Origin of the sequence: Streptomyces coeruleofuscus, assembly GCF_039532725.1 — a bacterium.
Classification (GTDB): domain Bacteria; phylum Actinomycetota; class Actinomycetes; order Streptomycetales; family Streptomycetaceae; genus Streptomyces; species Streptomyces coeruleofuscus.
In genome coordinates this window covers 799,565-856,336 of sequence record NZ_BAAASE010000003.1, presented here as the reverse complement: position 1 = coordinate 856,336, position 56,772 = coordinate 799,565, and the positions used below count along the sequence as shown (strand labels likewise).

General features: G+C 70.5%; 48 protein-coding genes and 1 tRNA gene (2 of these 49 only partly in view). 17 read left to right on the top strand and 32 right to left on the bottom strand.

Annotation, left to right across the window (positions count from 1 at the left end; translation table 11 throughout):
- The 4 genes in view from ABFX81_RS15070 to ABFX81_RS15055 are tightly spaced (at most 31 nt apart) and all read left to right on the top strand, a layout consistent with a single transcriptional unit that may run on beyond the window.
- Window positions 1-252 carry the final stretch of an extracellular solute-binding protein gene (locus ABFX81_RS15070; protein ID WP_086855531.1) on the top strand. Its footprint begins 1,062 nt before the window's first position, so only the last 252 of its 1,314 coding nucleotides appear in the window; the start codon falls outside the window, past its left edge; it ends in the stop codon at window positions 250-252.
- A 31-nt stretch (window positions 253-283) separates the two neighbouring features.
- Entirely contained in the window at window positions 284-1,267 is a 984-nt protein-coding gene (locus tag ABFX81_RS15065) for a carbohydrate ABC transporter permease (RefSeq protein ID WP_346138169.1), read from the top strand.
- Window positions 1,264-2,151 carry a carbohydrate ABC transporter permease gene (locus ABFX81_RS15060; protein ID WP_086854787.1) on the top strand — a complete coding sequence of 296 codons (888 nt, stop codon included), beginning with the start codon at window positions 1,264-1,266 and terminating at the stop codon, window positions 2,149-2,151. Before ABFX81_RS15065 ends, ABFX81_RS15060 begins: the two co-directional genes overlap by 4 nt.
- Window positions 2,152-2,172: 21 nt before the next feature.
- Window positions 2,173-3,489, top strand: coding sequence for an alpha-galactosidase (locus ABFX81_RS15055; RefSeq protein WP_086854788.1), 1,317 nt, complete (start codon window positions 2,173-2,175; stop codon window positions 3,487-3,489).
- 60 nt (window positions 3,490-3,549) lie between these two features.
- On the opposite strand, the gene ABFX81_RS15050 is transcribed toward ABFX81_RS15055, so the two are convergent.
- From ABFX81_RS15050 to ABFX81_RS15035, 4 genes are all read right to left on the bottom strand, one after another.
- Window positions 3,550-4,986 (bottom strand): GH1 family beta-glucosidase, encoded by a 1,437-nt coding sequence (locus ABFX81_RS15050; protein WP_346138168.1) that lies wholly within the window; start codon window positions 4,984-4,986, stop codon window positions 3,550-3,552.
- A gap of 110 nt (window positions 4,987-5,096) precedes the next feature.
- Window positions 5,097-6,017 carry a carbohydrate ABC transporter permease gene (locus ABFX81_RS15045; protein WP_086605565.1) on the bottom strand — a complete coding sequence of 307 codons (921 nt, stop codon included), beginning with the start codon at window positions 6,015-6,017 and terminating at the stop codon, window positions 5,097-5,099.
- 12 nt (window positions 6,018-6,029) lie between these two features.
- Window positions 6,030-7,043, bottom strand: a complete 1,014-nt coding sequence (locus ABFX81_RS15040; RefSeq protein WP_086843222.1) for an ABC transporter permease subunit — start codon at window positions 7,041-7,043, stop codon at window positions 6,030-6,032.
- Between the two features lie 5 nt (window positions 7,044-7,048).
- On the bottom strand, window positions 7,049-8,374 hold the full coding sequence (locus tag ABFX81_RS15035) for an extracellular solute-binding protein (protein ID WP_086843225.1): 1,326 nt from the start codon (window positions 8,372-8,374) through the stop codon (window positions 7,049-7,051).
- A gap of 397 nt (window positions 8,375-8,771) precedes the next feature.
- Here ABFX81_RS15035 and ABFX81_RS15030 point away from each other — a divergent pair, with 397 nt between their 5' ends.
- Window positions 8,772-9,827: a substrate-binding domain-containing protein gene (locus ABFX81_RS15030; protein ID WP_086843227.1), complete on the top strand. Its 1,056-nt coding sequence runs from the start codon at window positions 8,772-8,774 to the stop codon at window positions 9,825-9,827.
- A gap of 430 nt (window positions 9,828-10,257) precedes the next feature.
- On the opposite strand, the gene ABFX81_RS15025 is transcribed toward ABFX81_RS15030, so the two are convergent.
- The 6 genes from ABFX81_RS15025 to ABFX81_RS15000 form a co-directional block, all read right to left on the bottom strand.
- Window positions 10,258-10,788, bottom strand: a complete 531-nt coding sequence (locus ABFX81_RS15025) for an NUDIX domain-containing protein (RefSeq protein ID WP_086843229.1) — start codon at window positions 10,786-10,788, stop codon at window positions 10,258-10,260.
- Between the two features lie 26 nt (window positions 10,789-10,814).
- On the bottom strand, window positions 10,815-12,005 hold the full coding sequence (locus ABFX81_RS15020; RefSeq protein WP_086843231.1) for an MFS transporter: 1,191 nt from the start codon (window positions 12,003-12,005) through the stop codon (window positions 10,815-10,817).
- 98 nt (window positions 12,006-12,103) lie between these two features.
- Window positions 12,104-12,176: transfer RNA gene (locus ABFX81_RS15015), tRNA-His, on the bottom strand.
- 115 nt (window positions 12,177-12,291) lie between these two features.
- Window positions 12,292-12,894, bottom strand: coding sequence for an oligoribonuclease (orn, locus tag ABFX81_RS15010; RefSeq protein ID WP_086843233.1), 603 nt, complete (start codon window positions 12,892-12,894; stop codon window positions 12,292-12,294).
- Between the two features lie 166 nt (window positions 12,895-13,060).
- Complete coding sequence (locus ABFX81_RS15005; RefSeq protein ID WP_150481019.1) at window positions 13,061-14,350, bottom strand: helix-turn-helix domain-containing protein; 1,290 nt, start codon at window positions 14,348-14,350, stop codon at window positions 13,061-13,063.
- Window positions 14,351-14,727: 377 nt separating this feature from the next.
- Window positions 14,728-15,060 (bottom strand): hypothetical protein, encoded by a 333-nt coding sequence (locus ABFX81_RS15000; protein WP_346138167.1) that lies wholly within the window; start codon window positions 15,058-15,060, stop codon window positions 14,728-14,730.
- A 305-nt stretch (window positions 15,061-15,365) separates the two neighbouring features.
- Here ABFX81_RS15000 and ABFX81_RS14995 point away from each other — a divergent pair, with 305 nt between their 5' ends.
- Together ABFX81_RS14995 and ABFX81_RS14990 are read left to right on the top strand one after the other, a co-directional pair.
- Window positions 15,366-15,893 carry a universal stress protein gene (locus ABFX81_RS14995; RefSeq protein ID WP_086855635.1) on the top strand — a complete coding sequence of 176 codons (528 nt, stop codon included), beginning with the start codon at window positions 15,366-15,368 and terminating at the stop codon, window positions 15,891-15,893.
- Between the two features lie 134 nt (window positions 15,894-16,027).
- Window positions 16,028-16,588 (top strand): GPR1/FUN34/YaaH family transporter, encoded by a 561-nt coding sequence (locus tag ABFX81_RS14990; RefSeq protein WP_086855636.1) that lies wholly within the window; start codon window positions 16,028-16,030, stop codon window positions 16,586-16,588.
- A gap of 153 nt (window positions 16,589-16,741) precedes the next feature.
- Here ABFX81_RS14990 and glmS read toward each other — a convergent pair whose 3' ends face one another.
- Together glmS and ABFX81_RS14980 are read right to left on the bottom strand one after the other, a co-directional pair.
- Entirely contained in the window at window positions 16,742-18,559 is a 1,818-nt protein-coding gene (gene glmS, locus ABFX81_RS14985; protein WP_150481016.1) for a glutamine--fructose-6-phosphate transaminase (isomerizing), read from the bottom strand.
- Window positions 18,560-18,571: 12 nt separating this feature from the next.
- Window positions 18,572-18,829 carry a hypothetical protein gene (locus ABFX81_RS14980; RefSeq protein WP_031114246.1) on the bottom strand — a complete coding sequence of 86 codons (258 nt, stop codon included), beginning with the start codon at window positions 18,827-18,829 and terminating at the stop codon, window positions 18,572-18,574.
- 186 nt (window positions 18,830-19,015) lie between these two features.
- Between ABFX81_RS14980 and ABFX81_RS14975 the strand changes: the two genes are divergently transcribed.
- Window positions 19,016-20,581, top strand: a complete 1,566-nt coding sequence (locus tag ABFX81_RS14975) for a purple acid phosphatase family protein (protein ID WP_346138166.1) — start codon at window positions 19,016-19,018, stop codon at window positions 20,579-20,581.
- A gap of 13 nt (window positions 20,582-20,594) precedes the next feature.
- On the opposite strand, the gene ABFX81_RS14970 is transcribed toward ABFX81_RS14975, so the two are convergent.
- Complete coding sequence (locus ABFX81_RS14970) at window positions 20,595-21,479, bottom strand: DUF4429 domain-containing protein (protein WP_346138165.1); 885 nt, start codon at window positions 21,477-21,479, stop codon at window positions 20,595-20,597.
- 149 nt (window positions 21,480-21,628) lie between these two features.
- Here ABFX81_RS14970 and ABFX81_RS14965 point away from each other — a divergent pair, with 149 nt between their 5' ends.
- A complete protein-coding gene (locus ABFX81_RS14965; protein ID WP_346138203.1) occupies window positions 21,629-23,164 on the top strand; it encodes a beta-N-acetylhexosaminidase in 1,536 nt (511 codons plus the stop codon).
- A gap of 161 nt (window positions 23,165-23,325) precedes the next feature.
- Here the strand turns inward: ABFX81_RS14965 and ABFX81_RS14960 are convergent, their stop codons facing one another.
- The 10 genes from ABFX81_RS14960 to ABFX81_RS14915 form a co-directional block, all read right to left on the bottom strand.
- Window positions 23,326-25,095 carry an IucA/IucC family protein gene (locus ABFX81_RS14960; RefSeq protein WP_086849591.1) on the bottom strand — a complete coding sequence of 590 codons (1,770 nt, stop codon included), beginning with the start codon at window positions 25,093-25,095 and terminating at the stop codon, window positions 23,326-23,328.
- The gene (locus ABFX81_RS14955; RefSeq protein ID WP_086849593.1) at window positions 25,092-25,640 is read right to left on the bottom strand and encodes a GNAT family N-acetyltransferase; all 549 of its coding nucleotides are present in this window, start codon (window positions 25,638-25,640) and stop codon (window positions 25,092-25,094) included. The genes ABFX81_RS14960 and ABFX81_RS14955 overlap by 4 nt, the downstream gene beginning before the upstream one ends.
- The gene (locus tag ABFX81_RS14950) at window positions 25,637-26,914 is read right to left on the bottom strand and encodes a SidA/IucD/PvdA family monooxygenase (protein ID WP_086849595.1); all 1,278 of its coding nucleotides are present in this window, start codon (window positions 26,912-26,914) and stop codon (window positions 25,637-25,639) included. The genes ABFX81_RS14955 and ABFX81_RS14950 overlap by 4 nt, the downstream gene beginning before the upstream one ends.
- Window positions 26,898-28,340: a lysine decarboxylase DesA gene (gene desA, locus ABFX81_RS14945; protein ID WP_346138164.1), complete on the bottom strand. Its 1,443-nt coding sequence runs from the start codon at window positions 28,338-28,340 to the stop codon at window positions 26,898-26,900. The genes ABFX81_RS14950 and desA overlap by 17 nt, the downstream gene beginning before the upstream one ends.
- Before the next feature lie 186 nt (window positions 28,341-28,526).
- Window positions 28,527-29,381 (bottom strand): siderophore-interacting protein, encoded by an 855-nt coding sequence (locus ABFX81_RS14940; RefSeq protein WP_346138163.1) that lies wholly within the window; start codon window positions 29,379-29,381, stop codon window positions 28,527-28,529.
- A gap of 123 nt (window positions 29,382-29,504) precedes the next feature.
- Entirely contained in the window at window positions 29,505-30,548 is a 1,044-nt protein-coding gene (locus ABFX81_RS14935; RefSeq protein WP_086854606.1) for an ABC transporter substrate-binding protein, read from the bottom strand.
- A 197-nt stretch (window positions 30,549-30,745) separates the two neighbouring features.
- On the bottom strand, window positions 30,746-31,906 hold the full coding sequence (locus ABFX81_RS14930) for an acyl-CoA dehydrogenase family protein (RefSeq protein ID WP_086854610.1): 1,161 nt from the start codon (window positions 31,904-31,906) through the stop codon (window positions 30,746-30,748).
- A 5-nt stretch (window positions 31,907-31,911) separates the two neighbouring features.
- A complete protein-coding gene (locus ABFX81_RS14925) occupies window positions 31,912-32,862 on the bottom strand; it encodes a hydroxymethylglutaryl-CoA lyase (protein WP_086854607.1) in 951 nt (316 codons plus the stop codon).
- Complete coding sequence (locus ABFX81_RS14920; protein WP_086854608.1) at window positions 32,859-34,775, bottom strand: ATP-binding protein; 1,917 nt, start codon at window positions 34,773-34,775, stop codon at window positions 32,859-32,861. Before ABFX81_RS14920 ends, ABFX81_RS14925 begins: the two co-directional genes overlap by 4 nt.
- 14 nt (window positions 34,776-34,789) lie before the next feature.
- Window positions 34,790-36,406 carry a carboxyl transferase domain-containing protein gene (locus tag ABFX81_RS14915; protein ID WP_086854609.1) on the bottom strand — a complete coding sequence of 539 codons (1,617 nt, stop codon included), beginning with the start codon at window positions 36,404-36,406 and terminating at the stop codon, window positions 34,790-34,792.
- Between the two features lie 86 nt (window positions 36,407-36,492).
- Between ABFX81_RS14915 and ABFX81_RS14910 the strand changes: the two genes are divergently transcribed.
- Entirely contained in the window at window positions 36,493-37,092 is a 600-nt protein-coding gene (locus ABFX81_RS14910; protein ID WP_346138162.1) for an SACE_7040 family transcriptional regulator, read from the top strand.
- Between the two features lie 85 nt (window positions 37,093-37,177).
- On the opposite strand, the gene ABFX81_RS14905 is transcribed toward ABFX81_RS14910, so the two are convergent.
- Both ABFX81_RS14905 and ABFX81_RS14900 read right to left on the bottom strand, forming a co-directional pair.
- Entirely contained in the window at window positions 37,178-38,245 is a 1,068-nt protein-coding gene (locus ABFX81_RS14905) for an esterase-like activity of phytase family protein (RefSeq protein ID WP_086847457.1), read from the bottom strand.
- A gap of 86 nt (window positions 38,246-38,331) precedes the next feature.
- Entirely contained in the window at window positions 38,332-39,183 is an 852-nt protein-coding gene (locus ABFX81_RS14900; RefSeq protein ID WP_086847459.1) for a serine hydrolase, read from the bottom strand.
- 365 nt (window positions 39,184-39,548) lie between these two features.
- On the opposite strand from ABFX81_RS14900, the gene ABFX81_RS14895 reads away from it, so the two are divergent.
- Entirely contained in the window at window positions 39,549-40,163 is a 615-nt protein-coding gene (locus tag ABFX81_RS14895) for a hypothetical protein (RefSeq protein ID WP_346138161.1), read from the top strand.
- Between the two features lie 152 nt (window positions 40,164-40,315).
- Window positions 40,316-40,750: an ATP-binding protein gene (locus ABFX81_RS14890; protein WP_086854601.1), complete on the top strand. Its 435-nt coding sequence runs from the start codon at window positions 40,316-40,318 to the stop codon at window positions 40,748-40,750.
- Between the two features lie 99 nt (window positions 40,751-40,849).
- On the opposite strand, the gene ABFX81_RS14885 is transcribed toward ABFX81_RS14890, so the two are convergent.
- From ABFX81_RS14885 to ABFX81_RS14875, 3 genes are all read right to left on the bottom strand, one after another.
- Entirely contained in the window at window positions 40,850-42,535 is a 1,686-nt protein-coding gene (locus ABFX81_RS14885) for a thiamine pyrophosphate-dependent enzyme (protein ID WP_086854598.1), read from the bottom strand.
- The gene (speB, locus tag ABFX81_RS14880) at window positions 42,532-43,515 is read right to left on the bottom strand and encodes an agmatinase (RefSeq protein ID WP_086854599.1); all 984 of its coding nucleotides are present in this window, start codon (window positions 43,513-43,515) and stop codon (window positions 42,532-42,534) included. The genes ABFX81_RS14885 and speB overlap by 4 nt, the downstream gene beginning before the upstream one ends.
- A gap of 76 nt (window positions 43,516-43,591) precedes the next feature.
- Window positions 43,592-45,055, bottom strand: a complete 1,464-nt coding sequence (locus ABFX81_RS14875; protein WP_086854600.1) for a sodium:solute symporter family transporter — start codon at window positions 45,053-45,055, stop codon at window positions 43,592-43,594.
- A gap of 143 nt (window positions 45,056-45,198) precedes the next feature.
- Here ABFX81_RS14875 and ABFX81_RS14870 point away from each other — a divergent pair, with 143 nt between their 5' ends.
- Together ABFX81_RS14870 and ABFX81_RS14865 are read left to right on the top strand one after the other, a co-directional pair.
- Window positions 45,199-46,935, top strand: a complete 1,737-nt coding sequence (locus ABFX81_RS14870; protein ID WP_346138160.1) for a PucR family transcriptional regulator ligand-binding domain-containing protein — start codon at window positions 45,199-45,201, stop codon at window positions 46,933-46,935.
- Window positions 46,936-47,028: 93 nt separating this feature from the next.
- Complete coding sequence (locus tag ABFX81_RS14865) at window positions 47,029-47,817, top strand: phosphatase (protein WP_086849422.1); 789 nt, start codon at window positions 47,029-47,031, stop codon at window positions 47,815-47,817.
- Here the strand turns inward: ABFX81_RS14865 and tesB are convergent.
- Both tesB and ABFX81_RS14855 read right to left on the bottom strand, forming a co-directional pair.
- On the bottom strand, window positions 47,810-48,691 hold the full coding sequence (gene tesB / locus ABFX81_RS14860) for an acyl-CoA thioesterase II (protein ID WP_086849420.1): 882 nt from the start codon (window positions 48,689-48,691) through the stop codon (window positions 47,810-47,812). The two genes, ABFX81_RS14865 and tesB, sit on opposite strands and share 8 nt — an antisense overlap.
- Window positions 48,692-48,725: 34 nt before the next feature.
- Window positions 48,726-49,883 carry an acyl-CoA dehydrogenase family protein gene (locus ABFX81_RS14855; RefSeq protein ID WP_030838107.1) on the bottom strand — a complete coding sequence of 386 codons (1,158 nt, stop codon included), beginning with the start codon at window positions 49,881-49,883 and terminating at the stop codon, window positions 48,726-48,728.
- Window positions 49,884-50,057: 174 nt separating this feature from the next.
- On the opposite strand from ABFX81_RS14855, the gene ABFX81_RS14850 reads away from it, so the two are divergent.
- From ABFX81_RS14850 to ABFX81_RS14840, 3 genes are all read left to right on the top strand, one after another.
- Complete coding sequence (locus ABFX81_RS14850; RefSeq protein WP_346138159.1) at window positions 50,058-53,777, top strand: ABC transporter ATP-binding protein; 3,720 nt, start codon at window positions 50,058-50,060, stop codon at window positions 53,775-53,777.
- 111 nt (window positions 53,778-53,888) lie between these two features.
- A complete protein-coding gene (locus ABFX81_RS14845; RefSeq protein ID WP_086855339.1) occupies window positions 53,889-54,281 on the top strand; it encodes a hypothetical protein in 393 nt (130 codons plus the stop codon).
- Window positions 54,282-54,377: 96 nt separating this feature from the next.
- Window positions 54,378-55,814 carry a S28 family serine protease gene (locus ABFX81_RS14840; RefSeq protein ID WP_346138158.1) on the top strand — a complete coding sequence of 479 codons (1,437 nt, stop codon included), beginning with the start codon at window positions 54,378-54,380 and terminating at the stop codon, window positions 55,812-55,814.
- A 43-nt stretch (window positions 55,815-55,857) separates the two neighbouring features.
- On the opposite strand, the gene ABFX81_RS14835 is transcribed toward ABFX81_RS14840, so the two are convergent.
- Window positions 55,858-56,514 (bottom strand): hypothetical protein, encoded by a 657-nt coding sequence (locus ABFX81_RS14835; protein ID WP_346138157.1) that lies wholly within the window; start codon window positions 56,512-56,514, stop codon window positions 55,858-55,860.
- Window positions 56,515-56,627: 113 nt separating this feature from the next.
- Window positions 56,628-56,772, bottom strand: the 3' portion of a protein-coding gene (locus tag ABFX81_RS14830) for a glycoside hydrolase family 3 N-terminal domain-containing protein (protein WP_086846788.1). 1,691 nt of this gene lie beyond the right edge of the window; only the last 145 of its 1,836 coding nucleotides appear in the window; its start codon lies off the right edge, out of view; it ends in the stop codon at window positions 56,628-56,630.

Below are 56,772 nucleotides of genomic sequence, written 5' to 3'. Positions count from 1 at the left end.
TCCGACCCGAACGTGGTGGCCGCCTCCACCAAGGCCGACACCTCCTCGTACACGCCGTTGCAGAAGAAGGCGTACGAGATGATCTCGGGCGCCAAGAGCCTGACGCAGTTCATGGACCGCGACTCCCGCCCGGACTTCACCTCCACGGTGATGCAGCCCGCGCTCCAGAACTTCGTCCGCAACCCCAAGAACGTCGACAGCATCCTCTCGTCGATCGAGCGCCAGAAGAAGACGATCTTCGCTTCCGGCTGACCGAACGGAGAATCGACGACTCGGATCCGACATGACTGCCACCCCCGCCAAGGTCCCGGAGACGGCCGACGAGCCGGCTCCGGGGCCCGCCCCCGCGTCCCCGCCCGCCAAGGTGCCCCACGGGCACAGGCGCCTGCTGACCCGCCGCGACCGGCTCACGCTCGGCCTGATGGCGGGCGTGCCGACGATCCTGCACGTCGCCCTCGTGTGGCTGACGGCCCTCGCCTCCATCGCGCTGGCCTTCACCACCTGGGACGGCATCGGCTTCGACTCGATCACATGGGTCGGGCTCCAGAACTTCCGTGAACTGTTCACGAGCAACCCGCAGTTCTGGCCGGCCGTCGAGCACAACGTCGTCTGGTTCGTCGTGCTCATCCTGCTGCCCACGCCCTTCGGCCTGTTCCTGGCCGTGCAGCTGGACAAGCGGATCCGCTTCAGCCGCGTCTACCAGACCGCGTACTTCCTGCCGGTGGTGGTGTCGCTGGCGGTCACCGGGTTCGTCTGGCAACTCGTCTACAACCCCGACACCGGCCTGATCAACAGCCTCATCGGAGCCAACAAGCCCGGCCACTACATCGACTGGATCGGCGACCCGGACCTCAACCTCTGGGCCATCCTGGTCGCGGCCTCCTGGCGGCACGCCGGCTACATGATGATCCTCTACCTGGCCGGCCTCAAGGGTGTCGACCCCGCGCTGCGCGAGGCCTCCGCGCTGGACGGCGCGGGCGAGTGGCAGACGTTCAAGAACGTCGTCTTCCCGACCCTGCGGCCCACCAACACCATCGTCCTGGTCGTCACCATCATCGAGGCCCTGCGCGCCTTCGACCTGGTCTTCGTCTTCAACAAGGGCGCCCAGGGCACCGAACTGCTGTCGATCCTGGTGACCAACAACATCATCGGCGAGTCCAGCCGCATCGGATACGGCTCCGCCATCGCCGTCGTCCTGCTGGTGATCTCGCTCGCGGTGATCATTCCGTACCTGATCGCCACCTTCCGGAAGGAGCGGCGCGCATGAGCACCGTCGCCGGCGCTCACAAGCAGCGCACCCCCATCCGCCCCGCCCGGGTCCTGCTGCACACGTTCCTCGTCGTCACGGCGCTGGCCTGGCTGGCGCCCCTACTGTGGGCCCTGCTCGCGGCGATGCGGCCGTACGCGGAGACCAGCGAGAAGGGCTATGTCTCCTGGCCCGACAAGCTGACCTTCGACAACTTCACCAACGCCTTCCAGCAGTCGGACATGCTGCACTACTTCGGCACCACGCTGATCGTCGCCGTGCCGGCCGTGCTGCTGACGCTGCTGCTGTCGTCGATGGTCGCCTTCTACGTCAGCCGCTTCGACTTCCGCGTCAACCTGTTCCTGCTGCTGGTCTTCACGGCCGGCAACCTGCTGCCCCAGCAGGTCATCATCACCCCGCTGTACCGGCTGTACCTGCTGATCGACCTGCCCGGCATCACCATGTCCGGCAAGCTCTACGACTCCGCGCTCGGCCTGGTCCTCATCCACGTGGCGTTCCAGTCCGGCTTCTGCGCGTTCGTGCTGAGCAACTACATGCGCTCGCTGCCGCACGAACTGACCGAGGCCGCCCTCGTCGACGGTGCCTCCGTCTGGCGCCTGTACTGGCAGATCGTGCTGCCGCTGTGCAAGCCCGCGATGGCCGCGCTCGCCACCCTCCTGTCCATCTGGATCTACAACGACTTCTTCTGGGCCATCGTCCTGATCTCCACCGGTGAGAACATGCCGATCACCTCGGCCCTGAACAACCTCTCCGGCCAGTACTTCACCGACCCCAACCTGGTCGCGGCCGGAGCCCTGCTCACGGCCATCCCCACCCTCATCGTCTACTTCGTGCTCCAGCGCCAGTTCGTCAGCGGCCTCACGCTGGGCGCCAACAAGGGCTGACCGTTCCCGAAAGAGATCACCGTGCAGCACCCCTTCACGCCGCTGGCCTCCGTGCCCGTCGACCTCCGCCACGCCCGAGTCCACGAAGAGGGCTGGCAGTCCTGGAGCCCCAGCGGCGCCTACGCCCTCGGCACGGCGCCGTACCGCCCGGCCAACGCCAACTGGACCACCGTCTGCTACCGCCCCGGCGTCACCGTCCGCGACGGCGTCTTCCAGGGCGAGGGCCTGCTCGCGCTCGACCCCGGCGACGGCTCACAGGTCCGGCTGTGGGCGGCGGCCGAACCGACGCGCGAGGTGCCGTCGATCCGGCTCGCCGTACGGGACGGGATCGCGGAGGTCGGTGCCGACGGCCTGGTGAAGGAGTGGACGGGCGACGACATCCAGTCCGTGCTGGGCGACTGGGCCGCCGGTCTCGGCATCGCGGCCCCGCGCCCGGCGCCCACCGTCTGGTGCTCCTGGTACGAGTACTTCACGGAGGTCACCGAGGACGACATCCACGAGAACCTCCGCGCGATGGACACCCTCGACCTGCCCGTCGACGTCGTCCAGATCGACGACGGCTACCAACGGGCCCTCGGCGACTGGCTCACCCTCTCCGGCCGCTTCCGCTCCCGCGCCTCAATCGCCGACAAGATCCGCTCCCGCGGCCGCCGCGCCGGCATCTGGACGGCACCGTTCCTCGTGGACCCGGCGAGCGACCTGGCCGCCGAGCACCCCGACTGGCTGGTCCGGGACACCGCCGGCGGCTTCGCCCACGCCGGCCGTAACTGGGGCCACGACCTGCGCGTCCTGGACACCACCCACCCGGACGCGGCGGCGTACCTGACCGAGGTCTTCACCACCCTGCGCGCGGAGGGCTACGACTACTTCAAGACCGACTTCCTCTACGCGGGAGCCCTGGACGGCGTACGCCACGCGGACGTCGACCCCCTCACGGCGTACCGCTCCGGCGTCCGCCTGATCCGCGACGCGATCGGCCCGGACTCCTACCTCCTGGGCTGCGGCGCCCCGATGCTCCCCTCCATCGGCCTGTTCGACGCCATGCGGGTCAGCCCCGACACGGCCCCCCACCGCCGCCCCGAGGCCGACGACTACAGCCAGCCCGGCCAGGACCCGGCCGAGTTCACCGGTGCCGGCCGCCAGTGGCAGCACGGCCGCCTCTGGATCAACGACCCGGACTGCCTGATGGCCCGCCCGGCTGTCGAGACCCGCGAACAGTGGGCGGCACACGTGGAGGCCACGGGAGGCCTGATGGCCTCCAGCGACCGCCTGCTGTCGCTGGACGAGTGGGGCGTGACGACGACCCGCCGGCTGCTGACGCCACGCGGCGTCTCCTGACATGCCGGGGCGCGGCACTCCCCTATCAGTGCCGCGCCCCGTCCCCCCGCCTCGCAGTGGCTATACCGCCTCCACCTCCGGCAGCGTCCCGGTGCGCGCCGCCTTCGCGTACCAGTGGGCGCTGGACTTCGGGGTGCGTTCGAGCGTCGCGTAGTCCACGTACACCGCGCCGAAGCGCTTGCCGTAGCCGTAGGACCACTCGAAGTTGTCCATCAGGGACCACAGGAAGTAGCCGCGGACGTCCGCGCCGTCGGCGATCGCCCGGCGGACCGCCGACAGGTGGCCGTGCAGGTAGGCGACGCGCTCCGGGTCGTGCACCCGGCCGTCCGAGTCGATCTTGTCGTCGTAGGCCGCGCCGTTCTCGGTGATGTACAGCGGCAGGCCCGGCGCCTCCCGGGTGTAGCGCATGATCAGCTCGTGCAGGCCGGTCGGGTCGATCGTCCAGCCCATCTCGGTGCGGTCGCCGGGCGTCTGGTGGAAGGCGACGTCGTTCGCGGCCGGCCAGGGCGAGTGCTCGCTGGACCCGTGGCCGTCGGCGCGCGGCCCCTTCGCCGCCGGGTCGGCCGCCGAGACCAGCGCGGGCGTGTAGTAGTTGAGGCCGAGCGCGTCCAGCGGCTGGTTGATCAGCGTCAGGTCGCCGTCGAGGACGTAGTCCCAGTCCGTGAGCTCCGCCGTCGCCACGTACAGCGACTCCGGGTACGCGCCGTGCAGGACCGGGCCGTGGAAGACGCCGTTGGCCAGATCGTCGATCTTCCGGGCCGCCGCCAGGTCCGCCGGGCTCTGCGAAAGCGGCCTGGCCACCGTGGAGTTGAGGCTGATCGCGACGGAGTTGCGGGCCGGCATCACCGACCGCAGCGCGGACGCACCCAGCCCGTGCGCCAGGTTCAGATGGTGTGCGGCGCGCAGCGACGCCGCCGGATCCGTACGGCCCGGGGCGTGCACCCCGGAGGCATAGCCGAGGAACGCGCTGCACCACGGCTCGTTGAGCGTCATCCACTGCTCGACCCGGTCGCCCAGCGCCTCGCCGACGATCTGCGCGTACTCCGCGAAACGGTACGCCGTGTCACGCTCCGGCCAGCCGCCCGCGTCCTCCAGCTCCTGCGGGAGATCCCAGTGGTAGAGCGTGACGGCCGGCTTGATGCCCTTGGACAGCAGCTCGTCGACCAGCCGGCGGTAGAAGTCCAGTCCCTTCTGCACGGCCGGACCCCGGCCGGTCGGCTGCACCCGCGACCACGAGACGGAGAACCGGTAGGCACCCAGGCCCAGCTCCGCCATCAGCGCCACGTCCTCGCGGTAGCGGTGGTAGTGGTCGACAGCGATGTCACCGTGGTCGCCGCCGGCCGTCTTGCCCGGCGTATGGCTGAAGGTGTCCCAGATCGACGGCGTACGGCCGTCCTCCCGCACCGCACCCTCGATCTGGTACGCGGAGGTCGCCGCGCCCCAGAGGAAGGCGGGAGGGAAGGTCACCGCAGTGGCCGGGTTCTCGGAGTCAGGCATGGAAGCGCTCCCATTGGAGGTCGTGGAGACCGATGGTGGAGGGGGAGGGGGAGGAAGGGGGGGAGAGGAGGGGCCGGAGCAGCGCTGGCCCGGCCCCTGGAAACAGGGCGTCAGCCCTTGACAGCGCCCTGCATGATGCCGCCCACGATCTGCTTGCCGAAGATCGCGAAGACCAGCAGCAGGGGCAGCGTGCCGAGCAGCGCGCCCGCCATGATCAGGGACTGGTCGGGGGTGTAGCCGCGGCCCAGACCGGCGACCGCGACCTGGACGGTGGGGTTGCCCATCTGGGTCAGCACCAGGAACGGCCACATGAAGTCGTTCCAGGTCTGCACGAACGTCAGCATCCCGAGCACGGCCATCGCCGGCCGCGCCGCCGGGAACACCACGTGCCACACCACGCGCCAGCTGCTCGCCCCGTCGACCCGGGCGGCCTCGATGATCTCGTCCGGCAGCGCCTGGATCAGGTACTGCCGCATGAAGAACACACCGAACGCGCTCACCAGCGACGGGAAGATCACCGCCTGCAACTGGTCCGTCCAGTCGAGCTTGGCGACCATCATGTACAGCGGGATCACGCTCAGCTGCGGCGGCACCATCATCGTGCCGATCACGATCAGCATCAGCGCGCCACGGCCCCGGAACCGCAGCTTGGCGAAGGCGAAACCGGCGATCGTCGACAGGAAGACGATGGTCAGCGCCGACGTACCCGCCACGATCGTGGTGTTGAAGAACGCCTCACCCAGATTGGCGTCCTTCCAGGCGATCTCCAGCTTGTCGAACAGACCCGAGCCGAACCAGAACGGCGGCGGTGTCTGCGCGAGCCGCTGATTGTCACGCGAGGCGGCGATCGCCGTCCACACCAGCGGGAACAGCGAGACGATCGTGAACACGATGAGGATCGCGTACGCGATCGGCCCGCCGTGCAACTGCCCGCCGGCCCGCGCGGACTTCGGCAGGCGGGGGCGTTTGGACTCCTTCGCGGGCGCAGCGCCGGGCGGCGGTGCGTCCTGGGGCGTCACAGTCGTCGTCACGGCCGGAACTCCTTAACTACTGGCGCGCAGCCGGCGCGAGATGACGTAGTTGACGATGCCGATGACGATCAGGATGAGGAACATCGTCCAGGCGATCGCCGAGGCACGGCCCAGGTGCTGGGCGACCCAGCCCTGCTCGTACAGATACAGACCCAGCGTCTGGAACTGGTGCTCCGCGCCGCCGGAGGTGCCCTTGTTGGCGTCGAACAGCAGCGGCTCTCCGAAGACCTGGCTCGCGCCGATCGTCGATACGACCACGGTGAACAGGATCGTCGGGCGCAACGCCGGCAGCGTCACATGGATGAACTGCTGCCAGCGGTTGGCCCCGTCCAGGGCCGCCGACTCGTACAGGTCCTGCGGGATCGCCTGCATCGCGGCGAGGTAGATCAGCGTGTTGTAACCGGTCCAGCGCCAGATGATGATCGACGAGACGGCGATCTGCGAGTACCACTTGTCGTTCTGCCAGTCGACCGGGCTGATGCCGACCATGTCGAGTGCCCAGTTGATCATGCCGTAGTCACGGCCGAAGAGCAGCACGAACACCAGCGAGGCGGCGGCGATCGACGTCGCGTACGGCGCGAGCATCGCGACCCGGAAGAAGGTCGAGGCCCGCAGCTTGTAGTTGAGGATGTGGGCCATGCCCATCGCCATCAGCAGCTGCGGAACGGTGGAGATGATGCCGATGGTCAGGGTGTTCTTCGCCGCGTTCCAGAAGAACTCGTCGTCGAAGATCCGGGTGTAGTTGCGCAGCCCGACCCAGTTCATGTCGGTCGGCGCGGTCAGCTCCACCTGGTGCAGCGAGGCCCAGCCCGTGTAGACCAGCGGGAACAGGCCGAACGCGACGAACAGCAGGAAGAACGGCGAGACGAAGGCGTACGGGCTCCAGCGGATGTCCCGCTGCCAGCGGCGGGACAGCCGGTCCCGGCGCCGCCGCTCCTTCTCCAGGGACACGGGGTCCGCGGGCGGGCGGCCCGGGGCCGCGCCCCCCTCGGCGGGGGGCGCGGCGGTGTCGTGGCGGGTGGCCATACGGGTCACTGGTCCAGCTTGTTGTCGATGGTCTTGACCGCGGAGTCCCAGGCCTCCTTGGCCGACTTGCCCTTGGTCGCCAGGATCACGCCGTTGTCCGTCAGGCCCTGCATGATGATCTGGTCCTTCGGGCCGATCACCTGTTCCGGTGCGGCCTTGGCGGCCTCCGCGAAGACCGGGCCGATCTTCTGGTCACCGGTCATCTCGTTCGTCGCGCCGGTCACCTCGGGCATGGTGTAGGTGGACGGGGCGCTCGGGAAGCTGGCCTGCACCTTGAACAGCTTCGCCTGCTGCTCCGGCGCGGTCAGCCAGGTCACGAACTTCTGGGCTTCCTTCACGTTCTTGCCGCTCTTCGGCACGGTGAGGAAGGTGCCGCCCCAGTTGCCGCCCTTGGGCGCCTCGGCCACGGCCCACTTGCCGGCCGCGTCCGGCTTCGAGTAGCCCTTGATCGTGCCGAGCATCCACGGCGGGCAGGCGATGGCGGCGAACTTGTTGTTGGCGATCGAGGAGTTCCAGCCCGGCTGGAACTGCGTCTCCGACTGGACGAGGCCCTTCTTGGCGGCATCCGCCGTCAGGTCGAAGGCGGCCTTGACGGCCGGGTTCGTCTTGTAGATGACCTCGCCGGAGGAGTTGTAGAACTTCTCCTTCTCGCTGCCCAGCACCGCCTGGATCAGACCGCCGGGGGAGTCCATGAAGAAGGTGCCCTTGGGGGCCTTCGACTTGTAGCGCTCGCCGACCTTGACGAGCTTGGCCCAGTCGCCGGCCCACAGCTTGCCGACCTCGGCGGGGTCGGTGGGCAGACCGGCCTGCTTGAAGAGGTCCGTGCGGTAGCAGATCGCCATCGGGCCGACGTCGGTGCCGAGGCCGATGGTCTTGCCGTCCTTGGTGGTGGCCTGCTGCCACTTCCAGTCCAGCCACTTGCTCTTGTCCACGCCCGGAGCCTTGGACATGTCCTCGAGCTTGTCGGACTGGGTGGCCGTGACCTCGGCGATGTTGGCGACTTCGACGGCCTGGACGTCCAGCAGACCGCTGTTGGTGGTGAGGTGGTTCAGCAGCGCCGGGTAATAGTTCTCGTTCCGCTGGACGGAGTTCTCGGCGATCTTGATCTTCGGGTTGAGCTTCTCGTACTCGGCGTAGAGGCCGGCTTCCTTGAAGCCCATGGTGCCGAAGAGCCCCACCGAGATCGTGGTCTTGCCACCGCTGTCGCCGTCCGAGGAGCCGGAACCGTCGCTCTTGCCGTCGTCGGCACAGCCGGCCAGCAGCCCGGCGCCCAGCGACGCGGCGGCCGCGAGGACCATCGCCTTGCGGGCGGTTCGGATGCGTGCTCGCATGTCGTCCTCCTGTTGCCCTGACGTGCCGACCCCCCGGCCAACTGCATTGTTGGACCCGTTTTTACTCGCTGCGGCTCGGGCGGGGAACGTGCGGGTTGTGTATGTGTCAGGTACTGTGGGAGCGCTCCCACCAGTGATGTGTTGAAGGTTCTCCGGTCGCGGCGGGGGTGTCAAGGGACCGGACAGCGAGAGATGCGTTCAGTTATCGGGACGTTAACTGGACCCGGGCGGCAGTCCCTTGCGGCCCCGGGCGGCGGTATCCAGCCAGTCGGACCGGCTCGCCGGTCGAAGCGGAAGCCCGCGGGCGGCGGGCCTCGGTGGCGGTCACTACGACTGACAAGCCTGTTAAATTCCAGGCCAGCCGCAGAGTGCGGGTGTGGACGGGAAGGCGGAGCCCATGGCAAGCCACGGAGCGCGAGGCCGAAGTGGTGGCCGGCCCACCCTCGAAGAGGTGGCGGCGCGCGCCGGTGTCGGCCGCGGCACGGTGTCCCGGGTGATCAACGGCTCGCCCCGGGTCAGCGACGCGACCCGCGCGGCCGTCGAGGCGGCCGTCGCCGAGCTCGGCTACGTCCCCAACACCGCGGCCCGGGCCCTGGCCGCCAACCGCACGGACGCGATCGCCCTGGTCGTGCCCGAGCCGGAGACCCGGTTCTTCTCGGAGCCGTACTTCTCGGACATGCTGAAGGGCGTCGGGGCGGAGCTGTCCGACACGGAGATGCAGTTGCTGCTGATCTTCGCGGGCAGCGACAAGGAACGCCGCCGCCTCGCCCAGTACCTGGCCGCCCACCGGGTGGACGGCGTCCTGCTGGTCTCGGTCCACGCGGACGATCCGCTGCCCGACCTGCTGGCCCAGTTGGACATCCCGGCGGTGATCAGCGGCCCGCGATCGGCGGCGGAGACCCTGCCGTCGGTCGATTCCGACAACTACGGCGGCGCCCGCCAGGCCGTCGAGCACCTGCTGTCCCGCGGCCGCCGCCGGGTGGCCCACATCACCGGCCGCCTCGACGTCTACGGCGCCCAGCGCCGGACCGAGGGCTACCGCGACGCCTTGAGCGACGCGGGCCACGAGGTGGACGAGGCGCTGATCGAGCCGGGCGACTTCACGGAGGAGGGCGGCAGCCGTGCCATGGCGGCACTGCTGGAGCGCCGCCCCGACCTGGACGCGGTCTTCGCCGCCTCCGACGTCACGGCGGCCGGCGCCCGCCAGGCGCTGCGCGAGGCGGGGCGCCGCATCCCCGACGACGTGGCGCTCGTCGGCTACGACGACTCCGCCATCGCCCGCCACATGGAACCGCCCCTCACCAGCGTCCGCCAGCCCATCGAGGTGATGGGCCGCCGGATGATCGACCTCCTCCTCACGGAGGTCGCCGACCGTCGTCCCCTGGCGTCCCGGGGGCTGGACCGACGGCAGGTCGTCCTCGCCACGGAGCTGGTGCCCCGGTCGTCGTCGTGACGCCGCATCCCCTGCTGGACATCGCCGAGGTCGCCCGGACCGAGCCGTATCTGCTCGCCGGCGGGGAACGCTGGTTCGTGAAGCAGGCGACGACCGACGCCGCCCAGCACGCGCTGAACCGGGCCTGGGTCTTCCACCGGGCGGTACGGCCTGCGGTGATCGTCCCCCAGCCGCACCGGTTCGCGACGGGCGACGGCCGCACGGCGGCGGTGATGCCCTGGCACGACGGGGAGCTTTTGCACTCGCCCGCGCGGCTACGCCACGCAGGCCCCCTGACCCGCTTCCAAGCCCTCCGCACCACCGTGCACGCCCCCGGGCCGCGCCATCCGCCTCCTGATGAACACGGCCGGCGAGGAGCCGGCCTGGCGGGGTACGGCGGCCCGGCTGTCGCTCGTGGAACGGGCCACGCGCACGGACCCGGCCGAACGCTTCACGGCCGTGGCGGAGTTGACCGCGGCGTGGCGGCGCTCGGCACACGGCGCCCCGGACAGCGCCGCATGACATCCACCGCGTCCGGCACGAACACCCACCGCCGGAACGCCTCCTGAAGCTCCTGCTCCCCGACCCACCCGTGCCAGGCGATCTCGGCCGGGTCGGGCCGGAGGGGCTCGGCGACGACGGCCTCATGCACACCCAGCCAGTAGGGGCTGATGGCCCCACGGCAAAGGAACTTGAAGACGAACCGCACCGTCACCCGGACCCCCAGCTCCTCGGCCAGCTCCCGGGCCGCGGCCTCCTCGTAGGCCTCCCCGACCTCGACGCCCCCGCCCACCAGCCAGTCGTAGTGGCCCGGGAACCGGGAGACGTGCTCCGGCCTCCGGTGCACCAGCACCCGCCCCTGCGGATCACGGCAGACCGTGGTCGCGACCCGGTGCAGCCAGCCGTGCCGGATCGCCTCGTCCCGGTCGACCACCCCGATCACCCGGTCCTGCTCGTCGACCCGCTCCACCACTTCACCCATGGCATCACGATCGCAGAGAGGGACGGTCACACCCTCGCCGCCGCCAACCGCCGTACCAGGTAGGCGCCCGCCGTCGAGACCAGGACCGCCATGCACGCGATGAACACCAGGCCCGCGCCCTCCAGGCCGATCGGGCCCGTCAGGAGGCCGACGCCGATCACCGGGACCGAGATGCCCGCGTAGGCGACGACGAACAGCGTCGAGATCACCGCCGCGCGCTGGTGCTCGGGAGACGCCCCGGCGACCTCGGACAGGGCGCCGCGGAACGCCAGGCCCTGCCCGACGCCGCCGACGAGCGCGCTCAGGATCACCAGCGACATCAGCTCCCACCGCAGCGCGCCCGCGAGCAGGGCCAGCCCGGCGAGGAGTCCGGCGCAGCCCAGCGGGAGGGAGCGCCGCACACCGACCGGGCCGACCGCCAGTTGCCCGGCGGTCGACGCGAAGAAGGCCAGCGCGACGACCAGCCCGCTCACGGCGTGGTTGTCCACGTGCAGGGACTCGGCGAGGAATTCGGGGCTGACCGAGGTGAACACTCCGAAGAGGGCGAAGCCGGCGAAGGAGGCGATCGCCGCGGGGGTGAACACCGCCCGTACCTGCGGGGGCAGCGCGGGGCTCTGTGGCCGTACGGTGCGCGGCGGCTTCCGCTCCCGTACGGTCTCCGCGAGCCGCAGCAGGACGGCGGCCGAGCCGGCCACCAGGACGAGGTGCGTGACGAACGGCAGGTACAGCGGCCAGTCGGCGTACTGCGCGAGGAGCCCGGAGAGCAGGGGACCGCAGCCAAGTCCGCCCATGGTGGCGGCCGTCGCCACGAACGTGGCCCGGGAGGCGCCCCCGCCCGGCGCCAGCTCCATCACGTAGGCCGTGGCGGCCCCGGTGAACAGACCGGCGGAGAGCCCTGACAGCAGTCGCCCCGCGTACAGCCAGCCCAGCCCGGTGGCACACAGGAAACAGACGGCGCTCGCCGCCGCGAGGCCCAGCCCGCACAGCAGTACCGGGCGCCTGCCGACGGCGTCCGAGGCATTGCCGACCAGCAGCAGGACCCCGATGACCCCGAAGGCGTACAAGGCGTACACCACGGTCACCGTCAGCTCGGAGAACCCGAACTTGTCCTGGTAGAGGGGATAGAGGGGGGTCGGCAGCGTGGTGCCGGCCATGCACACGGCGAACACCGCCCCGCCGAGCACGCACGCCCGCCACCCTCGGCGCTCACCGTCCATGCCGCCGACCGTAACTCCGGCCGCTGCCCGGCCCGGGACCGGCGCGCAAAAAGCTTCAGCCGGTGGCTTCGACACGAAGCCACCGGCTGATTACTCAGGGTGAGTGACGGGACTCGAACCCGCGGCATCCTGGACCACAACCAGGTGCTCTACCAGCTGAGCTACACCCACCATGACCGGCTTGGAGATCAGTGACTTCCCCGACCGGCCGAGAAAAAGTGTACAGGGTCCGAAGGGGTGCTCGCGCCCGGCTTTCGCGGCGCCCCTCCGCGGGCCCCCGGCACGGCTACTGGGCAGGCAGAACGTGCTTCGCGGCGATCTTCTTCGCGGTGTCCGAGTCGGGCCCGGGCTGCGGGACGAAGACGGCCTCGCGGTAGTAGCGCAGCTCCGCGATGGACTCGCGGATGTCGGCGAGCGCGCGGTGGTTGCCGTTCTTCTGCGGGCTGTTGAAGTACGCCCGCGGGTACCAGCGGCGGGCCAGCTCCTTGATCGACGACACGTCGACGATCCGGTAGTGCAGGTAGTCCTCCAGCGTCGGCATGTCGCGCAGCAGGAAGCCGCGGTCCGTGCCGACGGAGTTGCCGCACAGCGGGGCCTTGCCCGGCTCCTTGACGAACTCCCTGACGTACGTCAGGACCTGCTCCTCGGCGTCCTTCAGCGTCGTGCCGTTCGGCAGCTCCGTGAGCAGCCCGGAGGCGGTGTGCATCTGACGCACCACATCCGGCATCGTCTCCAGGGCCCGGTCCGGCGGCCGGATGACGATGTCCACGCCCTCGCCGAGCACGTTCAGCTCGGAGTCGGTGACGAGGGCGGCCACCTCGATGAGCGCGTCGTCCGACAGCGAGAGGCCGGTCATCTCGCAGTCGATCCACACCATGCGATCGTTCATGTGTCTAACCTTACGGTGAGCCGCCCCGGGCTGAGCCGACCGTGCGGTGACCTTGTGGCCAGAGGAGTACCTGCCTCGCCGCCCGGGGTGTGCTCGCCTCCCTGAACGGCACCGGACCCGCGCGGAGGTCTCCTCCACACGGGCCCGGTCACCGGCTCACGTCACCTCATGTCGCGCTGCGCTGCCCCGGCAGACTCGCCCGGCTCGGCACGTACGCCTCCCGGCCGTTGTCCGACCCGGCCGACGCCGACGCGGACATGGCGGGGGACGATCCGACCGCGCTCGCCGCCGCCGTACGGCGGGACTGGAGCGGGACGGGATGCTCCGGGTGCAGCGAGGCCGGTGGCTGGCCCTGCTGGCCGGGGTGCCCCCCGTGGCCCGGCATGCCGGACCCCGGTCCGCCCTGGGCGGCCTCGGTGTCCTGCGGCCGCTCGCCCTGGGGGCGACGGGCGCGGTACGCCGCCCGGTACGCGGCCGGAGACGAGCCCAGCTGACGGCGGAAGTGCCCGCGCAGGGCTACCGGCGACCGGAAGCCGCAGCGCCCGGCCACCTCGTCCACCGAGTAGTCCGACGTCTCCAGCAGGCGCTGCGCCTGGAGCACCCGCTGCGTGATCAGCCACTGCAGCGGGGCACTCCCGGTCAGGGAGCGGAAGCGGCGGTCGAACGTACGACGGCTCATGTACGCGCGTGCCGCCAGGGTCTCCACGTCGAACTGTTCGTGGAGGTGCTCCAGCGCCCAGGCGACGACCTCGGCGAGCGGGTCGGCGCCGATCTCCTCTGGTAAAGACCTGTCGAGGTAGCGCTCCTGACCGCCGCTCCGGCGCGGGGGCACGACGAGGCGCCGGGCCAGGGCCCCTGCCGCCTCGTTGCCGTGGTCCGTGCGCACGATGTGCAGGCACAGGTCGATGCCCGCGGCCGTGCCGGCCGACGTCAGCACGTCGCCGTCGTCCACGAACAGCTCGCGCGGATCGACGTGCACCGACGGATAGCGTTTCGCCAGCGTCGGCGCGTACATCCAGTGTGTCGTCGCGGGCCGGCCGTCCAGCAGGCCCGCCGCCGCCAGCACGAAGGCGCCGGTGCACAGCCCGACGATGCGGGCGCCCTCCTCGTGTGCCCGGCGCAGCGCGTCGAGCGCGTCGTCCGGTGGCGGAGAAGTGATCGAACGCCAGGCCGGCACGACGACCGTACCCGCGCGTGAGATCGCTTCCAGGCCATGTGGTGCGCTGAGTTCGAGGCCCCCTGTGGTCCGCAGTGGGCCGTCCTCGCCGCCGCACACCAGCAGTCGGTAGCGCGGAACGCCGGCGTCCTGGCGGTCGATCCCGAACACCGACAACGGTATGGAACTCTCGAAGATGGGGCCGCCGCTGAACAGCAGCACCGCGACGATCTCCTTGCGACGTCGCCCGGAAAGCTTCCGGGCCGCGGCTTCCGGCGCGGCAGTGGAGTCGTGGCTCATACTGCTAAGCCCCCCTCGGTGGTCGCGGCTCCTCGGTTGTGTCGCTCCTGCACGTTTCCCCTCGGTCCTGCACGAGTCCCCCGCCGTAGACAGTCAAGATCGAATCTACTGTGTCCCGTTGCGCCGCAGTGGCCGGATCGGCACTCGGCACATTGTCGACTTGGCAACTTGGCGTGAAGCATTCGATCACGAAGCGTTGCACTCGTGGGGCGTGCAGGGAAGTGCGCCTTGTCGCAGTGGCCAATCCGCGTAGGGTGCGCGGCACCCCCGAGGCCCTTTCCGTGCAGGTCGAACGGGGGTTGGGGGGCTGTCGGGGAGGGGTCGGCAGGGGTGTGAGAAGTTGGCTGAAAAGCAGCGTGCGCGTGCGCGGAAACCGGTCAGCCGACCGGTGTATCCCCGCCAGTGTGCCGTCCGCCACGGTGTGACCCCGTTCCGGTGCGGTGGTGCCGGCCCCGGTGGGGTGCCCGGTCCTCGGCCGCCAGCCGGGCCGCGCCGCGCTCCGACTGGCGCAGCAGGACCCGGCAGGCGCCCGTGACGGCCGCGAGCCCGAGTGCCGTGCCGGCGGCACCGGCCAGGGAGGCGCCGTACCCGAGGAGCACGAGCGGGACGAGCAGGCAGCTGAAGGCCGCCCAGCGGACCACATCCGTCGCGGTGTCCCGCGGCGGCGGGGTCGCGCGGTCCGCCTCGGAGGCGGGGCGTGGTCCGGGCATGGGTGCTCCCTGTGGCGTGACTCACGGGGTTCAACGCGTGGCCGGTGAGCAGGTCACTGTGTGACCGGATCACCCCCACGGGTAAGTGAATCCTGTGCAAACCGCCTGTACAGGGCAGCAACCATTGCGTTACGGGCGGTGCCTCGTGCATGCTCCCTGGAACCCGCACGCACCGTGAGCGGGATCTGGGCTAAGGAGGCGTGCCGCCGTACCCTTGGGGGTATGGGGGTGGGAAGACCATTCCCGGACACAGCTCCGCCGCACACTGTTGTCCCCCATATAAGGATCACAACGCCGAGACAGCCATGGCCGGTCACGAATTCTTCGAACCCGCGGACCGCAAGCGGCCCGTCGCCGATCCCACGGCGGCCGAGCCCCTGGCGGCGGAAGAGCCACGCCACTCCTGCGATCCCGCATTCAAGCACGGGGTCGTCGTCGGCTTCGACGGCTCCACGTCCAGTGAGCGCGCCCTGGCGTACGCGATCGGCATGGCCCATCGCTCCGGGTCGGGCCTGATCATCGTCCACGTCGCCAACCGGCTGCCGACCACCGTGTGGGCCGGCTGCGAACCGCCCGTGTTCGTGGACGTGCCGGACCATCGGACCGAGGTGCTCGGTCTTGAACTGGCCTGTGCGGACTACCTCGCCGAGGTGCCCTGGATCCTGGTCGAGCGCGGCGGTGACATCTGCCACGAACTCGAAGAGGTCGGCCGGGAGTACGAGGCGGACGCGATCGTGGTCGGGTCGACCCATGGCCTCGTCGGGCGGATCTTCGGCTCCGTCGCCGGGCGGCTCGCCAAGCGCGCGAAGCGGCCCGTCATCGTCATTCCCTGAGCATTCCCTGAGTGCCAACTCCCTTGCTGCCCCTGTGCGGTGCGTAAATCTACTCGCGCGTAGAGGTGTTTGTGCCCTTGTGAAGGGCATATACGGAACACCGCACAACTGCACATGCACGAAGGGAGCCCGCCGTGGACAAAGACGTCTCCGCGGGAAGCGGAATCACCGCCGTGATCGGCCGACTCGCCCTGGGAATCACCCTGTTGGCCTTCGGTCTGGGACACACCGCCCTGATCGACGGCGTGTCGGCTGCTGACGCCGTGTCAATCGCCCAGTACGTGGGCGGCATTGCCCTCTTCGCCGCCGGACTGATGGCCCTGCGGGGCGGGGACTCCGTCGGTGGGACGGCGTTCTCGGTGCTCGGGGCGCTGTGGTTCACGTGGGCCGTGTCGGCGGGTGCCTCCGGCAACGAGGCAGGGTTCTTCCTGCTGTTGTTCGCCCTCGTGGCGCTGTCGCTGACGCTTGCGGGTGGCGAGCAGCTCGGTCAGGTGGTCCACGGGCTGTTCTTCGTCGCCCTGTTGCTCATGGCAATCGCCGAGTTCGCCGGTAACGACGGGTTCGCCAAGGTGGGCGGGTGGTTCGCCGTGGCGGCGGGGGCTGTCGCCTGGTACGCGGCGACCGCGGCGCTCGCGCACTGGCCCACGGCGCTTCCGCGACGCGCTGCCGGCCGGGGAGTGACGGCCACCGGTTAGCTGCGCCGGCTGGGGAGTTGGGCGGCTTCCCGGCGATGAAAACGGACCCCCCGTGCTTGGTGGCAGCGCGTGGGGGTCCGTCCTCTTTGTTTGGCCTGTGCGGGTGCGTGGGCGTTGTTCGCGCAGTTCCCCGCGCCCCTAAAGGAGGGCCACTTACTCCACCGTGACTGACTTGGCCAGGTTGCGGGGCTTGTCGATGTCCCTGCCCAGGGCCAAGGCCGTGTGGTAGGCGAGGAGTTGGAGGGGGATGCCCATCAGGATGGGGTCGAGTTCGTCCTCGTTCTTGGGGACGAGGATGGTTTCGTCGGCCTTCTCCTGGTGCTGGTGGGCCACCGCGAGGATCTTGCCGCTGCGGGCCTTGATCTCCTCCAGGGCGGCGCGGTTCTTCTCCAGGAGGTCGTCGTCGGGGACGATCGCGACCGTGGGGAGGGCGGGCTCGATCAGGGCCAGGGGGCCGTGCTTGAGCTCGGAGGCGGGGTAGGCCTCCGCGTGGATGTAGGAGACCTCCTTGAGCTTCAGGGAGGCCTCGCGGGCCACCGGGTAGCCCCGCACGCGGCCGATGAAGAGCATCGAGCGGGCCTCGGCGAACTGCAGGGCCAGCTTCTTGACGTCCTCCTCGTGCTCCATGATCTCGGCGATCTGGGCGGGCAGCTTGCGCAGGCCCTCGATGATCCGCTTGCCGTCGCGGACCGACAGGTCGCGGGTGCGGCCCAGGTGGAGGGCGAGGAGCGCGAAGGCGACCGTGGTGTTGGTGAAGCACTTGGTGGAGACCACGCAGACCTCCGGGCCCGCGTGGACGTAGATGCCGCCGTCGGCCTCGCGGGCGATCGCGGAGCCGACCACGTTCACCACGCCCAGGACCCGCGCGCCCTTGCGCTTCAGTTCCTGCACGGCGGCCAGGACGTCGTAGGTCTCGCCCGACTGGGAGACCGCGACGTAGAGGGTGTCGGGGTCGACGACCGCGTTGCGGTAGCGGAACTCCGAGGCCGGCTCGGCGTCGGCGGGGATGCGGGCCAGCTCCTCGATCATCTGGGCGCCGATCATGCCCGCGTGGTACGAGGTGCCGCAGCCGAGGATCTTCACACGGCGGATCCGGCGGGCCTCGCGGGCGTCGAGGTTGAGGCCGCCCAGGTGCACGGTGGAGAAGCGGTCGTCGATGCGGCCGCGCAGCACGCGGTCCACGGCGTCGGCCTGCTCGTGGATCTCCTTGTGCATGTAGGTGTCGTGGCCGCCCATGTCGTACGAGGCGGCCTCCCACTCGACGGTGGTGGGCTCGGCGGTGGTGCGGGTGCCCTCCGTCGTGTACGTGCGGAAGTCGTCGGCCTTCAGGGTGGCCATCTCGCCGTCGTCCAGCGTGACTATCTGGCGGGTGTGGGCGACCAGCGCGGCGATGTCCGAGGCGACGAACATCTCCTTCTCGCCGATGCCGAGGACGACCGGGGAGCCGTTGCGGGCGACGACGATCCGGTCGGGGAAGTCGGCGTGCAGCACGGCGATGCCGTAGGTGCCCTCGATCAGCCGGAGGGTCTCGCGGACCTTGTCCTCCAGCTTGGTGGCCTGCGAGCGGGCGATGAGGTGGGTGAGGACCTCGGTGTCGGTCTCGGAGAGGAACTCGACGCCGTCCGCCTCCAGCTTGCGGCGCAGGTCGGAGGCGTTGTCGATGATGCCGTTGTGGACGACGGCGACCTTGCCCTCGGCGTCCAGGTGCGGGTGGGCGTTGACGTCGGAGGGGGCGCCGTGGGTGGCCCAGCGCGTGTGGGCGATGCCGGTCGTGCCCTTGAAGCGGGCCGGGACCTTGGCCTCCAGATCGCGGACGCGGCCCTTGGCCTTGACCATCTTCAGGCCGGAGGCCTTCGGGGACGTGATGACGACGCCCGCGGAGTCGTACCCGCGGTACTCCAGGCGCTGGAGGCCTTCCAGCAGGAGGGGAGCGACGTCACGCTTCCCGATGTAGCCGACGATTCCGCACATAGATACGCATTCCTAGCCGTAGACGATGCGCCGCAGCTGCCGGAGCGAGAGCTCCGGCGGTGCCACCGCGCGGTACTTGAGATCCGCCTCGATCCGCTCGAAGATCGCCGCGTTCACCAGGCCCTGGGCCTGGAGCTCGCGGTGGCGGCGACGGACGTACTCCTCGGTCGTCTCGTCGAAATAGGCGAGCACGTCCTGGATCACACGCAGCGCCTCGCCCCGGCTGAGGGGCGTGGACCGCGTCAGGTGATCAACGAGTTCGTCGTGCACCCGGTAGATCCTGGAGCACCGGCGGCGCTTTCGCAAGAATCCTGCCCGGTTCCGGGCACATCGCCATGGGGTTTCTTTGGGAGAAGGTTGAACCCGTCATGAGCGCTTGTTCGTGATGCGTCCACCGGGTGGCCGGTATCCCGTTGCCCGAGGCGTCGATTTTTGGACGCCATGGACATTCCTCGTATGGGCGTACCCGAGCGGCTCGCCGAGCGCATGAGCATGGCCGAGCAGCACGAGTACCTGCGCGCCAGGTTCTCCCGGCGCTCGATGATCAGAGGCGGCACCGTCACGCTCGGTGCCGTCGTGGGTGGCGCCTTCGTGCCGGGTGCCACCGCCCAGGCGGCCGTACCGACCGCCCGCACCGCTGCGGCGACCGAGACCGTCGACGGCGCGCTCGTCGCCCCCTTCGGACGCCACCTCGCCTACGGCACCGACCCGCGCACGGAGATGACCGTCTCCTGGCAGGTCCCGGTCGCCGTCAAGAAGCCGTTCATCCGGATCGGCGCCCACCCCACGGACCTCTCCCGGAGGATCGACGCCGAGGTCCGCACCCTCTTCACGCCGGCCGGGGTCGGCGCGAGCGGCAACCACACCCAGTACTACGTCCACGCCCGGCTGACCCATCTGCGCCCGGGCCGGACGTACTACTACGGCGTCGGTCACCAGGGCTTCGACCCGGCCGAAGCCCACCTCCTGGGCACCCTCGGCACCTTCACCACCGCCCCCGCGCACAAGGCGCCCTTCACCTTCACGGCCTTCGGCGACGAGGGCGTCAGCTACCACGCGCTCGCCAACAACAGCTTGCTCCTCGGCCAGAACCCGGCCTTCCACCTGCACGCCGGCGACATCGCGTACGGCGACCCGACAGGCCAGGGAAGGACCGACGACACCGGCTTCGACTCACGCGTGTGGGACCAGTTCCTCGCCCAGACCGAGTCCGTCGCCAAGTCCGTCCCGTGGATGCCCGCCTACGGCAACCACGACATGGAGGCCTGGTACTCGCCGGGCGGCTACGGCGGCGAGGAGGCTCGCTGGACCCTCCCGGACAACGGCCCCGACCGGAAGAACCTCCCGGGCGTCTACTCCTTCGCCTACGGCAACACGGCCGTCATCTCGCTCGACGCCAACGACATCTCCTTCGAGATCCCGGCCAACCTGGGCATCTCCGGCGGCACCCAGACCAAGTGGCTGGAGGACCGGCTCAAGAAGTACCGGGCGAGCAGGGACATCGACTTCATCGTCGTGTTCTTCCACCACTGCGCCTACTGCACCTCCACCTCCCACGCCTCCGAGGGCGGGGTCCGGCAGGAGTGGGTGCCGCTGTTCGAGAAGTACACCGTGGACCTGGTCGTCAACGGCCACAACCACCAGTACGAGCGCACCGACGTCATCAAGGACGGCGAGGTCACCAGGAAGCTCCCGATCGGCGGCACCGCCTACCCCGAGACCGACGGCGTGGTGTACGTGACGGCCGGAGCGGCGGGCCGCAGCCTCTACGCGTTCAGCGCCCCGCTGTCGTACGAGGGCAACGAGCACGACGTGGACTCCGTGCCCTCGTTCGTCAACGTCAAGGGCGGCAAGCAGAACGAGACCGTCACCTGGTCGCGGGTGCGCTACCTCGACTACTCCTTCCTGCGCGTGGACGTCACCCCCGCGCCGAAGGGACGCCTGGCCACGCTCACCGTGCGCGGCATCGCCGAGACCGGGGAGCAGGTGGACCACTTCACGGTGGCGCGCCGGGCGAAGTAGCGCCCCGCGGCTGCTACATCCGCTTGAGGATCGCCTGCTTGGCCAGCGCGAACTCGTCGTCCGTCAGCACGCCCGTGCGGTGCAGCTCACCGAGCTCCCGCAGGCGGCGCAGCAGGGCGTCGTGATCGTCCTCGGCGGACGCGACCGGAGGAGAAGGCAGTTCCGGTCGCGCGTCCGTCACGTCGCCGCCGGCGGCCCGGGCCGGGTGCGGAAGCCTGGCCTGGACCGCCGCCGCGACCAGCGCCATCAGCGGGTCCTTCTTGAAGCCCCACAGTTCCACGGCGTTGGGGTCGTACTTGGGCGGGGCCTTGGTCGGCGCGTTCCGCACGGTGAAGCGGAGGTAGCCGTTCTCCAGGCCGGCCGCCGGCTGCCACTCCACGCCCGTGATGTCGGTGAGCGCGAGCGTGCGCGCACCGGCGGCGGCCTTGGCGTCCTCCGTCTTCCAGTTCCACTCCAGGCGTATGCGCTCACCGTCGAAGCCGGCGGTGCCGTCTCCGGCGGAGACCGACAGCGGCACGGCGGGCCCCGGCAGCAGGTACTCGTCCACCGGTTCGCCCGGCACCTGGTCCAGGAGCAGCGCGTTGCGCACCTCGTCCGTGAAGTACTCGGCGACGCCGTAGCGGTCGGACTCCACGATGAGCTGGTAGGGGTCGTGGGGTTCGGTGAGCCGGCCGCCCGTGGCGTGCAGCAGCGGGTCGGCGCCGTCGCGCAGGCGGAGTCTGAGCCGCCCCGCCTTCTTGCCCTGCTCGAAGGAGATCCCGGCCAACGCCCCCAGTGGGACGACCAGTTCACCCAGCTCCCTGCGCAGCAGACTGACATTCTTGTCCCGCCCGGGGGTCAGCCGCAGGGCGTCGCCGTCGAAGGCCCACGTGCCGTCCTTCTGGATGATTTCCGCCATGGGGTGGATTGTTCCACCAGTCTCACGAGAGAGTGGTCCAGACCTCTTGGAGCTCAACGGCTCATGGAAGGGACACGCTTGTGAGAGATGGCCGTGTGAGACCGCACCACAGAACGCTTCACCTCCTCGGTGCCCTGCTGCTGGTCGCGATGGGCGTCTCCATGACAGGCGCCGCCCCCGCACAGGCGGCATCACCCACCCCGCTCGACCGCGTGATACCCGCCCCCGCTTCCGTCGCCCCGGGCGGCTCCCCGTACCGCATCACCCGCAGCACGCACATCCACGTCGACGGCTCGCGGGAGGCGCGGCGCGTCGCCGAGTACCTCGCAGCCGTGCTGCGGCCCTCCACCGGCTACCGCCTCCCCATCACCGACCACGGCGCCGGGGGCATCCGACTGCGCCTCGCCAAGGGCCCCTTCGGCGCCGAGGGCTACCGCCTCGACAGCGGCCGCAGGGGCGTCACCGTCACCGCGGCCGACCCCGCCGGCCTCTTCCACGGCGTGCAGACCCTGCGGCAGCTCCTCCCCGCGGCCGTCGAGAAGGACACCGTCCAGCCCGGCCCCTGGCTCGTCGCCGGCGGCACCATCACGGACAGCCCGCGCTACGGCTGGCGCGGTGCCATGCTCGACGTCTCCCGGCACTTCTTCACCGTCGACCAGGTCAAGCGCTACATCGACCAGCTCGCCCTCTACAAGATCAATAAGCTGCACCTGCACCTCAGCGACGACCAGGGCTGGCGCATCGCCGTCGACTCCTGGCCGCGCCTGGCGACCTACGGCGGCTCCACCGAGGTCGGCGGCGGCCCCGGCGGCTACTACACGAAGGCCCAGTACAAGGAGATCGTGCGGTACGCCGGCTCCCGCTACCTGGAAGTCGTCCCCGAGATAGACATGCCGGGCCACACCAACGCGGCCCTCGCCTCCTACGCCGAACTGAACTGCGACGGCGTGGCACCCCCGCTCTACACCGGCACCGAGGTCGGCTTCAGCTCGCTGTGCGTCGGCAAGGAGATCACGTACGACTTCGTGGACGACGTGATCCGCGAGCTGGCCGCGCTCACGCCGGGCGAGTACCTCCACATCGGGGGCGACGAGGCGCATTCCACCAGCCACGAGGACTACGTCAAGTTCATGGACCGGGTGCAGCCGGTCGTCGCGAAGTACGGCAAGACGGTGGTCGGCTGGCACCAGCTCACCGGGGCGACTCCGGCGAAGGGGGCTCTCGCCCAGTACTGGGGGCTGGACAGCACCAGTGCCGAGGAGAAGGCGCAGGTCGTGAAGGCCGCGCAGAGCGGGACGGGGCTGATCCTGTCTCCGGCCGACCGGGTGTATCTCGACATGAAGTACACGAAGGACACGCCACTGGGGCTGTCGTGGGCGGGGTATGTCGAGGTGCGGCGGTCCTACGACTGGGATCCGGGGGCGTATCTGCCCGGGGTGCCGGCCGGGGCTGTGCGGGGCGTGGAGGCGCCGATGTGGTCGGAGACCCTCGAGAACTCCGAGCACATCGAGTACATGGCGTTTCCGCGGTTGCCGGGGGTTGCCGAGTTGGGGTGGTCGTCGGCGGCTTCTCACGACTGGGAGCGGTACAAGGTGCGGCTTGCTGCGCAGGCTGAGCGGTGGGACGTCCTGGGCATCGGCTATTACAGGTCGCCGCAGGTGCCGTGGGGGTCTGACGGGCGGTGAATCGTCTGCGGGTGCGTGGGGGCTTGTCGCGCAGTTCCCCGCGCCCCAAAAGAATGCGCAGTTCCCCGCGCCCCAAAGGAATGCGCAGTTCCCCGCGCCCCTGAAGTGAAACGACGGGCACCCCGGAGGACCGTACTCCGGGGTGCCCGTCTGTCTGTGGGTCAGAACTCCGTGATCGGGTTCTTCAGGGTGCCGACCAGTTGGAGGGCGCCGGACGGGTCCGACAGGTCCACCATCTGTTCGTTGTTGCGCAGTTGGAGGCGGTTGAGGCAGGACAGCGCGAACTCGGGGGCGAACATGTCGTACTGCTTGAACTTGTCCGCCAGTCCGGGCATCGACTCCTGGTACTCGCGGGTGACCTCCGCGACCGTGCGCCAGAAGTCGTCCTCCTCCAGGATGCCCTCGGAGGCGAGGTTCGCCGCGAGGAAGCGGAAGAAGCAGTCGAAGACGTCCGTGAAGATCGACAGGAGTTTCTTGTCCTCCGGAACCTCCACGCGGAGCCGCTCCACCGTCGGCGGCAGCACCGCGTCCGGGTCCATGACGGCGATCTCCTCGGCGATGTCCTTGTAGATCGCGCGCTGCACGACGCCGTCCTTCAGCACGAGGATGACGTTCTCGCCGTGCGGCATGAAGACCAGGTCGTAGGCGTAGAAGCTGTGCAGGAGGGGCGTGAAGTACGCGCGGAGGTAGTGGCGCAGCCACTCCTTCGGGGTGAGGCCCGACTGCTCGATCAGCGCGCCCGCGACGGACGCCCCCTCGTGGTCGACGTGGACCAGCGAGGCCATGGTGGCCAGGGACTCGCCGTCCTTGAGGGACGGCACCGGGCTCTCCCGCCACAGCGCGGCGAGCATCTTGCGGTACGGCGAGTAGCGGTCCGTCGCCTGCTCGTACTCCAGGTGCCGGTAGCCGACCGCGGCGCGCTCCCGGATGATCGACAGGCCGGTCGACTTCAGGACCTCGTCGTTGTCGATGAGCTGGGCCAGCCAGTCGTTGATCGCGGGCGTGGCCTCCATGTAGGCGGCCGACAGCCCGCGCATGAAGCCCATGTTGATGACGGACAGGGCCGTCTTCACGTAGTGCTTCTCGGGGCTGGACCGGTTGAAGAACGTCCGGATGGACTGCTGGGCCAGGTACTCGTCGTCGCCCTCGCCCAGGCACACCAGGTACCCCCGGGCGACCTCGGCGGCGAAGGTGACGGTGAGTTTGTTCCACCACTGCCAGGGGTGGACGGGGATGAGGAGGTAGTCGGCCGGGTCCAGGTCCTGGTCGCGCAGGACGCCGTGGAAGCGCTCGACGGTCTCCCCGCCCAGCTCCTCGCGCAGGAACGACTCGTACTCGATGCCGACACCGGCCGTGAAGGCGGCCCGCGAGCGGTGGGCGGCCAGCCACACCAGGCGGACCGGGCTCGCCGTCTCCGGCGCGTACGACAGGTACTCGTGGATGCCGAAGCCGAGCCGGCCGTTGTTGGCCACGAAGCAGGGGTGGCCCTCGGTCATGCCGGTCTCGATGGCCTGGAAGTCACCGCGTGCCAGCTCGGCGGCCGTCGTCTTCGGCTTGGTGAGCTTGTAGCAGGTGCCCGAGAGGGTGGAGGAGATCTCCTCCAGGTAGACGGGCAGGATGTCGTCGCTCAGGCCCAGGGACTTCTGCAACTCGATGAAGAAGTCCAGGGCGGCGAGCGGGAGTTCGGAGCCGTCCCGGTGGCGGGTGATCGAGTCGGCGTCGACCTGCCAGTGGTCGAGGGCGCGGACCGTGGCCGTGAAGGTGTACCGGGTCTGGCCGTCGTCGCTGCGGACGACGTAACCATCCCCGTCCTGCTCGGGGGTGATCAGCCGCTCGTGCGCGAACTCGGCGAGTGCCTTGCGGATCAGGAGGCGGTTGGCCCGCGCCCAGCGGTGGGGGGACAGATGCGCTACGGCGTCGGACAGGGTCATACGGCTACTCCTCGGGCGGCCAGGAACTGATCGCGCGTGCAGAAGCTGAGCAGCGCGCGCTTCTCCGGCTTGTCGATCTCGCGCTCGGGCACGAAGCCGACGGCCTCGTTGAGCGCGTGTACTGCCTTGTTGCTCACGTCGGGCTCCACCACGACCCGCCGGGTGCGCGGATCGGCGAACAGCTCGTCCATCACGGCGGTGATGACGGCCCGGGTGAAGCCGTGGATCGGCCGGTCGGTCGGCGCGACGAGGAAGTGCATGCCGACGTCGCCGGGCTCGGGGTCGTACAGCCCGGTCAGCTCGACGTACCGGGGGTCGTACTTCTCCATCAGGAACGCCGGTCGGCCCTCGTGCAGGCCGAGGTAGGCGTGGTGGTGTTCGTGCGCCGCGATGCGCATGTACTCGCGCTCGACGTCCGGGAGTTTCGCGTCCTGCATCATCCAGTAGGCCGCCTTGGGGTGGGTGACCCAGGAGTGCAGCAGCTCGGCGTCCTTCAGGGGGTCGAGCGGGCGGATGGTGAACGTGCCGATGTCCGTGGTGCTCATACGGAGAACTCCTGGAACGCGATCGTCTTCTCCACCGGGTAGTACTCGGTGCCGAGCAGCTCGCGGATGATGTACGCGTTCCGGTACGGGCCCATGCCCAGGTCGGGGCTGGTGATGCTGTGGGTGTGGACGCCGGCGTTCTGGAGGAAGATGCCCCGGCCGGTGACGTCGACGGCGTAGTTGCGGGCGACGTCGAAGTTTCCCCGGGAGTCGTAGACCAGGCGGTCCCGCACGGGCTTGAGGAACTCCGGCTCGGCGTACCGGTAGCCGGTGGCCAGGACCAGGCCCTCGGAGGTCAGCTCGAAGTCCTTGCCCTGCTCCTCCTGGCGGAAGCCGAGCGTGTACGTGCCGTTCTCGTACGCCGCGCTGGTCAGGGAGGAGTTGGTGAGCAGGCGCGTGGGCACGGGACCGCCGAGGTTCTTCTGGTAGAGCAGGTCGAAGATCTCGTTGATCAGGTCGCCGTCGATGCCCTTGAACAGGCCCTTCTGCTCGGCCGTGAGGCGGTAGCGAGTGGCCTCGGGCAGCTCGCGGAAGTAGTCGGCGTACTCCGGCGACGTCATCTCCAGCGTGAGCTTGGTGTACTCCAGCGGGAAGAAGCGCGGGGAACGGGTGACCCAGTTCAGCCGGTAGCCGTGGACGTCGATCTCGCTGAGCAGGTCGTAGTAGATCTCGGCGGCCGACTGGCCCGAGCCGACGAGTGTGATCGAGTCCTTCTTCTGGAGCTCCGCCTTGTGGCTCAGGTAGCGGGAGTTGTGGATGAAGTCGCCGCCCAGGTTCTCGCAGGCCTCGGGGATGTAGGGCGGGGTGCCCGTGCCGAGGACGAGGTGACGGGCGCGGAAGACGTCTCCGGCCTCCGTGTGCACGACGTAGACGTCGTCTTCGTACCGGACTTCCGTCACCGTCGTGTTGAAGCGGATGCTGCGCAGCCGGCTCGCGGCCCAGCGGCAGTAGTCGTCGTACTCGACCCGCAGCGGGTAGAAGTTCTCGCGGATGTAGAACGAGTACAGTCTGCCCTTCTCCTTCAGGTAGTTCAGGAAGGAGTACGGGGACGTCGGGTCGGCGAGGGTGACCAGGTCCGACATGAACGGCGTCTGGAGATGTGCGCCGTCGAGGAACATGCCCGCGTGCCACTCGAAGTCGGGCTTCGACTCCAGGAAGACGCCGTCGAGTTCGTCGATCGGTTCGGTGAGGCAGGCCAGGCCGAGGTTGAAGGGGCCGAGCCCGATGCCCACGAAGTCGTGGGTCTTGGTCGGGTTTTCAGGACGCGCGGTCAAGGGACTCTCCCAGGTACTGCTCGGCGTGGCCGGCGATCAGATCGAGGACGGCGGCGATGTCGGACGCCTGCGTCTCGGGGTTGAGCAGGGTGAACTTCAGGTAGTGGCGGGCGCCGACCTTGGTGCCCGCGACGATGGCGTCGCCGGAGGCGAACAGGGCCTTGCGGGCGTAGAGGTTGGCGCGGTCGATCTCGGCGGGGTCGGTGACGGCCGCAGGGATGTAACGGAAGACGAGGGTGGACAGGCTCGGCTCCACGACGACGTCGAAGCGCGGGTCGCCGGCGAGCAGTTTCCAGCCCTCCCGGGCCAGCTCGCACACCTCGTCGAAGAGCTGCCCGATGCCGTCGGCGCCCATGGTCCTCAGCGTCATCCACAGCTTGAGGGCGTCGAAGCGGCGGGTGGTCTGGAGGGACTTGTCCACCTGATTGGGGATACGCTCCTCCACCATGCGGCGCGGGTTCAGGTACTCGGCGTGGTAGGTGGCGTGCCGGAGCGTGGCCGCGTCGCGGACCAGCACGGCGGACGAACTCACCGGCTGGAAGAAGGACTTGTGGTAGTCCACGGTGACGGAGTCGGCGCGCTCGATGCCGCTCAGCCGGTCCCGGTGCTTCAGGGAGGCGAGCAGCCCGCAGCCGTAGGCGGCGTCGACGTGCATCCAGGTGCCGAACTGCTCGCACAGCTCGGCGATCTCCGGCAGCGGGTCGATGGAGCCGAAGTCGGTGGTGCCGGCGGTGGCGACGACGGCCATGGGGACGAGGCCGTCCTGCTTGCAGCGCTCCAGCTCGCGGGCCAGCGCGACGGTCTGCATGCGCTTGTCGTGGTCGACGGGTATGGAGACCACGGCGTCCTGGCCGAGCCCGAGCAGCTTCGCGGACTTCTTCACGCTGAAGTGGCTGACCTCGGAGGAGAAGATCCGCAGTTTCGCCAGGGTGTCGGTCTTGGCCTCCTCACGGGCGAGCAGCAGCGCCTGGAGGTTGGACTGGGTGCCGCCGGAGGTGAACACGCCGTCGGCGGCGGGGCCGAGGCCGATGCGCTCGTTCGTCCAGTCGATCAGTTTGCGTTCGATGAGGGTGCCGCCGGCCGACTGGTCCCAGGTGTCCAGGGAGGAGTTCACGGCGGCCAGGACGGCCTCGCCGAGCACGGCCGGGATGACGACCGGGCAGTTGAGGTGGGCCAGGTAGCGGGGGTGGTGGAAGTAGATCGCGTCCCGGAGGTAGACGTCCTCCAGTTCGTCGAGCACCGCGGCGGTGTCGTGCAGCGGCTTGTCGAGGTCGATCGCGTCGATGGCGGGAGCGAGGGCGTCGACGGTGACGCCGCTGAACGGCCGTTCGGTGGTGGCGATTTTGGCGGCCACCCGCTCGACTCCGTCGGTCACGGAGCGGCGGTACTGCTCCGCGGTGGTGTCGTTGAGCAGGTGCGAGCGCATGTGGGGGTCCTCCGGTGGGGACAGTCCGGTGCGGGACAGGGGCGGGCTGAACCGCGGGTTCAACTTAGGTAAGCCTAACCTAAGTTGATCGACGGGCAACCGGGCCCTGCCGTGACTGTGGTCACTCGGGTCGGGTGGGTACGGGGAAAGGCCTGGGAGGGGGCGGAGGGCTTGTGGGCTGCGGTGTTACCCCTCGGCCCGCAACTGCTCCTCGCTCACGCCGCGGCGCCAGTAGCCGACGAACGTGACCCGGCGGCGGTCGATGCTGCGCTCGCGCACGAAGTGCCGGCGCAGCTCCTTCACGCAGCCGGACTCGCCGGCGATCCAGACGTACGGCCGCTCGGCGGGCGGCAGTTGGGCCTCGCGGAGGGCGTCGAGGGCCGTGGAGGAACCCTTGTGGCCCTTCTCCTCCCTCACGAGCCAGGTGATCTCGGCATCCGCCTCGGTCGGCAGGTCCTGGATGTCCCCGGCGTGCGGCACCTCCAGCCAGACCCGGGCACGGGTGCCGGCCGGCAGCGACTCGACGATGGCCGAGGCGGCCGGTACGGCGGTCTCGTCGCCCCAGACGACCACGAGGTCGGTGTCCTCGGGCGGACGGAAGCGGATCGCCCGGTTGTCGGCGACGGCCGGGCCGAGCAGCAGGACCCGGTCTCCGGCGGCGGCCCGGGCGGCCCAGCGGGAGGCGGGACCGGCCTGCACCGAGGCGCCCGGCTCGATGCCGTGCAGCGCGAAGTCGATGTCGATCTCGTCCGGATCGCGGCGCAGTGCCCGCAGGGTGTACGACCGCATCACGGCCCGTACGTCGTCCGGCAGTTCACGCCAGCCCTGCCACCACCCGTCCCCGAGCTCCAGCGGGACGACCGGCTCGGGCTGCCCGGGGTGGGGCAGGAACAGCGACAGCGACTGGTCACGCCCGTCGGAGTGGAAGGCGTGCAGATCGGGTCCACCGAAGGTGACACGGACCAGGGACGGACCGAGCCGCCTCGTCCGCACGACCTGGAGCGAGAAGAAACGGAACGGGGCGGCTACGGCGGTGGTCATGTATGGCTCCTGAGTTGGCGTCAGGCAGTGTCGGGGCGTGCCTCAGGGGCGCGGGGAACTGCGCGACAAGCCACATGCGGCTCGCAGCCGCATATGTCGAGCAGCCCCCACGGCGCTGAGCGCTCAGCCGACCTTCTTGGCGGTCTCGATGGCCTTGGCGAGGTTCTCCACCAGCGGCACACACTTGTCGTAGGACAAGATCGGCTCAGCCGAACGCGAGATGACCTGCCCGGCCTTGACCGCCGGCAGCTTCTTCCACGTCGCCTCGGTGATGTTCGCCGGCTGGATCGCCGAGGACCGGTCGTCCATCATGATGATGTCGGCCGCGTACTTGTCGACGTTCTCCCAGCTCAAGCTCTCGAACCAGCCGCCGCCCTCGGCCTTGGCCTTCTCCGGCGGCTCGACGAAGTTCACGCCGAGGGCCTTGAAGTACTCCAGGTCGACGGAGAGGTTGGTGCCGGAGACGTAGAAGAGCTCCTGGCTCGCGGAACCGGCCATCACCTTGATGTCGGGATGTGCCTTGGCGGCCTTGCGCAGCCGCTCGGAGGCCTCCTCGAACCGCTTCTTGGCGTCGGTGGCCTTCGCGGCCTTCATGTCGCCGCCGAGGGACTCGGCCAGCTCCCACATGCGCTGGAGCGGGGCGGTGAGCTGACGGTCGTAGACCGATATGCCGACGCTCGGGGCGAGCTTGGCGATCTTGTCCTTGGAGGCCTCGGGGACGTACCAGAGGGTGCCCGCGGAGTCGAACATGGTGCTGATCAGCACCTCGGGGGCGAGGGCGGCGTACTTCTCGACGTTGAACTGGTCCCAGGTGTTGCCGAGGATGGTCACCTTGCTGATGTCCATGTCGCCGGCCTGGACGTCGGGCTTGCCGTCCTGCGTCTTGGTCGGGCCGAAGACGCCCTTGACGGAGACGCCGTAGTCGTGGAGGGCGGCGGCGACGCCGGTGAAGGCGACGATGTTCGCGGGGACCTTGTCGAGCTGGACGTTCTTGCCGCGGTCGTCCTTGAAGGACCACGGGCCGGACTTGGCGGACGCCTTCGAGTCCGAGCCGCCGTCCGTCGAGTCCTCGCTGCCACACGCGGTCACGAGGGCACCGAGTCCGAGAGCGCCACCGGCGGCGAGGATGCCGCGGCGGGAGAAACGGGCGGTTCTGGCGTTCGACATCGCTGGGTCTGCTTTCGTACGTTCGGAGCCACTGCGGGCACGGCTGTCAGCCAGTTGGCTGGATTTAAGATTAGGTTAGCCTAACCTCATGCCGTGTCCAGGGGGGCCCTGGTATCTGTGCCCGGGGAGAGGGCGGGAATGCGGACGGGCGCAGTGATCCGGATCACCGCGCCCGTGAGCAAGCCCCAGCCGGTAGTTCAGCTCACCAGCCCCAACTCCCGTGCGATCAGCATCCGCTGGACCTCGCTCGTGCCCTCGCCGATTTCGAGGATCTTGGAGTCGCGCCACATACGGGCGACCGGGTACTCGTTCATGAAGCCGTAGCCGCCGTGGATCTGGGTGGCCTCGCGGGCGTTGTCCACCGCGATGGTGGAGGAGTAGAGCTTGGCCAGCGCCGCTTCCTTCTTGAAGGGGTCGCCGGACACCAGGCGGGCCGCCGCGTCGCGCCAGGCGAGGCGGGCCGTGTGGGCCTTCATCTCCATGTCGGCGATCTTGAACTGGATGGCCTGGTTGGCGGCGATCGGCTTGCCGAAGGCGTGGCGTTCCTTGGCGTACTTGACGGATTCGTCGACACAGCCCTGTGCCAGGCCGGTGGCCAGTGCCGCGATGGCGATGCGGCCCTCGTCGAGGATGCGGAGGAACTGGGCGTAGCCGCGGCCCTCCTCGCCCAGCAGGTTCGCCGCCGGGACCCGGACGTCCGAGAAGGACAGTTCACGGGTGTCCGAGGCGTTCCAGCCGACCTTCGAGTACGGGGCCGCGATCGTGAAGCCCGGCGTGCCGGAGGGGACGATGATCGAGGAGATGAGCGGCTTGCCGTCCGGCGTGCGGCCGGTGACCGCCGTGACCGTCACCAGGCCCGTGATGTCCGTGCCCGAGTTGGTGATGAAGCACTTCGTGCCGTTGATCACCCACTCGTTCGTCGACTCGTCCAGGCGGGCCGTCGTGCGGGTCGCGCCCGCGTCGCTGCCGCCGTCCGGCTCCGTCAGGCCGAACGCGCCCAGGAGTTCGCCGGAGCAGAGGCGGGGGAGCCATTCCCGCTTCTGGGCCTCCGTGCCGTAGCGGTGGACGGGCATCGCGCCGAGCGAGACGCCGGCTTCCAGGGTGATGGCCACCGAGGAGTCCACCCGCGCCAGTTCCTCCAGGGCCACGCCCAGCGCCAGGTAGTCGCCGCCCATGCCGCCGTACTCCTCGGGGAACGGCAGCCCGAACAGGCCCATGCGGCCCATCTCCCGGACGATCTCGTACGGGAACTCGTGCCGCTCGTAGAGGTCGCCGATCTTCGGCGCCACGACCTCGTGCGCGAACTCCTCGACTGTGCGGCGGAGTTCCTCCAACTCGGGGGAGAGGCGGTAGTCCATGGTGATCACTGCTCCTCGGTGTCCTCGTGGGACAGGGCTCGGACGGTGCGGGACGGGCTGGGTCGGCCCAGGTGGGTGGCCATCCACGCGCTGGTGGCGACGAGGCGGCCGAGGTCGATTCCGGTTTCGATGCCGAGGCCCCGCAGCATCCACACGAGGTCTTCGGTGGCCAGGTTGCCGGTCGCCGACTTGGCGTACGGGCAGCCGCCCAGGCCGCCCGCGGAGGCGTCGACCGTCGTGACCCCCTGCTGGAGGGCCGCGAGCGTGTTGGCGAGGGCCTGGCCGTACGTGTCGTGGAAGTGGACGCCGAGGGCGGACGGCGGGACTCCTGCTTCGTCGAGGGCCGCGAGGAGCGCGACCACGTGGCCCGGGGTCGCCACGCCGATCGTGTCGCCCAGGCTCAGTTCGTCACAGCCCATGTCCAGCAGGGCCCGGCACACCTTCACCACCTGGGGGATCGGGACCGCGCCCTCCCAGGGGTCGCCGAAGCACATGGAGAGGTAGCCGCGGACGTGGACGTCCTCGGCCTTCGCCCGGCTCACCACCGGGTCGAACATCGCCAGTGCCTCGTCCACCGTGCGGTTGAGGTTGGCCTTGGCGAAGGACTCCGTGGCGCTGGCGAAGACCGCCACCCGCCGGGCGCCCAGGGCCAGGGCGCGGTCCAGGCCCCTTTCGTTCGGGACGAGGACCGGGAGCGCCGCCGGGAGGTCACTGACGAGAGGGAACAGCTGCTCCGCGTCCGCCAGTTGGGGGACCCACTTGGGGTGGACGAAGCTCGTCGCCTCGATCGTCGTCAGACCCGCATCGGCCAGACGGCGGATGAACTCCGCCTTGATCTGCGTCGGGACCGTCGCCTTCTCGTTCTGCAGGCCGTCGCGCGCGCCCACCTCGTGGATGCGGACGCGGGTGGGGAGGTCCGCGGTCGGGACCACCATCGGGAGACCGTCGACTGTCATTCCTCCGCCTCCTCGTGGGGTGCGATGACCGCCAGCACCTGGTCCATGGCGACCGTCGAGCCCGGGGTCACATCGAGTTCGGTGACCTTGCCGGCGTGCGGGGCGGAGATGACGTGCTCCATCTTCATCGCCTCCACCACCAGCAGGCTCTGGCCCGCCGTCACCTCGTCGCCGACGGCGACCTTCACCACCGTCACCGTGCCCGGCATGGGCGCGGTCAGCGAGTCGGCGCCCGCGTGGGCCGCGCGGCTCAGGGACGCGGCCACCGGGTCGTGGTCGCGCACGTGCCAGGCGTCGCCGTCGCGGCCCAGCCAGTCGGCGGCGCGGTGGAAGGTGTGGCGGACGCCGTCCAGCGTGACGGAGACCCGGTCGTCGGTGACCGTGGCGGTGCCGCGCGGGGTGTACTCCAGGGGGTCCTGCACCCGCAGGTGGAAGGCGGGCGGCTTCCGGGCGCCGCCGATCCGCCAGCCGCTGGGGACCGAGAAGGGGTCCGTCCAGCCGCCGGGCCCGGGCGTCAGCGCGTCCAGGCGTACGGCCGCCGCCGCCTCGTACACCTCCTCCGGTACCTCCGTCGGGATTAGTACCTCGACCTCCCGCTCGACCAGTCCGGTGTCCAGGTCACCGGCGACCACCGCCGGGTGGGCGAGCAGCCGGCGCAGGAAGCCGGCGTTGGTCTGCACCCCGAGCGTGACCGTCTCCGCCAGGGCCGAACGGAGCTTGCGCAGGGCCGTCGCGCGGTCGGGACCGTACGCGATGACCTTCGAGAGCATCGGGTCGTAGAGGCTGCCGACCTCCGTGCCCTCCGTGAGGCCCGAGTCGGTGCGGATGCCGTCACCCTGCGGTTCGCGGAGCCTGAGGACCGTGCCGCCGGAGGGGAGGAAGCCGCGCGCCGGGTCCTCGGCGCAGATGCGGGCCTCCACCGCGTGGCCGGTCAGCCGTACGTCCTCCTGGGCGAAGGCCAGGGGCTCGCCGGCCGCCACCCGCAGTTGCCACTCGACCAGGTCCAGGCCGGTGATCAGCTCCGTGACCGGGTGCTCCACCTGGAGGCGGGTGTTCATCTCCATGAAGTAGTACGACGACGGGTCGACGCCGGGGACGATGAACTCCACCGTGCTCGCGCCCCGGTAGCCGCAGGACCGGGCCGCCTGGACCGCCGCCTCGCCCATCGCGGAGCGCGTCCGCTCGTCGAGGAGCACGCTCGGCGCCTCCTCGATGATCTTCTGGTGGCGGCGCTGGAGGGAGCACTCGCGCTCCCCGAGGTGGACGACGTTCCCATGGCCGTCGGCCAGGACCTGGATCTCGATGTGGCGGGGGCGGTCGATCCAGCGCTCGACCAGGAGCGTGTCGTCGCCGAAGGAGGCGCGGGCCTCGCGGCGGGCCGCGGCGATCTCCTCCTCCAGCCGGGTCAGGTCCCGCACCAGGCGCATGCCCTTGCCGCCGCCGCCCGCGCTCGGCTTCAGCAGCACGGGCGCGCCCAGCTCGCGGGCCGCGTCGGCCAGTTCGGGGTCGCGTCCGCCGGGGACCACGGGCACGCCGGCCGCCCGGACCGTCTCCTTGGCACGGATCTTGTCGCCCATGAGGGAGATCGCGTCCGCCGGAGGGCCGATGAAGACCAGGCCGGCCTCGGCGCAGGCGCGCGCGAAGGCGGCGTTCTCGGCGAGGAAGCCGTAGCCCGGGTGGACGGCCTGGGCGCCGGTGCGCGCGGCTGCCTCCAGCAGGCGCTCCACCGACAGATAGCTCTCGGACGCCGGGGCCGGTCCGATCCGGACCGCCGTGTCCGCCTCGCGGACATGCCGGGCGTCGGCGTCCGCGTCGGAGAAGACGGCCACCGAGCGCACGCCCATCGACCGCAGCGTACGGATGACCCGTACGGCGATCTCGCCCCGGTTGGCCACAAGCACTGTCTCGAACATCGTCGTCCGTCCCCTCACATCCGGAAGACGCCGAACTGGGGGTCACCCAGGGGCGCGTTGGCGCACGCGGTCAGGGCCAGGCCCAGGACCTGCCGGGTGTCCAGCGGGTCGATCACACCGTCGTCCCAGAGGCGGGCCGTCGCGTAGTAGGCATTCCCCTGGCGCTCGTACTGGGCGCGGACCGGGGCCTTGAAGGCCTCCTCGTCCTCGGCCGGCCAGGACTCGCCGCGCGCCTGAAGCTGGTCCCGCTTGACGGTCGCGAGGACCGAGGCGGCCTGCTCGCCGCCCATGACCGAGATCTTGGCGTTCGGCCACATCCACAGGAAGCGGGGGGAGTACGCCCTGCCGCACATCGAGTAGTTGCCGGCACCGTACGAGCCGCCCACCACGACCGTCAGCTTCGGCACGCGCGTGCAGGCCACCGCCGTGACCATCTTGGCGCCGTGCTTGGCGATGCCGCCCGCCTCGTAGTCCTTGCCGACCATGAACCCGGAGATGTTCTGGAGGAACACCAGCGGGATGCCGCGCTGGTCGCACAGCTCGATGAAGTGGGCGCCCTTCTGGGCGGACTCGGAGAACAGGATGCCGTTGTTGGCGACGATGCCCACCGGGTGGCCGTGGATGCGGGCGAAGCCCGTGACCAGGGTCTGGCCGAACTCGGACTTGAACTCGGCGAAACGGGAGCCGTCGACGACCCGGGCGATGATCTCGCGCACGTCGTACGGGGTGCGGGAGTCGACCGGGACCGCGCCGTAGAGGCCGTGCGGGTCGACCTTGGGTTCTGTCGCCTCCGTGACCTCCCAGGGGAGCGGTCCTCGCGCGGGGAGGGTGGAGACGATCGTGCGCACGATGCGCAGCGCGTGCGCGTCGTTCTCCGCGAGGTGGTCCGTGACGCCCGAGACGCGGGAGTGGACCTCGCCGCCGCCGAGCTCCTCCGCCGTGACGACCTCACCGGTGGCCGCCTTCACCAGGGGCGGGCCGCCCAGGAAGATCGTGCCCTGGTCGCGGACGATCACCGCCTCGTCGCTCATCGCCGGGACGTACGCCCCGCCGGCCGTGCAGGAGCCGAGGACGGCGGCGATCTGGGGGATGCCGGCGCCGGACATGCGGGCCTGGTTGTAGAAGATCCGGCCGAAGTGGTCGCGGTCGGGGAAGACCTCGTCCTGCATGGGGAGGAAGGCGCCTCCGGAGTCCACGAGGTAGACGCAGGGGAGGCGGTTGTCGAGGGCGACCTCCTGGGCGCGGAGGTGCTTCTTGACCGTCATCGGGTAATACGTGCCGCCCTTGACCGTGGCGTCGTTGGCGATGATCACCGTTTCGCGGCCGCTGACCCGGCCGATGCCGGCGATGACACCGGCGGCCGGGGCCTGGCCCTCGTACATCCCGTCGGCCGCGAGCGGGGCCAGCTCCAGGAAGGGCGAGCCCGGGTCGAGGAGGGTGTCGACGCGGTCGCGGGGGAGCAGCTTGCCGCGCGCGGTGTGGCGGGCGCGGGCCTTCTCGCCGCCGCCCTGCGCGGCTGCGGCCAGCTTGGCGCGCAGCTCCTCCACGAGGGCGTGGTGCGCCTCCTCGTTGGCCCGAAAGGCCTCCGACGCGGGGTCTGCCGCGCTCGTGAGCTCCGGTGCCTCGTGCATCCTGCGGTCCCCTCACCTTGTTAATGAGCGTTAACGCATTTCCTTCAGGTTAACGACCGCTAACCTCCCTGTCTAGAATCGATTTCATGGCCACGAGAACCGATGCCCCCACCCGACGCGAGCAGATCCTCAAGGAGGCTGCCCGGCTGTTCGCCGAGCGGGGCTTCCACGGGGTCGGGGTCGACGAGATAGGTGCCGCTGTCGGGATCAGCGGGCCCGGGCTGTACCGGCACTTCGCGGGCAAGGACGCGATGCTCGCGGAGCTGCTGGTGGGGATCAGCGGGCAGCTGCTGACCGGGGCGAAGCGGCGGGTGGCGGAGGCGGACGGGGGTGCGGGGGCGGAGGCGGTCCTCGACTCGCTGATCGAGGGACATATCGACTTCGCGCTCGACGACCGGCCTCTGATCACCCTGCACGATCGGGAGCTGGATCGCCTCCGGGACAGTGACCGGAAGATGGTGCGGCAGCTTCAGCGGCAGTATGTGGAGCTGTGGGTGGGTGTGGTGCGCGAGGTGTATCCCGCGTTGGGGGAGCCCGCGGCGCGGTCGGCCGTGCACTCGGTGTTCGGGCTGCTGAACTCCACGCCGCATCTGGGGAGGGCGGGGTCTCTGCCCGGGCGGGGGGCTACGGCGGAGCTGTTGCATCGGATGGCTCGGGGGGCGTTCGCGGCGGCGGGGGCGGCGTAGCGAAATTTCGCCCGTCCGCGGTGCCCTGGCTGACGGCCGCGGCCTCGGCGGCGTAGCCGAAGCCGTATGCGGCCGTCGCCCGTGATCATCCCCGCAGGGTCGTTCTCACCCGGAGCGCGTAGAAGCGAGTCGTCTGCGTCTTGTTCTCATTGTCGTCGCTGGCCAGGACGACCTTCAGGCTGTTCTTCGCGTGGCCCGTGATCGTCATGGCCTCGATGTTGTCGAGGAGGGGGTTCGGCTGGGGCTGTTCGGCCGTCGCGCCGAGGGAGGGGCAGGTCGCGAGGTCGGTGAGGAGGGTCTTGTCGACCAGGCGGGTGCCGGGGGCGGCCGGTAGCGTCTCGACGGCGCTCGTGTCCGTCGCCTTGCGAGGGTCGGCCAGGTAGAGGCGGACCGTGTTGCCGACGCCGGGGGTGAAGCCGCGTTCCAGGACCAGGAGGCGGCCGTCGGGGGTCGCCTGGACCTCGGGGACGCCCAGGCCGGGGTCCGTGCGGTAGGCGTACTGGGCGCCGAGGGTGAAGTGGCCGTGCGGCGACCGGCGCCAGGTCTGGAAGCGGACGATCGTCGAGTCGTCGCCGGAGAGCGCGTACTCCATGGAGGCCAGCAGGGTGCGGCCGCCGGGGAGCAGGGTCAGGCCCTCGAAGGTGCCGTTGGGCCGGGCGCGGCCCGCGGGGCTCACGCGCAGCGAGTCCGGGACCGGGAGGCGGCCGAGGAGCCTGCCGGTGCGGGAGTAGCGGCGGATGGAGGGCTCCGTCTCGGAGGAGACGAGATATGTGCCGATGGGGGCGCCCCCGCTCGAGCGAGGCCGAGAGTGGGGGAGGTCGACCACCAGGCCCTCGGAGTCGAGCGCGGTGCCGTTCTCGTCGGTGAGCGGGACCACGGACCGGGGCTTCAGCGTCCTCGCGTCCAGGCGGAAGAGCGACGAGCGGTCGGAGAGGGCGGCCAGGGAGCCGTCACCGTCCACGGCCAGCGCGGAGAAGTTGCCGACGTAGGTGTTCTCGAACGTCGTCTTGTCGAGCGCGTCGGAGTAGCCGCCGATGGAGACGGCCGGCGAGCAGGCGTGCTGCGTGTGCGCCTGGGCGGGGCCGACGGCGGTCAGGCACGTGGCCGCCGCCAGGCCCGCGGTGAGCAGGGCGAGATGGGTTCTGAGGGGCATGGGCGTCACCGTAGGGCGGGCCGGTGACGCCGGGTAGGACGCGTGGTGAAGGGTCGGCTCGCGGCCGGGTCTCCGCGGACGGATGGTCAGCTCGCGGCCAGGTCCTTGTGGATGACCTTGGCCACGGCCTGGATGGTCGCGATGCCGTAGTTCATGGTGCTGTTGCCGTGGGTGAGCACGGTGATCATGTAGTCGTGGCCGCCGCCCTTGAACGCGCCCACGCTGTGCACCCGCCAGCCGTTCGTGGCGCGTTGCAGCCAGCCGTTCTTCACGGCCACGGTGACGCCGGACGGCACTCCGTACGGCGTGCCCCAGCGCTGGGACGAGACGACCTGGCCCATCAGCTTGAGGATGTAGGCGCGGGAGTTGTCGCTCAGGACCGTGTTCTTGGCGGTGATGAGCTTCAGCAGCTTCTGCTCGTCGGTGACGGTGATCTGCGTCAGGCCCCAGTAGCCGTTCGCGCCGGGCTTGGTCTGGGTCATGCCGGCGGCGGTGAGGAAGCCCTTGATCTTCGTCATGCCGAGCTGCTTCCACAGGGTGGAGGTCGCGGCGTTGTCCGACTTGGTGATCATGGCCTTGGCGAGGGTGGTCTCGCGGTCGGTGAGATACCGGTTCGTCTTCTTCGCGTCCCACAGCAGCGTGGCGAGGACGGTGACCTTGACGACGCTGGCCGAGTCGTAGGCGGTGCCCGCGCGCAGAGTGCAGTTCGTGTTGGTGCTGCGGTCGTAGAGGCCGACGGCGACCGTGCCCTTGCGGGTGGCCAGCGCGGCGGTGATGTCCTTCTTCAGCTTGGCGGCGAGGCCGGCCTTGGCGGACGTACAGGTCACGGCCGGAGTGGCGGCGGAAGCGGGCGTGGCGGCGGCGACGAGCGGCACGAGCACGCCCGTACCCACGGCCGCCGCCAGCACTCTCGCGCGGCGGGATATCCCAGAGGTCATGCACCCATGACTCATCGGGGCGGGGGAAAGGTTGTGCGACTTGGTGAAGACTTGTGCGAGTCGTTACCGGGCGCCGTGTGTTTTCACAGAGTGGGCCCAATTCCGGCACATGCGGCACGGCGGCCACAAGCCAGGGTTGTTCGCCACGCCTCGACCCGGCCGTTCCGCTGACCCCTGCCGAAACTCTTGACGCCGCCTTTCCCGCCGGGATACTTGCGGTCGACAGCGCGCCAACTGCCGCGTCAGCGACGGGACTTCATTGCCTCCGATCTGATGTCGACAGCGGCTTCGCATGTCCGAGATCCCGAACGTCGTGCGAAGTTTCGCAAGCTTCGTCACGGCCACCCCCCACAGGAGGATCCGCAATGAGCCCACGCAAGGCAGTCATAGCCGCCCTCACGGCCGCACTGCTGACCGGCCCGGCCGTCGCCCAGGCCGCCACCCCCCGGACCACGTCCCAGGCCGCACCCACCCCGGCCCGCGAACGCGCCGCCGCCGCCACCATCACCTGGTCCCTCGCACGGGCGAGCAACCCCACCGAGGACCAGCGCACCGCCTACGAGGCCATCACCCGGGCCATGAACGCGGCGGTGGCCCGCTACAACAACCTCAGTGACCTGGGCAAGACCATCACCGTCCGCTACGAGCCGGGCGTCCCCACCGCCGACGGCAACATCAACGGGACCATCCGCTTCGGCAGCAACCGCAGCTACATGACCGAGCGGACGGCCCTGCACGAGATCGCCCACACCATCGGCGTGGGCACCAGCTCGGGCTGGTCCCGCCTCGGCGGCAGCGGCACCTGGACCGGCGGGCAGGCGACCGCGCTGGTCAAGCAGTACGACGGCTCGGGCGCGAAGATCTCCACCGGCGGCGGCCATTTCTGGCCCTACGGCCTGAACTTCGAGAACGAGATGTCGAACACGGCGGCCGACCGCCACGTCCACCTCGTCGCCGCGATGGTCCGCGACGGCCTCTAGGTCGTGTTCGAGCCGTGTTCGGAGGAGTGACCGGGGTGTGGGGTGGGCCGGCCGGAAAGTCGCGGTCGGCCCACCGCATCGTGTCTGTTGGGGCGGGCGCCGGGTACACGGTTCATCACGCGTGTGGGGCCGAGGGAGAGGAGGTCGGGGCGGTGGCGGTGAAGGCGATGGGATGGGCGCACTCGTTCCCCATGTCCGAGGGAGTACGCGCCGGGCGGGAGTGGACACGCAGGCGTCTGGAATCCCTGCCCTGGGCCGCTGCGGAGCCGGACACGGTGGACGCCATCGTGCTGGCCGTGTCCGAGCTGATCACCAATGCGCACATCCACGCGCACAGCGACGCGCACCTGGTCCTCACCTGGGACGGCGACTGCCTTCATGTGAGCGTCCACGACGAGGACCCGACGCTGCCCCGCCAGCGCGAAGCGGAGCCGGGGGATGTCTCCGGCCGCGGAGTGGCGATCGTGCAGAAGCTCGCCGATGAGTGGGGGATGCGGTGCCGGCGGAACGGCAAGACGGTGACGGCGTGCTTCCGCCCCGCCGATACCGATACCGGCGACGACCGGCATGACGGCAGCAGCAACTGAGTTCCGCTCACCGGTGCGCCGCGCGGGTCCTGAGGACTGGGCGTCGGTCGGTCGGCACTGGTCGAGGAACAGCTCGTACTCGTCCTTGACCGAAGCCGCTCAGTCCAGATGCGTCGCCGCGAACATCCGCAGCACGGCCGGGAGCAGGACCACCGAGGGCCCCGGCGAAGCGAGTTGCTTCGCGAGGTCCTGCTCCAGGCTCTCCGGGGTCGTACGGACCCCGGGAACGCCGAAGGACTCCGCCAGCGCCACGTAGTCCGGCCGGGACAGCTCCGTCGCGGTCGCCTCGCCGAACGTGTCGGTCATGTACTCGCGCAGGATGCCGTAGCCGCCGTCGTCGACGATCAGCCAGGTGACGTTCAGTCCGTACTGGCGTGCCGTCGCCAGCTCGGCGATCGAGTACAGGGCGCCGCCGTCGCCGGAGACGGCGAGGACCGGCCGGGTGGGGTCGGCCACCGCCGCGCCGAGTGCCGCCGGGAAGGCGTAGCCGAGGCCGCCCGCGCCCTGGGCGGAGTGCATGTGGTTGGGACCCTTGGCGTCGAATGCCGACCAGGCCCAGTACCCGAGGATCGTCATGTCCCAGAAGGACGGGGAGTCGGCGGGGAGGGCCTTGCGCACCGACGCCAACACCTCCTGCTCCACGGTGAGTTCCTGGGCGGCGATGCGTTCGGCGACCTTCGCGAGCAGTGCGCGGACGCGCTCCGGCGCCGTCGGGTCCTGCCGCTCGGAGACCGTCTCCAGCAGCGCCTGCAACGCGAGGCGGGCGTCCGCGTGGATGCCCAGTGCGGGGTGGTTGGACTCCAGCTTGCCGAGGTCGGCCTCGATCTGGACGACCCGGCCGCGCGGCTTGAACGTGTGGTAGTTCGAGGAGAGTTCGCCGAGTCCGGAGCCGACGACGAGGAGTACGTCCGCGTCCTCCAGGAAGTCCGTGGTGTGGCGGTCCTCGATCCAGGACTGGAGCGACAGCGGGTGCGTCCAGGGGAAGGCGCCCTTGCCGCCGGGCGTCGTGACGACCGGCGCCTGAAGCGTCTCGGCCAGCTGACGCAGCTTCTTCGACGCGTCAGCACGGACGACTCCGCCGCCCGCGATGATCGCCGGACGGGCCGCCTTCGACAGCAGGTCGGCGGCCACGGCGGTCAGTTCGGGACGCGGCGGCAGTTCCTCGGGGAAGGCGTCCCCGCCGGTCACCACCGGGATCGCCGTCTCGGCGAGCAGCACGTCCTGCGGGATCTCCACCCACACCGGCCCGTGCGGGGCGCTCAGCGCCGACGTCCAGGCCGCCTCGATGGCGGACGGGATCTGTGACGGGGTGCGGGCGGTGTGGACCGACTTCACCACGCCCCGGAACGAGGCCGCCTGGTCGGGCAGTTCGTGCAGATAGCCGTGGCGGCCTCCGCCGAGCCCCGCCGTCGGGACCTGGCTGCTGATCGCCAGGACGGGGGCGCTGGCCGCGGCAGCCTCCTGGAGTGCCGCCAGCGAGGTCAGCGCTCCCGGCCCCGTCGACAGCAGCAGCGGCGCCGCCTCACCCGTGATCCGGCCGTACGCGTCCGCCGCGAACCCGGCGTTGTTCTCCACCCGCAGGCCGACATACCTGAGGTCCGAGCGGCGCAGCGCGTCGAACATGCCGAGGGCGTGCTGGCCGGGCAGGCCGAAGACGGTCGTGGCGCCCAGCCCGGCCAGCGTCTCCACGACCAGGTCTCCGCCGTTGCGGCCGGGGGGAGGGTTGAGGGCTGCCTCCGTCTGGGCGGGCGTCGGGCGGAGCACCAGGTCGTGGTCGTGAGTCACTGCGCTTCCGAGTCCTTCCGGGCCGCGGCGATCTGGCGCGACATGATCGTGGTCAGTTCGTACGCCGTGTGGGACGCGGCCACCGATGTGATCTCCGCGTGATCGTACGCGGGGGCCACCTCGACGACGTCCGCCGAGACCAGGTTGCAGGACGCCAGCCCGCGCAGGATCTCCAGCAGCTCGCGCGAGGTCATGCCGCCGGCCTCGGGCGTGCCCGTGCCGGGCGCGTGGGCCGGGTCGAGGCAGTCGATGTCGATGGATATGTACAGCGGCCGGTCGCCGATGCGCTGGCGGAGCTGGTCGGCGACCTCGTCGGCGCCGCGCCGGTAGACGTCGGCCGAGGTGACGATGCCGAAGCCCATCTTCTCGTCGTCGGTCAGGTCCTGCTTGCCGTAGAGCGGGCCGCGCGTGCCCACGTGGGACAGGGCGGAGGTGTCGAGGATGCCCTCCTCGACCGCGCGGCGGAACGGGGTGCCGTGCGTGTACTCGGCGCCGAAGTAGGTGTCCCAGGTGTCGAGGTGGGCGTCGAAGTGCAGCAGGGCCACCGGGCCGTGCTTCTTCGCCACCGACCGCAGCAGCGGCAGCGCGATGGTGTGGTCGCCGCCGAGGGTCATCAGGCGGGCGCCCGTGCCGAGCAGGTCGTCCGCGGCGGCCTCGACGGTCTCGACGGCCTCGTGGATGTTGAACGGGTTCACGGCGATGTCCCCGCCGTCCGCGACCTGGGCGAGGGCGAACGGGGAGGCGTCCTGCGCCGGGTTGTACGGGCGCAGCAGCCGGGACGCCTCGCGGATCGCGTTGCCGCCGAAGCGGGCGCCCGGCCGGTACGAGACACCCGAGTCGAACGGCACGCCCACCACGGCGACATCGGCCCGTCCGCCGACCTCGTCGAGCCGGGGCAGCCGGGCGAAGGTCGCGGGACCGGCGTACCGCGGGACGCGGGAGGAGTCGACGGGCCCGCGGGGAGTCTCGTTGCTGCTCATGAGGAAATGCCTTCTCTCCTACGCTTCATCGCGTATGCGCTGCTATTTACAGCTATGTACTGCTTGCTCTACGACTCTACTGGGGAGCCGCGACCCGTTCGGACGCGAGTTCGGGGGACCGTCCGGCGAGCCGCTCGCGCCAGGCGGCGAGGACGGCGGCGTCGGTGGGGGGAGTGGCCAGGGAGACGGCCAGATAGGCGGCGAGCGAGGCGAGCAGGCCGTAGTAGACGGGCTCGTTGGCGAGGATGCCGTGGGTCGCCATCAGCGCGATGACCGCGAGTCCGCCGACCACGACCGAGGCGAGGGCGCCGTACACCGTGCCCCGCCTCCACACCAGTCCGCCGAGGATCGGCACGAGCAGACCGCCTACGAGGAGGTTGTAAGCGACGGTCAGCGCCTGCACGACGTCGTCGATCGCGATGGCGGTGCCGATGACGGCGATCCCCATGAGGAGGATGAAGGCCCGGTTGCCCCGCACCTCGTCATGGTCGTCCGACGGCGCCTCGACGATCCCCCGCAGCCGGGACCAGATGTCGTTGTTGGCGACGGTGGCGCAGGCGATCAGCGCGCCGGAGGAGGTCGACATCACGGCGGCCAGGGCGGCGGCCAGCACCAGGCCCCGGACTCCGACGGGCAGTTCCTCCTTCACGATGGTCGCGAAGGCGTCGTCCGCGCTGCCGAGCTCGGGGTACAGCACCTTGGCCGCCGTACCGATGACGGCACCGGCGAGGGCGTACGCGAGGCAGTAGGTGCCGGCGACGGTCCCGCCCCACTTGGCGGTCCGGTCGCTGCGGGCGGTGAACACGCGCTGCCAGATGTCCTGCCCGATGAGCATGCCGAAGGTGTAGATCAGCACGTAGGTGAAGATCGTCTCGCCGCCGATGCCGAGCGGGTCGAAGTAGCCGGTGGGCAGTTCGGCCTTCATCGCGGCGAAGCCGCCCGCCTTCACGACGGCGATCGGCAGCAGCAGGAGCAGCACGCCGATGGTCTTCACGACGAACTGCACCATGTCCGTCAGGGTGATCGACCACATGCCGCCGAGCGTGGAGTACGCGACGACGATCGAGCCGCCGAGGACGATCGCGAGCGTGCGGTCGATGTCGAACAGGACGTCGAAGATCGTGGCGTAGGCGATGGTCGAGGTCACCGCGAGCATGAGGGTGTACGCCCACATGACGACACCGGAGATGACGCCGGCCCGGCCGCCTCCGTAGCGCAGGTCGAGCATCTCGGAGACGGTGTAGACCTTCAGCCGGGCGATGCGCGCGGAGAAGAAGACGGAGAGGGCGAGCAGGCCGAGCCCGATGGTGAAGACCATCCAGGCGCCGGACAGGCCGTACTGGTAGCCGAGGCCCACACCGCCGATGGTGGACGCGCCGCCGAGGACGATCGCCGCCATGGTGCCGGAGTACATGGCCGGGCCGAGCCGGCGGCCGGCCACCAGGAACTCGCTCTTGGACCGGGCGCGGCGCATGCCCCACCAGCCCATGGCGAGCATGCCGGCCAGGTAGACGACGATCACGAGGTAGTCGACGGCCATGGGGCCTCCTTCGCGCACGCAGGGAGCGCGGAGCTCGGTCGTGGGGGACGAGGTTGACGAGGACTGACCCTAGGTGGCCGGAAAGCGACTGCGAAGTGTACGTTTCATCCATTCGAGCGGCGCTGGCTGGAGGGAACGCACACATGCCGGATTCGACGGTTCCCCCCACGCCCCCCGTCCCTCTGTCCGCACTCCTGGCCCGCGAGGACCTGGCGCTGCGCCGGATCGCCGGTCCGGACGACCCCGGCACGGTCGTCCACTGGGTGCACACCTCGGAGATGGCGGACCCGTATCCGTATCTGCTGGGCGGGGAACTGCTGCTCACGGCGGGCGTGCACATCCCCGAGGCGGCGGGATCGGGCACGTACTTCGACGACTACGTGTCCCGGATCGTGGCGGCGGGCGGCGCGGCCCTCGGCTTCGGGGTGGCGCCGGTGCACGACACGGTGCCGAGGGCGCTGGTCGCGGCGTGCGAGAGGTACGGCCTGCCGCTGCTGGAGGTGCCGCAGCAGACCACCTTCTCGGGCGTCGCCCGCGCGGTCTGGCAGCTCATGGCCCGGGCCCGCCTGTCCGAACTCCGCCGCGTGACGGAGGCCCAGCAGAGCCTCGCCTCGGCCGCCTCCCGCCCCGACCCGGTCCCGTCGGTCCTGCGGCAGCTCGCCCAGCGGCTGGGCGGGTGGGCCGTGCTGTACGGGCCGGAGGGGGTGGAGATCGCGGGGGCGGGCCGGGAGCCCGCGGGCGAGGCACGCGCGGCGCTGGCGCGGCTGGCGGAGGTCGTACGGCCGGACCGCCCGGCGCCTCCGGCAGGTGCGGCATCGCAGACCAGTTCCGCATCGCGCGCGCCCTCGACCGGGATCCGGCCGGGTGAGTCGGAGGCGGCACCCGCCCGCTCGGTCTTCCCGACCGGGCCCCGGCCGGATGAGCCCGCGGCGGCACGCTCCCGCTCGGCCCACCGGCCCGGCCCGGCCACGCCTGCCGGTGCGGCGGCACGCTCCCGCTCGGCCCACCGGCCCGGCCCGGCCACGCCTGCCGGCCCTCAGCCCCCCACCGATCCCGGCCGTCCCGCACCCACCTCCGCCACCGACTCCACCGCCGGTCTCCACCTCGCCGCCTACGCCCTCGGTGCCGGGCACGGCTTCGTGCTGGGGGTGGCCGCCCCGGGGCGCGCGCCGGGGGATCACACCATCGTGTCCGTCGCCGCCGTGCTGCTGGCCCTCCTCACCGGGGAGCAGCACAGCGGCACCGGTGCCGCCCGTTCCTCTGCGCTGGTGCGGCTGCTGCTGGGGGCCGCGCCCGAGGACGTCGCGCCCCTGCTCGGGGACGGGCGGCGGTGGGTCGTCGTGCACGCCCGTCCGGACGGGGAGGGCGCACCCGACGCCGTCGCGGCCTCCGCGCTGGGTGCCGCGCTCGGGTCCGCCCTGGTCGACCCGGCGGGCGACGTCGTACGGGTCCTGGTCCCGGCCGACCGGGCACCGGACCCGCTGCCCGGCTGGACCCTGGGCGTCAGCGCCGCCGTCGCCCCCGAGGACTGGCCCGCCGCCGACACCCAGGCGGCCCGCGCCCTGGCCCGGGCCCGCGCCACCCGCGCCCCGCTGCTCCGGCACGGCCCGCGCCCCGCCCTCGCCGACCTGGTCCCGCCCGGCGAGGCGGCGGCGCACGCCCGCACCCTGCTCGCGCCCGTCACGGCCCACCCCGCGCTCCCCGAGACCCTGCGCACCTGGCTGTCCCTGCACGGCAGTTGGGACCGCACGGCCGTCGCCCTGTCCGTGCACCGCAACACCGTGCGGCAGCGCGTCGCCCGGTGCGCGGCCCTGCTGGAGACCGACCTCGACGACCCGGACGTACGCATGGAACTCTGGTTCGCGCTGCGGCACATCTGAGTACGAGACCGGGGTCTCTCTGAGTACGTGACGCAGATCCCAGCGTGCGATACGCCAGGGCCGCCCGCAGTCGGCTGCCTCACAATGGGAGCCATGCCGATACCCGGGACACCCAGCCGCGCCGAACTCGTCGACCACCTCGTCAGGACGCGCATCGCGGGCGACGTCGCCACCCCCCGCGAGAACAACCTCTCCCACTACCGCAAGCTGGCGAACGCCGACCGTCACTACTGGTTCGGCCTGGAACTCGGCGACCGCTGGAGCGACGAGCAGGACGTCCTCGCGGTGATGGCGGAACGGGTCGGTGTGAACGACGATGCCGAGTACCGGTACGGCCAGGACACCATCGACCCGGAGCTGACCGTCGCCGGACTGGAGCGGCTCGCCGCCCGGCTGCGCAAGGCGGCGGACGGGCAGCAGCGGGTCCTGTTCGCCACCGGCCACCCCGGCGGCCTGCTCGACGTGCACCGCGCGACCGCGGCGGCCCTGCGCGCGGCCGGCTGCGAGATCGTCGTCATCCCGGAGGGGCTGACGACGGAGGAGGGCTACGTCATGCAGTTCGCGGACGTGGCGGTGCTGGAGCACGGCGCCACTCTGTGGCACACCCACTCGGGCGAGCCGATGAAGGCCATCCTGACCGCCATGGAGCGCGAGGGCCGCCCGCTGCCCGACCTGGTCGTCGCCGACCACGGCTGGGCGGGCTACGCGGGACAGCACGGCGTGGACTCCGTCGGCTACGCCGACTCCAACGACCCGGCCCTCTTCCTCGCCGAGGCCGAGGGGACCGTACAGGTGACGGTGCCCCTCGACGACCACGTGGTCAGTCCCCGCCACTACGACCCGATGACGGCGTACCTGCTGGCGGAGGCCGGCCTCAGTTAGTTCCCTGCTCGCGCGGGACGCGGACCACGCCCTCCTGGATCACCGTGATGGCCAGCCGCCCGTCCTGCGTGTATATGCGGGCCTGCCCCAGTCCCCGGCCGCCGTACGCGGACGGGGACTCCTGGTCGTAGAGCAGCCACTCGTCGGCGCGGAACGGCCGGTGGAACCACATCGCGTGGTCGAGGGAGGCACCGACGACGTCCCCGACGGCCCAGCCGCCCCGCCCGTGGGCGAGCAGCACGGAGTCGAGGAGCGTCATGTCGGAGACGTAGGTGGCGAGGACGACGTGCAGCAGGGGATCGTCGGCCAGCTTGCCGTTCGTCCGGAACCACACCTGGGAGTGCGGCTCGCGCGGCTCGCCGAACTTCCCGTACGGCGGCTCGTCGACGTAGCGCAGATCGACGGCGGCGCGCGCCTCCAGGAACCTCTCCACGACCTCCGGGTCGAGATGGCCGTATCCCCGCAGCCGGTGCTCACTGGTGGGCAGCGTGGCGGGATCGGGCGCGTCCGGCATGCGCTCCTGGTGGTCCAGCCCGTCCTCGTACACCTGGAAGGACGCCGAGAGGTGGAAGATCGGCTTGCCGTGCTGGACGGCGACCACCCGGCGGGTGGTGAAGGAGCGGCCGTCGCGGATCCGGTCGACCGTGTAGACGATGGGCGCGCCGGGATCGCCGGGGCGCAGGAAGTACGCGTGGAGGGAGTGCGCGGGCCGGTCCTCGGGGACCGTCCGCCCGGCGGCGACGAGCGCCTGGGCCGCGACCTGCCCGCCGAAGACCCGGGGGACGACGGCGGACCGGGACCGGCCACGGAAGATGTCCTCCTCGATCTGCTCCAGGTCGAGCAGATCGAGGAGGTCCTGTAGTGCCTGACTCATGCGACTGTTGTACCGGCCACTGATTGCGGTCGGCTTACAGGCCCATGTCCTTGGCGATGATCGACTTCATGATCTCGCTGGTGCCGCCGTAGATGCGGTTGACGCGGTTGTCCGCGTACAGGCGGGCGATCGGGTACTCGTTCATGTAGCCGTAGCCGCCGTGCAGCTGGAGGCAGCGGTCGATGACGCGGTGGGCGACCTCGGTGCAGAACAGCTTCGCGGAGGCGGCCTCGGCGGGGGTGAGCTCACCGGCGTCGAGGGCCTCGGTCGCGCGGTCGGCGACGGCCTCGGCCGCGTCCACCTCGGCCTGGCAGGCGGCCAGCTCGAACTTGGTGTTCTGGAAGTGCGCGACGGGCTTGCCGAAGACCGTGCGCTCCTGCACGTACTGCTTGGCGAACCGGACGGCGGCCTTGGCCTGGGCGTAGGCGCCGAAGGCGATGCCCCAGCGCTCGGAGGCCAGGTTGTGGCCGAGGTAGTAGAAGCCCTTGTTCTCCTCGCCGAGGAGGTCCTCGACGGGCACCTTGACGTCGACGAACGCCAGCTCGGCGGTGTCGGAGGTCTTCAGGCCGAGCTTGTCGAGCTTGCGGCCGACCGAGTAGCCCTCGGACTTGGTGTCCACGGCGAAGAGGGAGATGCCGTGGCGGCGGTCCTCGGCCGTCGGGGCGGAGGTGCGGGCGCAGACGATCACACGGTCGGCGTGCACGCCGCCGGTGATGAAGGTCTTGGCGCCGTTGAGGACGTAGTGCGTGCCGTCCTCGCTCAGCTTGGCGGTGGACTTCATGCCCGCGAGGTCGGAACCGGTGCCCGGCTCCGTCATCGCGATGGCCCACATCTCCTCGCCGGAGACGAACTTCGGCAGGAACCGCTTCTTCTGCTCGTCGGTGGCGAGCATCTTGATGTAGGGCAGGGCGAGCAGTACGTGCACGCCGGAGCCGCCGAACTGGACACCGGCGCGAGCGGTCTCCTCGTACAGCACGGCCTCGAACTTGTGGCTCTCCAGGCCCGCGCCGCCGAACTCCTCGGGCACGTTGATGCCGAAGATGCCCAGCTCACCGAGCTTGTAGTAGAAGTCGCGGGGCGCCTGGCCCGCCGCGAACCACTCGTCGTACACCGGTACGACCTCGGCCTCGATGAAGGCGCGGATGGTCTCCCGGAACGCCTCGTGATCCTCGTTGAACACCGTACGGCGCACGCCGCCACCTCCAGGGACCTAGCTGTCTAAGCGCTTGCTCAGACAAAGATACCGGCGAGTATCAACCACCGTCCAGGGTGGGGGCGGGGTAACGCTCGTCACGCCGCGGGATGAAAACAGGCTCCCACGGCGTTGGTGCCTTCCGGCAGACCAGGACGACCGGAGGGTAACCGCGTGACACCGCAACGGGGATGGGCACGACGACTGTGGGCCTATGCGTGGCGCCACCCGAAGGACGTCGTACTCGCCCTCGGCTCCTCGCTGGGCGGCATGGCCGTCATGGCGCTGGTCCCGCTGATCACGAAGGTGATCATCGACGACGTCATCAGCGACCACACCCGCTCGATGACCACCTGGGCCGGCCTCCTCGTCGCCGCCGCACTGGTCGTCTACGTCCTCACCTACATCCGCCGCTACTACGGCGGCCGCCTCGCCCTCGACGTCCAGCACGACCTGCGGACGGAGATGTACGGCACGATCACCCGGCTCGACGGCCGCCGCCAGGACGAGCTGTCCACCGGCCAGGTCGTCGGCCGGGCCACCAGCGACCTCCAGCTCATCCAGGGCCTGCTGTTCATGCTCCCGATGACCATCGGGAACGTCCTGCTCTTCCTGATCTCCCTGGGGATCATGGCGTCGCTGTCGCTGCCGCTCACCCTCGTCGCCCTGGCCGTCGCCCCCGCCCTGTGGTGGATCGCCAAGCGCAGCCGCACCCGGCTGCACCCCTCCACCTGGTACGCCCAGGCCCAGGCCGCCGCCGTCGCCGGTGTGGTCGACGGCGCCGTCAGCGGTGTCCGCGTGGTGAAGGGCTTCGGTCAGGAGGACCAGGAGACCGGCAAGGTCAGGGACGTCAGCCGCAGGCTCTTCGCCGGGCGGCTGCGCACCATCCGCCTGAACTCCGTCTACACCCCGGCCCTCCAGGCCGTCCCCGCCCTCGGCCAGGTCGCGATGCTGGCGCTCGGCGGCTGGCTCGCGGTCGGCGGGCACATCACGCTCGGCACGTTCGTCGCCTTCTCGACCTACCTCGCCCAGCTCGTCGGCCCGGTCCGCATGCTCGCCATGGTGCTCACCGTCGGCCAGCAGGCGCGCGCGGGCACCGAGCGCGTCCTGGAGCTGATCGACACCGAGCCGTCCCTCGAGGACGGCCGCAAGGACCTGCCCGCCGACGCCCCCGCGACCGTCGAGTTCGACGACGTCTCCTTCGGCTACGACGAGGACCGCCCCGTCCTCGACGGACTCTCCTTCGAGATCCGCCCCGGCGAGACCCTCGCCGTCGTCGGCTCCTCCGGCTCCGGCAAGTCCACGGTCTCCCTGCTGCTGCCGCGCTTCTACGACGTCACCCGCGGTGCCGTCCTCGTCGGCGGTCACGACGTGCGCGAACTGACCCTGGAATCGCTCCGGGCCGCGATCGGGCTGGTCCCGGAGGACTCCTTCCTCTTCTCCGACACCGTCCGCAACAACATCGCGTACGGCCGCCCGGACGCCACCCAGGAGGAGATCGAGCAGGCCGCCCGCGCCGCCCAGGCGGACCGGTTCATCAGCGAGCTGCCCGACGGTTACGACACCACCGTCGGCGAGCACGGCCTCACGCTCTCCGGCGGCCAGCGCCAGCGCGTCGCCCTCGCCCGCGCCATCCTCAGCGACCCGCGGCTGCTGGTCCTGGACGACGCCACCTCCGCGGTGGACGCCCGGGTCGAGCACGAGATCCACGAGGCCCTGAAGGAGGTCATGCGGGGCCGCACCACCCTGCTGATCGCCCACCGCCGCTCCACCCTGAACCTCGCCGACCGCATCGCCGTCCTGGACGGCGGCCGCCTCGCCGACATCGGCACCCACGACGAACTCCAGCGGCGCTCCGCCCTCTACCGGCGCCTGCTCACCGACCCCGACGAGCTGGGCGCGGTCTCCCCGGGCCACACCCAGCCGGCCTGCCCCCAGGAGGACACCTCCGTCCGGGACGAGCTGGACGCCGAGTTCGACGCCGAGCGCGGGGTGACCCCACGGCTGTGGAGCGGCGACCGCGAGCGCAAGGACCTCGCCCTCGCCGAGAGCCCCGCCACCCCCGAGCTCCTCGCCCAGGTGGAGGCGCTGCCCCCGGCCACCGACATCCCCGACGTCGACGAGAAGCAGGCCGTCCAGCCGGAGGAGTCCTACGGCCTGCGCCGACTGCTGCGCGGCTTCGGGCTGCCGCTGCTGGTCAGCCTCGGTCTGGTCGCCGTGGACGCGGGCATGGGCCTGCTGCTGCCGATCATGATCCGGCACGGCATCGACTCGGGCGTCACCCAGGCCGCGCTCGGCGCCGTGTGGGCGGCGTCGCTGCTCGCGCTGCTGACGGTGGTCGTGCAGTGGGTGGCGCAGGTCGGCGAGATCCGGATGACGGGACGTACCGGCGAGCGGGTGCTGTACTCGCTCCGGCTGAAGATCTTCTCCCAGCTCCAGCGCCTCGGGCTCGACTACTACGAGCGGGAGCTGACCGGCCGGATCATGACCCGGATGACGACCGACGTCGACGCGCTGTCGACGTTCCTCCAGACGGGCCTGGTCACCGCCTTCGTCTCGGTCGTCACCTTCTTCGGCATCATGATCGCCCTGCTGGTCATCGACGTGGAGCTCGCACTCGTCGTCTTCGCGACGCTGCCGCCGCTGATCATCGCCACGTTCTTCTTCCGCCGGGCGAGCGTGAAGGCGTACGAACTGGCCCGCGAACGCGTCTCCGTGGTCAACGCCGACCTCCAGGAGTCGGTGTCCGGGCTGCGGATCGTGCAGGCCTTCCGGCGCGAGCGGGACGGCGGGCGGCGGTTCGCCGGGCACAGCCACAGCTACCGCCAGGCGCGCATCCGGGGCCAGTGGCTGATCTCCGTGTACTTCCCCTTCGTGCAGTTCCTGTCGTCGGTGGCGGCCGCGGCCGTGCTGATCGTGGGCGGCGCGCGGGTCGACGACGGGACGCTGGCGATCGGCTCGCTGGTGGCGTACCTGCTCTACATCGACCTGTTCTTCGCGCCCGTGCAGCAGCTCTCCCAGGTCTTCGACGGCTACCAGCAGGCGTCCGTCTCGCTGGGCCGCATCCAGGAGCTGCTCCAGGAGCCGACGTCGACGAAGTCCGCCGACGAACCCCGCGAGGTGCTGTCCCTGCGGGGCGAGATCGCGTTCGAGGAGGTGCACTTCGCGTACGGGGACGACGAAGAGGCCCTCGGCGGCGTCGACCTGCGCATCCCCGCCGGGCAGACCGTCGCGTTCGTCGGCGAGACCGGCGCCGGGAAGTCGACCGTCGTCAAGCTCGTGGCCCGCTTCTACGACCCGACCGGCGGCCGGGTCACCGTCGACGGCACCGATCTGCGCGCCCTCGACATCACCTCGTACCGGCACCGTCTGGGGGTCGTCCCGCAGGAGGCGTACCTCTTCCAGGGCACCGTCCGCGACGCCATCGCCTACGGCCGCCCCGACGCCACCGACGCCGAGGTCGAGGCGGCGGCCCGGGCGGTCGGCGCGCACGAGATGATCGCCACGCTGGAGGGCGGCTACCTCCACGAGGTGGCCGAACGCGGCCGCAACCTCTCGGCCGGGCAGCGCCAGCTCATCGCCCTGGCCCGCGCCGAGCTGGTCGACCCGGACGTCCTGCTGCTCGACGAGGCGACGGCCGCCCTGGACCTGGCCACCGAGGCCCAGGTCAACCAGGCCACCGACCGCCTGGCGGGCCGCCGCACCACCCTCGTCGTGGCCCACCGCCTCACCACCGCCGCCCGCGCCGACCGGGTCGTCGTCATGGACCACGGCCGGGTCGCCGAGGACGGCACGCACGAGGAGCTGCTCGCGCGCGGCGGGCGGTACGCCGAGCTGTGGCGGACGTTCATCGGCGCCGCGGAGCCGGAGGAGCCGGTCGGCGCGTCCCGGTGAGGCCCGTGCGACCGGCGTTTTCGTAACGCTCGTGCAACCGTCCGACATACGTCATGCGTCCGTACACCTGTACGCCGATGGTCGCGCACGACGCGGTACGGGAGGACGACAGTGGACAGTGGAGCGATACGCCGGCGGCTCGGGCTCGGCCTGGCCGTGCTGACCGCCTCCGGCCTGCTCGCCGTGGCGGCGCCGGGCGAGGCGCAGGCGGCCGCCTCCGCCCACTGTCCCGGCCGCAAGGTCCGCACCCTGCCGTTCTCCACCGGAACCGTGCTCGTCTACAAACGCGGCGGCTACGTCTGCGCCGTGACCCTCACCAAGAAGCCCGGCGTGAAGCGGAAGATGTCGGTGAGCGTGCAGGCGCGCGGCAGCCGCCCGGTCGTCGACGAGGGCCGGTTCGCCTACCACGCCGGACCGGTGATGGTGCACGCCGGGCGCCGCTGCGTATGGCTGAAGGGCAGGGTGGGGCAGGGCTCGGTCAGCTCCGGCTGGATCCTGTGCTGACGCCCGGCGCATAGAGGGTTATCCCCATGTCCCCTGGTGCTGGGGGTAGTTGGTCCGCTAGCTTCCGGCGCACATCTGTCTCACAGGGGAGTGCGCATGCGCAAGGCGCTCAGATGGCTGCTGGCGCTCACGGTGCTCATAGGCACACTGGGCACGGCGGGAGCGGCCACCGCCGCCGACGCCACCGGCACCGACGGCACCACCGACATCAAGGAAAGGCTGCTCTCCATACCGGGCATGAGCCTGGTCGAGGAGAAGCCGTACACCGGCTACCGCTTCTTCGTCCTGAACTACACCCAGCCGGTCGACCACCGGAAGCCCTCGAAGGGCACGTTCCAGCAGCGCATCACCGTGCTGCACAAGGACGTCGCGCGCCCGACGGTCTTCTTCACCAGCGGCTACAACGTCTCCACGACGCCCCGCCGCAGCGAGCCGACCCAGATCGTGGACGGCAACCAGGTCTCCCTGGAGTACCGCTTCTTCACCCCCTCCCGCCCAGCCCCGGCCGACTGGTCCAAGCTGGACATCTGGCAGGCCGCCAGCGACCAGCACCGCGTCTTCAAGGCGCTGAAGGGCATCTACGCCAAGAAGTGGATCTCCACGGGCGGCTCGAAGGGCGGCATGACCGCCACGTACTACGAGCGCTTCTACCCGCGCGACATGGACGGCGTGGTCGCCTACGTCGCCCCCAACGACGTGGTGAACAAGGAGGACTCCGCCTACGACCGCTTCTTCGCCCGCGTCGGCAGCAAGGAGTGCCGCGACCGGCTGAACGGCGTGCAGCGCGAGGCGCTGGTGCGCCGCGAGCCGCTGGAGAAGAAGTACGCGGCCTACGCGCAGGACAACGGCCTCACCTTCAACACCATCGGCAGCCTGGACAAGGCCTTCGAGGCGACCGTCCTCGACTACGTGTGGGGCTTCTGGCAGTACAGCCTGCTGAAGGACTGCGACCAGATCCCGGCCGACGCGAAGAACGCCACCGACGACGAGATCTGGAACTCCGTCGACACGATCTCCGGCTTCTCCGCCTACGCCGACCAGGGCCTGACGACCTACACGCCGTACTACTACCAGGCCGGCACGCAGCTCGGCGCGCCGACGATCGGCTTCCCGCACATCGAGAAGCAGTACATCCGCTACGGCTACCAGCCGCCGCGCAATTTCGTCCCTCGGGACATCCCGATGAAGTTCCAGCCGTCGGCGATGCGGGACGTGGACACCTGGGTCCGCCACAACGCCCGCCACATGCTCTTCGTCAACGGCCAGAACGACCCGTGGAGCGCGGAGCCGTTCCGCCTCGGCAAGGGCGCGAAGGACTCCTACGTCTTCACCGCCCCCGGCATGAACCATGGCGCCAACGTCGCGGGCCTCGTGCCCGAGCAGAAGGCGCTCGCCACCGCCCGCATCCTCGACTGGGCCGGTGTCGCCACCAGCGCGGTGCAGGCGGACCCGCAGGCGGCGAAGCCGCTGGCGAAGTTCGACGCCAAGCTCGACAAGCGGGACATGCACCGCGAGCAGATGCTGCGGCCGTGACCCCGTAGGAGTCCGTAACGCTCGTATCGCGCCCGGCCGTTGCTCACAGCGGCCGGGCGCACCCCACGGGCCGGTCGCCCCCGAGCCGGACGTACAGAGCGGTCGAGACCGGGCAGTCGGCGCGACGGGCGACCGCCTCGGTCACCTTGTACTCCGGCTCCTGCCGGCCCTTCCCGTCGCACGCGGTCTCGCGGACCTGCCCGTCGCCGGAGCTGTAGACGCAGTCGCCGACGATGGTGCGGGGCCCGCCCCCGCCGCCCGGGTCGCCCGGGTGCGGCGGCTGGAGGTTGCGCATGCAGGCGTAGCCCTGCGGCACCGCCCCGTCGCCGTCCTCGTCGGACGCGGGCCGCTGCTCGCTGATGTGCAGCACGAAGTCCGTGGTCGCCGGGCAGCGCGGCCCGTCCCGGACCGTGCCGTCGTGCCGCGCCACGACCCGGGCCGCCGCCCGCTCACCGGCGCACGGCACCTCGGTGAAGCTCGTCGTGCCGAACGAACTGCACTCGTCGACCGCGAGGAACACCGCCCCGTACCCGGACGGCCGGGTCACCGGAGCCGACCCGGCATCGGCGGTCCCCGACGCCGACCCACCCAGTCGGCCGTCCTCCGCGACACCCGCCGAGGGGCTCTGGCACCCGGTCAGCAGCACGCCGAGCAGCACCAGCAGCACCCACAGCGCCCCCGCCGAACTTCTCACGCGCATTGCCGTCCCCCAGAAGAGCCCCAGCCCAGCGTGGCCCCCCGCAGGGGCGCACGCCAGGCACATGGGAGGGTTTGCGCATGTTGGGGGCTATGCGCCCGGTCCGTGGCGTACGTCTAGTACGTCAGCCCGTGCCCGATCGGGTACAGCACCTGCTCCGGATCATCCGCCCGCCGCACCGCCACGGGGAGTTTCCCGCGGGGCTCCACCCGTCCCGCGATCACCCGTGCGGCGGCGCGCAGTTCGACGTCGGTCCAGGAG

Bases quoted from the DNA above. Each gene is read 5' to 3' on its own strand.
- ABFX81_RS15065 (WP_346138169.1), top strand. From the start codon at position 284: ATGACTGCCACCCCCGCCAAGGTCCCGGAGACGGCCGACGAGCCGGCT.
- ABFX81_RS15060 (WP_086854787.1), top strand. From the start codon at position 1,264: ATGAGCACCGTCGCCGGCGCTCACAAGCAGCGCACCCCCATCCGCCCC.
- ABFX81_RS15050 (WP_346138168.1), bottom strand. From the start codon at position 4,986: ATGCCTGACTCCGAGAACCCGGCCACTGCGGTGACCTTCCCTCCCGCC.
- ABFX81_RS15040 (WP_086843222.1), bottom strand. From the start codon at position 7,043: ATGGCCACCCGCCACGACACCGCCGCGCCCCCCGCCGAGGGGGGCGCG.
- ABFX81_RS15035 (WP_086843225.1), bottom strand. From the start codon at position 8,374: ATGCGAGCACGCATCCGAACCGCCCGCAAGGCGATGGTCCTCGCGGCC.
- ABFX81_RS15030 (WP_086843227.1), top strand. From the start codon at position 8,772: ATGGCAAGCCACGGAGCGCGAGGCCGAAGTGGTGGCCGGCCCACCCTC.
- ABFX81_RS15025 (WP_086843229.1), bottom strand. From the start codon at position 10,788: ATGGGTGAAGTGGTGGAGCGGGTCGACGAGCAGGACCGGGTGATCGGG.
- ABFX81_RS15020 (WP_086843231.1), bottom strand. From the start codon at position 12,005: ATGGACGGTGAGCGCCGAGGGTGGCGGGCGTGCGTGCTCGGCGGGGCG.
- orn (WP_086843233.1), bottom strand. From the start codon at position 12,894: ATGAACGATCGCATGGTGTGGATCGACTGCGAGATGACCGGCCTCTCG.
- ABFX81_RS15005 (WP_150481019.1), bottom strand. From the start codon at position 14,350: ATGAGCCACGACTCCACTGCCGCGCCGGAAGCCGCGGCCCGGAAGCTT.
- ABFX81_RS15000 (WP_346138167.1), bottom strand. From the start codon at position 15,060: ATGCCCGGACCACGCCCCGCCTCCGAGGCGGACCGCGCGACCCCGCCG.
- ABFX81_RS14995 (WP_086855635.1), top strand. From the start codon at position 15,366: ATGGCCGGTCACGAATTCTTCGAACCCGCGGACCGCAAGCGGCCCGTC.
- glmS (WP_150481016.1), bottom strand. From the start codon at position 18,559: ATGTGCGGAATCGTCGGCTACATCGGGAAGCGTGACGTCGCTCCCCTC.
- ABFX81_RS14975 (WP_346138166.1), top strand. From the start codon at position 19,016: ATGGGCGTACCCGAGCGGCTCGCCGAGCGCATGAGCATGGCCGAGCAG.
- ABFX81_RS14970 (WP_346138165.1), bottom strand. From the start codon at position 21,479: ATGGCGGAAATCATCCAGAAGGACGGCACGTGGGCCTTCGACGGCGAC.
- ABFX81_RS14965 (WP_346138203.1), top strand. From the start codon at position 21,629: ATGGGCGTCTCCATGACAGGCGCCGCCCCCGCACAGGCGGCATCACCC.
- ABFX81_RS14960 (WP_086849591.1), bottom strand. From the start codon at position 25,095: ATGACCCTGTCCGACGCCGTAGCGCATCTGTCCCCCCACCGCTGGGCG.
- ABFX81_RS14955 (WP_086849593.1), bottom strand. From the start codon at position 25,640: ATGAGCACCACGGACATCGGCACGTTCACCATCCGCCCGCTCGACCCC.
- desA (WP_346138164.1), bottom strand. From the start codon at position 28,340: ATGCGCTCGCACCTGCTCAACGACACCACCGCGGAGCAGTACCGCCGC.
- ABFX81_RS14940 (WP_346138163.1), bottom strand. From the start codon at position 29,381: ATGACCACCGCCGTAGCCGCCCCGTTCCGTTTCTTCTCGCTCCAGGTC.
- ABFX81_RS14935 (WP_086854606.1), bottom strand. From the start codon at position 30,548: ATGTCGAACGCCAGAACCGCCCGTTTCTCCCGCCGCGGCATCCTCGCC.
- ABFX81_RS14930 (WP_086854610.1), bottom strand. From the start codon at position 31,906: ATGGACTACCGCCTCTCCCCCGAGTTGGAGGAACTCCGCCGCACAGTC.
- ABFX81_RS14925 (WP_086854607.1), bottom strand. From the start codon at position 32,862: ATGACAGTCGACGGTCTCCCGATGGTGGTCCCGACCGCGGACCTCCCC.
- ABFX81_RS14920 (WP_086854608.1), bottom strand. From the start codon at position 34,775: ATGTTCGAGACAGTGCTTGTGGCCAACCGGGGCGAGATCGCCGTACGG.
- ABFX81_RS14915 (WP_086854609.1), bottom strand. From the start codon at position 36,406: ATGCACGAGGCACCGGAGCTCACGAGCGCGGCAGACCCCGCGTCGGAG.
- ABFX81_RS14910 (WP_346138162.1), top strand. From the start codon at position 36,493: ATGGCCACGAGAACCGATGCCCCCACCCGACGCGAGCAGATCCTCAAG.
- ABFX81_RS14905 (WP_086847457.1), bottom strand. From the start codon at position 38,245: ATGCCCCTCAGAACCCATCTCGCCCTGCTCACCGCGGGCCTGGCGGCG.
- ABFX81_RS14900 (WP_086847459.1), bottom strand. From the start codon at position 39,183: ATGACCTCTGGGATATCCCGCCGCGCGAGAGTGCTGGCGGCGGCCGTG.
- ABFX81_RS14895 (WP_346138161.1), top strand. From the start codon at position 39,549: ATGAGCCCACGCAAGGCAGTCATAGCCGCCCTCACGGCCGCACTGCTG.
- speB (WP_086854599.1), bottom strand. From the start codon at position 43,515: ATGAGCAGCAACGAGACTCCCCGCGGGCCCGTCGACTCCTCCCGCGTC.
- ABFX81_RS14875 (WP_086854600.1), bottom strand. From the start codon at position 45,055: ATGGCCGTCGACTACCTCGTGATCGTCGTCTACCTGGCCGGCATGCTC.
- ABFX81_RS14870 (WP_346138160.1), top strand. From the start codon at position 45,199: ATGCCGGATTCGACGGTTCCCCCCACGCCCCCCGTCCCTCTGTCCGCA.
- ABFX81_RS14865 (WP_086849422.1), top strand. From the start codon at position 47,029: ATGCCGATACCCGGGACACCCAGCCGCGCCGAACTCGTCGACCACCTC.
- tesB (WP_086849420.1), bottom strand. From the start codon at position 48,691: ATGAGTCAGGCACTACAGGACCTCCTCGATCTGCTCGACCTGGAGCAG.
- ABFX81_RS14840 (WP_346138158.1), top strand. From the start codon at position 54,378: ATGCGCAAGGCGCTCAGATGGCTGCTGGCGCTCACGGTGCTCATAGGC.
- ABFX81_RS14835 (WP_346138157.1), bottom strand. From the start codon at position 56,514: ATGCGCGTGAGAAGTTCGGCGGGGGCGCTGTGGGTGCTGCTGGTGCTG.